We start from the raw sequence: 46032 nt of genomic DNA on the forward strand, positions 1-46032 counted from the left end.
TGGCAGGTGGTATCAACATGAACCCAGATGAACTGGGTTCGGTTAACTTTGGCATGTTCCTGATTGTGCCTCTGTATTTGTTTGTGATTTCTGCATTGCAAGGCATCTACCAGGCACTGATCCGCAATCACATCCTCAACAATGCACAGATTGAAGATGTGGCGGAGTTTAAATCAACTCTGGCACCACAGCGTTATGCCTTGATCCTGGCAACCAACGCCATGGCAATTGTATTGACCGCAGGCCTGGCATTTCCCTGGGCAAAAGTCCGTAAGGTAAAGGCATTGGCACAAGCAACTCAGGTTGTGGTGTTGCCTGGGGCTGATCAGGTGCTTGATACGGCGCAGCAGGCAGACTCTTCCTTCGCTGAAGAAGCCGCCAATGTATTTGACGTTGATATCTCGTTGACCTGATGATCCGGGGATACTTTTATCAGCCAAGCAGTAGCCGGGTGCAAGAGGCGGTTGCCCGGCTCAGCGGCAACCGGGTTGCGATTTATACGGGCGATGAATGCTTGCGTGAAACGATGCAGGATACACTCAGTGTGTCGGCGCATTTGCCGGGGCAGGCCAGTGAGCTGACTTTCACAGACGGGGCGCGTTTTGTGCCGCTGGATGTGACACATCGTTGGTCGTTTCAGTCGGGCAAGAGTTCGCTACTGGCGAGTCTTGAATCCAATTTGGTTCTCATTGTGTGTGCCTTGGTCGCGACACCTGTATTGCTCTATGCCTTGCTGTTTAAGCTTGTACCAGAGATTGCAGTAACCGCTGTAGAGGCAATGCCAGATGCGGTGGTGGAGCAAATGGGCCAGCAGTCCATGGTGCTGATTGAGCGTGCCGCGCTGTCACCCAGTGAACTGTCTGCTGAGCAGCAACAAGCCGTTCGGGATTTGTGGCAAGATACACTGGCGCAGCTTGATTTATCTGCCGACAAATATCGTATTGATGTGTATCGCTCAGATCATTTTGGCGCCAATGCCTTTGCGCTGCCCCACGGTCAGGTGGTGGTCACCGACGAGCTGGCACTGCTTCTGGCCGAACATCCTAATGCGCTCAGAGCCATTTTATTGCATGAAATCGGCCATGTAGAGCGTATGCACAGCGTGCGCCTGGCGTCCCAGGCCGCGGTAGCCAGTATTGCCATTGCCATGTTGATCGGTGATATGGATATTGTTGCTGAAGTGGTGTTGGGTTCCGGTAGCGCGCTGATGGACCTACAGTTCTCGCAGAATATGGAGTGGGAAGCCGATAACTATGCTTTGGTGCAACTGGCACGTCTTGGATATAGCGGCGAAGACTTTGCCCAGGCACTGGAGTCATTGGTGTCGCTTGATGAAGACGAGGAACACAGCTGGTTAAAGTACCTCTCTACCCATCCAAGCCTGCAAGAGCGTATTGAGCATGCCAGGACTCATACACCAGCTCTTTGATATTTAGTTAGATATCGGATCAGTATAAGGGTATCCACTGCGGCTGACTCGCTTCAATAAGCGACTTTGCGAACATCCCTCCCTGAAGGCCTGAATAAGGCCTTTTTCATTTCAAAGTCACTGCAAATCAGACCTCCACGCCTGCATGTACTATTTCTTATTCTGCTAAGTCTTTATTATTGTTTCGAAAACCGAGATTGGTACCTTATTTTTACCGCCTTAGGCTGATGTGTTGTTATTTTAAGGTTAACTTTTGTTCGTTCCTTCCTGTATACTAGCGGATGCTGTGACTGATCTGTGTGCTGGGGAGGCAAATGAAGTTTTTGGTGTTGTTATTGCTCGTTGTGTCGCAATGTGCCAAAGCCCACAACCCTTTGATTGTTGATATCATCAGTAGCGAGAACTTTTCTGAGCGTTATCAGGCCTTTTTGCAAGGTCGATCAGTCCTTGATGTGACCGACTTTCGGCCCACCACCCAGGGCTCCCATATCGAAATCATTGAAATGGTGTTGTTGCAGCAAGCGCTATTCCTCGGTGGGGAAACCCGGGAAGTGGTGTTCAATCCTAAGCCTTCCGTGAATATTCTTGAATTTACCGACATGATAGCCGGAGAAAGCCTGATTTTGGCGCGTACCGTTTGGCATGAAGATGTAATTAATTATCGTGGCTCAGTGTACGTCAGCGATCCTGTGGTTAAATTTGGTGAGTATGAAGCCGGTATTTATGTCGCTAAACGCAACCAGGCGCTGCATCAGACCACACAAGACGGGCTGGAGCAACTAACGCTGGTGGCTAACCCGCGCTGGCGGGTAGACTGGCATGCGCTGACAAACAGCAAAATGAACCTGGTCAGCTTTATTGGTCCGTGGGAAAGCATGCTGAATATGGTTGAAACCGACATTGTGGATGGCATGCTGGTGAATTTCAGCGTCAGTGAATCCTTGCAGTTGGCGTTTGAAGGGCGTGACTATGTGCCCATCGAGGGCGTGAAAATGGTATTGCCCGACTCTCGCCACTTTATTGTTAGTAAGCGCCATCCAGAAGGCGCGCAAATATTTGCTGCTCTGAATCGTGGCCTCAAAGAGCTCAGGCGTCGGGGCGTGATCCGTAAAGCGCTCACAGAATCCGGGTTTATTAATCGCAAGGTGCGGGACTGGACAGTCATTAATCGGGCGATGTTGCCGCAGGAGCCTAAACCATGATGCGAATTGCTATGCTGGCGAGCTGGCTGCTCTGTATGGCGTTGACTGCACCTGCTACTGCTACTGAGCTTGCCTCGCCCAGTGCGCTTGAAAAATCGCTGGCCGAACTAAACGAAGCACTGAAAAGCGACTTTGACTTGTCATTGTTACCTGAGCTAAGAGCGCTGCGCCGCGATGCTCAGGCAATTGATGCACTGGAAATCGTTGCTCAGACTTTGTTGCTCGAAGGACAAGTTCGTAAGCAGTATGGGGACTATCAGCAAAGCCTGGTATTGCATAACGATGCGCTGCAGCTGGCCATACAGCGAAAAGATCTGGCACTGATGGCACAAAGCCGGCTGGCGATTGCCAGACTGGAGATGGATCTTGAGCGTTACAACTATGCCCAGCGCTCACTCGATGATGTGCACCAGTTGATCGAGCAGCTCAACAATCATCCCCAGAAAACACCTTATGTGGCTCAACAATTGCTGCTACAGCACAGGCTATGGCAAGGGTACTTGTATGTTTTGCTGGGCAGTTATCATCAAGCGGTTGCAACGCTGCGAACCGATGGTCTGGTCGTCACCGGCACGCCTGAGTTGCACGATACACTCTTGCTGGCGCGGGCCTGGGCATTGCTCAAGCTTGGCCGTTATCAGCAGGCGCAACCTATTCTGAATCAGGTTGCGCAAAGTACCATGCTGGTTCGCAATCAAAGAATGCGGCTGCGCTTTAAGTTGTTGCAGTCTATGGTCTGGTTGCAATCGGGCGACTTTCAGCAAACCCTGGATACGGCCATGCCGGCATTAATGGAAACCTTTGCCACCCGGTTTTTAGATGAGCAGGCCGAGTTGCAATTTGTTATGTCTAACGCTTATGTACAGATGGGGGACTACCAGCAGGCGCATTTATACCTGAAACGCTATGCCCTGACAAAAGATGCCCTTAACTTTCAGAAGCGTAACAACAAGTTGCTGCAACTGGAGTCACAGTACGCGCTGGCAACCCAAAAACAGCAGCTGAGCTTGCTGGAAAAAGACAATGCCCTGCAGGCGCAAGAGATCTTTCGTCACCAACAAATTCTTGAAAACACCCGCCTGGCGCAGCAACGCGGCGCACTGCTACTGATTTTGGCTGTGGCATTATTGGGCTTTTTATACTGGCGATGGCAAAACAAGCGCTATCTCTCTTTGCTCGAAGAGGAGGTAAAGCAAAGAACAGCAGAGCTGGACGAGCGAAATCGCCAATTGCAGGCCCTCAGTTACTCCGACAGCCTGACCGGTTTGCATAACCGCCATTACTTTTTCAGCGAGGCCGATAAATTGCTGGCGCACACTCACAGCGCATCGCAGAGCACAATTTTTTGTCTGATAGACATAGATCACTTTAAACAGATCAATGACAGCTATGGTCATGCCGTTGGCGATCAGGTGCTGCAACAGTTTGCGCAACTGGTCAGACTGCAACTTCGTGAGCAGGATGTTCTGATCCGCTGGGGAGGGGAAGAGTTTTTGCTGGTCATGCCGGACACCGATGTATCGCAAGCCCAGCCACTGATTGAACGGATCCGCCATGTGGTTATGCAGGCATTGTTTGGTTCTGATGCTCAGCGTCTTATGTGTACTTGCTCACTTGGGTTTGCACCTTACCCGCTGCGCCTGAGCAATGGCCAGCCGCTGGACTGGGAGCAAGTGCTGGAGCTTGCGGATAACTGTCTGTATCAGGCCAAACACGGCGGGCGTGATGCCTGGGTCGGCCTGAATCCGCCGGCGCAGCCTCTGGCGATGAGTTTTGAACAACTCCAACAAAATATGGAAGCATTTACCGTCAGCAGCACTCAGCTTGCGGGTTAATACTTATAAATAAGGGATTTGGAATAAAAAATTGGCGGATTTCAGGAAGCAAGTTTTAAATCATGCGCCTTGGTCTATGCTTGTCAGATAAAGGAAAGACCGACGACTTGCTTGTGACACTGAATTTACCCGATAACCCCAAAATACTGATTGTGGACGACGACCCCAGCAGCATATTGATCATCAAAAAAGCAGTCAAAGATCTGGGAGAAGTGTTTTCGACCTCTGAAGCCAGCTATGCGGTGACCTTAGTCAAAGAGGTAAAACCCCATGTTATCCTGCTGGATATCGACATGGGGGAGTATAATGGCGTAGATATTTGCCGTTTGCTTAAAAGTGACCCGGAAACTGCCCACCATATCATCATTTTTATTACTGCCAGCCGCGACCCGGACATAGAATATAAGTCGCTGACCGAGGGCGGCGCCGATTATATTCCTAAACCTTTAGATCTGAGAACCTGCCGGATGCGGGTCTATAATCAGCTGGCCATGCTGGCATACCAGCAAAACCTGGAGCGTACTACACAAGCGCTTTATCAGGAAAAGCAGCGACTTAAAGTCACGTTAAATTCCATAGGTGATGCGGTGATAGCCACAGACACAGCAGGCCTCATCACTTATATGAACCCGATAGCAGAGCGCCTCAGTGGCTATGCCTCAAGCTATGCGCTTGGCAAGCACATTGAAGACATCCTCGATTTACGTGATGCATCGTCACAAAGTCGCTCTTTTAACCCGGCCATTATGGCACTGGAGGAAAAGCGCAATGTGGCAATGGCACTGAACTGCCAATTGCACAGCCGGGAAGGGCAAATTTACCGGGTTGAGGATTCCGCTGCGCCCATTCGCGATGAAGACAATGCCATCATTGGGGCGATCATGGTATTTCATGATGTCAGCGAGTCGGTTGCCATGGCGGTTAAAATGAACTTTCTGGCCAACAATGATCAGCTAACGGGGTTACCTAATCGTATTTTGCTGCATGACCGTTTGCAGCATGCCATTGCCTGCTCAAAGGCGTCAGATACCCATACTGCACTGTTGCTCATTGACCTTGACCATTTTAAATATATTAACGATGCACTGGGGCACTTTTTGGGTGATGAATTAATTAAGAAAGTGGCCAAGCGGCTGGAGTCGGTGATTGACCCAAACGCAACCCTTGCGCGGGTGGGCGGCGATGAATTTGTACTGGTGTTAGAAGAAGTGCGCTCTGTCAATTATGTGGCTGTGGTTGCCAATAACGTGATTGCCAGTTTTAAGGAGCCCTTTACGCTGGAGCAAAAGGAATATCAAATTTCGGTCAGTATTGGCGTGAGCATGACAGAACTGGATGCGAATGAAGAAGAAGTCATGATGCGCCATGCCGATGTGGCCATGTACCGGGCAAAAAATCAGGGGCGCAATGCGGTGTGCTTTTTTTCTCAGGAGCTTGAAGCTGAGCTGATGAAACGTCATGGGCTGGAACACTTGCTCCGCGAAGCTCTGGAAAAAGAAAGCTTAATCGTGCTGTTTCAGCCCCAGATAGAGATAATATCAGGACAGGTGTGTGGCTTTGAGGCGCTGGCCAGGCTGCAGGACAGTGAAGGAAATTGGATTTCGCCGCTGGATTTTATCCCGCTGGCGGAGGAGATTGGCCTGATAGACACCCTGGGCCAGCAGGTATTGCAACAAAGTTGTGTGTTTGCCAGCCAGTTGATGGGTTTGGGTAAAGACCTGAAAGTGAGTGTTAATGTTTCTGCGCAGCAGATCCGTAACCGGCATTTTATTGACTATGTTGTCCAGTGCCTGGAGTCGAGCCAGGTTCGCAGTCGAATGCTGGAGCTGGAAGTAACAGAAAGCGCGTTGATTGATGACTATGAGCAAACCCGCAAGACGCTTCAGGCGCTCGCTAACATGGGGGTGAGTATTGCCATTGATGATTTTGGCACGGGTTATTCCAGCTTGTCTTATCTGAAGTCATTTCCCCTTGATGTGCTTAAGATAGACCAATCTTTTATTAAAGATATGGGCAGTGATGAGCAGAGTCATGGCATTGTGCAAACCATAGTGTTACTGGCGCAGGCGTTAGGTCTCAGGCTGGTTGCTGAGGGAGTCGAGACACCGTCTCAGTTAGCGGAATTGAGCACCATGAAATGTGATGTGGCACAGGGGTATTTGTATGCCCGGCCGCTCGAAAGCCAGGCTGCCTATGAGTTTGCGGAGCGTAATGTAGCCGCAGGTGGTAAGCCAACTTGATAGTATACCAAACAGGGCAATTTACCTTGCTTTCAGCAAGTGCTGAAAAGTCTGTGTACACATAGTGAAAAGTGTGTGACTTAGACTATAGTTTGAGGGTAGCAGCGGTTTTTACAGATTATTTATCAGTCACATGCCTGTGCTTTAGGGTGTGTGACTAAACTGATATCAGTAACAAGTTATTAAAAACACCCTGAACACAGGGGCAAAGGTCATACTATGATAAGGATCCTGTCAGCAACACAAGGCAAGCCAACGCGCTGGTTTGCGGGCATGTTTAGCGTACTCTTATTACTGCTGATTGCACTGGCTGTGTTTTTCTTTGAGCGCAAGCTGCAAAATGAGGTGAAGTTTGAGGTCGCCAGCCAGCTGAAGCACAACACGGCGATTGTGGCCGAGCAATTCGAGCGGCGCTACCGGGCCGATTTAAGCTACCTGCATTTTTTGAAAGACACGCCGCCTTTTCCGGGCATTGCCCGCGCACTAAAAAATAACGGCGTTGACCCACAGGGTAACCAACCCATTGAGCTGTGGAAAACCCGCATTGCCACCATTTTTAAATCCCTTATCCACAATAACCCGGAACTACTGCAACTAAGGATCATCATGCCGGATGGCCGTGAGTTTGTCCGGGTGGACAGGCTAAGGGGCAAAGTGGCGCGAGTTTCAGAAGCCAAATTGCAGGATAAATCACACAAAGACTATGTGCAGGAAACCCTGGATTTGTCTGAGGAAATGCACTTTGCGTCGCGGATATCACTGAACTTTGAGAACAATAAAGTGCAGCGCCCGTTTACCCCTGTGCTGCGCATTGCCATGCCCCTATTTGATGCTGACAATGACCTGTTTGGCTTGCTGGTGCTGAATTCCAGTGCCCGGCAATTGATAGAGTTGCTGGAAAGTGACAGCGCAGAGTACTTTTTAACCGATCATCAGGGGCACTATATTTATGGCCCGGAGCCGGTGTTTCATTATACCCGTGACCTGGCAAAACCGAGGTTATTCGATGATGACTTTCTATTACACAGCACCGCAAAGGGCCGCGTTGACGGCGTTATTAAGCATGGTACCCAATCAATGCTGGTGGCCATTCAGCAGGAGCTGAACAGTGGCTATCAGGGGCCCGGGCATGAAATGTTTATTACCGCGATTGCACCACCTCAGCAGGCCGAAGCGTTGTTAAATGAGCGGCGTTTATCGAGTTATGTGCTGCTGACCGTGGTGGTATTGGTGCTGCTCTTGTTTATGGGCGGCATTGTGCTGTTTTATCGTAACCGGGAACGATATCAGGAAGATAAAGTGGTGTACGAGTCGATAATTGACGGTGCCGATGAGCCGATTGTCAGCTTTGACACTCAGCTGAACGTACAAACATATAACAGTGCGTCTTTGCTGATTTTTCCCAGTCTGGCGGCCAGTGAGCGGCAGCATAAAATCACCGATCTGGTGGCGTTGCCTATGGATCGTCTGCAAGAGGCGGTGACCTACTTTAAGCACGAAGATGGCCCAAAAGATACCGACTGGTATGAAAGTTACATGCTGCAGGACCAGATCCGGCATGTCAATTTTAAAGTGTCTCCGGTGCGCGGCCCGGGTAACCAGTTGGTCGGTATCACTTTATTTGGCCGTGATACTACCAAAGAAAAACTCAGCGAGCAGCAGGTTAAGAGCGCCAATGAAGGCCTGGAGCGCTTGGTACAGGAGCGCACCGGGGAGCTGGAAGCAGAAAAGGCCAAGGCCGTGAAGGCCTCCGCGGTTAAAAGTGCGTTTATTTCTACCATCAGCCATGAAATGCGCACCCCGCTGAACGGCATTCTGGGCACCCTTAACTTGATCCGCCGCGAGCCACTGACCAAAAAACAGCTGTCTTATTTGGAAATGACCGAGACCAGCTCGTCAACTTTGGCCTCTTTAATCAACGATATTCTCGACTTATCTAAAATCGAGGCGGGCAAACTGGAGCTGGAGCAGGAGCCGCTGAACCCCATTTCAGTGGTGGAACACGTGGTGACTTCCATTTCGTTAAAAGCCTATGAGAAGCAACTGAACCTGGTGGTGGATGTTGCGGACATCGACTTTATCGAGCTGGTGGGCGATGCTGGGCGGATCAAGCAGGTGGTGTTTAACCTGGTGAGCAATGCCATTAAGTTTACCAGCAAGGGGTGTGTTTGCGTGCGCGGCCAGACAACGCAGGAAGCCGGCAAAGTATTCCTCAGTGTCACTGTGGAGGATACCGGAGTCGGGATTGATAAAAACAACCATCATAAGATTTTCTCTGCCTTTACCCAGGAAGACAGCGGGGTGAGTGCTGAATTTGGTGGCACCGGACTGGGCCTGTCGATTTGTAAAAACCTGTGCGAGTTAATGGGCGGAGAAATTGGCTTTGAGTCGCAAAAAAACATTGGCAGCAAGTTTTACTTTACTTTGCCGTTTGCGCTCGATACCGCTAAGTCCAGGCCACATGAAAATACGTTGGGTGGGCGGCGTTTTGAGCTACATGTGGTGGATACCCGTGAGCGCAGCTTTTTATCACATGTGATCAATAAGTACGGCGGTACTGTGGTGGAGCACGATGGTGAGTTTGTGGTGGCAGATCACGATAACCCTCACATTAATACTCTGGCTGAGACGCCCATGTATGAGCGTACCATAGTGCTGTACAGTGAATTTACCCACCAAAATGTTGCAGAGGGCTTTTTAGCTAAGCTGGTTAAGCCCATTCGCCTGGGGGCGTTTTTATCGGTGTTTGATCAGAATGCGATTGCTAAAATGCTGAAAAACCAGCATCAGGTACAGGTGCCCAACGTACAGTGCAACGAGCGTAATGATTTGGGTGGCGCAACCGTAATGATTGTTGATGACAACCAAATCAACCGGGAAGTTGCCCGTGGCATATTGCAGGGTATTCATGCCAATGTGGTGGCCTGTCAGTCGGGGCATGAGGCGCTGAGTGCGTTGCTGAATTTTGAAAAAAACGACCAGCCAGTGTTTGCCGTTTTAATGGATTGCAATATGCCAACGATGGATGGTTATCAGGCTACGCGCCTGATCCGCGAAGGCAAAGGAGGAGAGTCGTTTCGTCACCTTCCGGTGATTGCGATGACGGCCAATGCCATGTCGGGAGAGCGGGAGCGGTGTCTGGCGGCAGGGATGGACGATTATGTCACTAAACCAATACAGCCCAAGCTGCTGTTTGATGCGCTGACTAAGTTTAAGTCTTTTCAGCAACCCAAAAAGCCGCCTGTCGCACACATGCCTGAGCATCCACCTTCGCAAACCACAACCCAGAACAACGCCGGGGAAGAGGTGGAGCAGCCGCCAGTTGCTTCTGGCGAAGTGCTTGATATTGATGGCACCATTGCGCGGCTACAGGGAGACTCGGAGCTGTATCTGCAAATCTGTATGCTGTTCTACAATAAAGCACCACAAAAGTTGTTATCTCTGAAAGAGCAGTGTAATAAGCAAGACCATGCTCAGGTGAAACAGATAAGCCATGCATTACGGGGGCAAAGCGGCGACATAGGCGCACAACGCCTTACTCAGTTGCTGGCGAAACTTGAAGAAGGTGCCAGCCACCAGGACGGCTCTGAATATAGCGCGCTAATCGAAAGCATTGAAGCGCAGTACCTGGTGCTTGAACAGGTGTTGCAGGAGGCGGTATTTAAAACGTCATCTGCTGTCAGGCAAGGCAGTGAAAGCTAATGGTGAAGCAACGTGAATACAGCGACAGTCGTCACCCGTTATCGAATATTTATCAGGGCGGACTAAGGTGAATGATGTGACAAACCACCAGGATACACCGGCAAGGATAAACAGGCCGCTGTGGCAACTGATTTGGCCGTTATTACTGGTTATGGGGCTGGGCGCCTTAGGTGGCTGGTATAGCCATCAGTCTCATCTGCAACATATTGATAAACGAGTAAAAAGTGCTGTAATGTCTGATCTGACCCGGCTCACTCAGGCCGTGGAAGAGCGCATGGCTTTGTACCGTTACGGGTTGGCGGGTCTGCGAGGTGCCATTCAGACCGTGGGCGTTGAGCACTTTAATTACGAGCGCATGCAGCGTTACACTGGCAGTCGTTACCATGAGCAGGAATTTCCCGGTGCCCGAGGGTTTGGTTTTATTCGCTTTGTGCTTTATGACGACAGAGCGGCGTTTGTTCAGGACGCTCGTCAGCAACGACCCGACAAGCAATTCAATATTAAGCAGCTGACTCCCCATGAGCAAAGTTTGTATGTGATCCAGTTTATTGAGCCGGAGTCGCGCAACAAGCAGGCGGTGGGTCTGGACATTGGCTCCGAAGCTATGCGCCGGGTTGCGGCAACCGATGCCGCCCGGCGCGCCGAAGTGATGCTGACAGCGCCGATCACCTTAGTTCAGGCCAACCAAAAAGTGCAGCATGGTTTTTTAATTTTAATGCCAGTCTATGCGCAAGGTACAGCGCCAGACACCCCTGCAGAGCGCATGGCAGAACTTGCCGGTTGGAGTTACAGCCCAATCCTTATTGATGAGGTGCTGGGTTCCCTTAAAGGCATTAAACGTAATCTGGTTTTGAATGTCAGAGACATTGACCGCCGCGCCAGCACTTTGTTTTTCAGCCGTGGCGAGACTCAGTCTCAGCTGAATGAATATCGTGTACACAGCGTGATCCAGTTGTATGGCCGAACCTGGCGCATAGAGCTCAGCCCGACTATGAGTTACATCGACTCACTGGGCTTACCCAGCCCTTACCGGGCATTGCGCGAAGCGGTGATGATCACGTTGGCACTGATGCTGGTGGTATTTTGCGTACAATTGCTCATTTTGCGTGCCCATCAGTCTAAAGCACATCAGCTCGATTTGTCCGAGACCCGGGAAAAAGCCTTGTCGGAGGCCAATGCGATACTGGAGCAAAAAGTGGTGTCCCGGACGGCTGAAATAGAGCGAGTAGGAGCACTGCAGCGCAGCATTTTAGAAAGTGCCACCTATTCGGTGGTGGCAACCGATGTACAGGGGGTGATCACTGTGTTTAACCCCGCCGCAGAAAAACTGTTGGGTTATAAAGCCGAGGAAATGATTGGCAAACTGACGCCTGCGGTATTTCATCTCGAACTGGAAGTAGCACAGCGCGCAGAAGAGTTAACCGAGGAGCTGGGCTATCCGGTAGAGCCTGGGTTTGAGGCCTTTGTGGCTAAGGCCCGCCACGGCAAAAATGATGTCAATAACTGGACCTATGTGAAAAAGAGCGGGCAATTAACACCGGTTCGCCTCAGTGTGTCGCGGTTACAGGACAATCAAGGCCAGCTGGTGGGATTTTTAGGAGTCGCATACGATTTGACCGAGCAGCTGGAGCACGAGCAGGCACTGGCAGAGGCCAAGCTGGTGGCGGAGCAGGCCACGCAGGCCAAATCAGAGTTTCTGGCCAATATGAGCCACGAAATACGCACGCCCATGAATGGTCTGTATGGCACCTTGCAGCTGCTAAGTGAAGAGTCACTGCCGGGCAGCGCCCGTGAGTATCTGGAGAAAGCCACTTATTCGGCAAAAGCCTTAATTACCATAATTAACGATATTCTGGATTTTTCGAAAATAGAGGCGGGCAAACTGTCGTTGGAGATCCGGCCGTTTAATCTGACCGAGCTTATCAGCCATATCCAGTCGGACCTGCAAGCGGTAGCCGCGCAAAAGGGGATCTACTTGTCGGTTACCGGCCACTTTGATCATGCCAGCTGGCAAGGAGATGCCGTCAGGATCCGGCAAATACTTTTAAACTTACTCTCTAATGCGATTAAATTTACCCAAAGAGGCGGGGTTGACCTGGAAATTGAGCAAGTACAGGGCGAGCCGGGAGTGGTCTTTACCGTGCGTGATACTGGGGTGGGGATTGGCAAAGAGGCCCAGGAGCGGTTGTTTCAGCGCTTTGAACAGGCCGACAAATCTACCACCCGCAGATTTGGCGGGACTGGTCTTGGGCTGTCTATCACCCAGTCTCTGGTCGAGCTGATGGCTGGCACCATTGAGGTGCAGAGTATGGAAAATGTCGGCAGCGTGTTTACTGTTTATCTGCCGCTTGAACAATGCGACCAGGCTCAGCCTGAAATTCACGAGGAGTGGTCAAAAAGCCCCGACTTGAGTGGCGCACGCGTGTTGGTTGCTGAAGATAATGAAATTAACCAGCTGGTGATCCGCGCTCTGCTGGATAAGTGCAATGTTGAAGTTGCCATGGTGATTAATGGCAAGGAGGCGGTTAGTCAGGCATCACGCCAGCGCCCGGATTTTGTGTTGATGGACATTCAGATGCCGGTTATGGATGGTGTAGAGGCCTGCAAGCTGATAAAACAGCAGCATCCGACATTGCCAGTCATAGCCCTGACTGCTAATGTGTTAACCGAAGACAGGCAAAAGTATCAGCATGCAGGCTTTGATGGCTATATCGCCAAGCCCATAGAGCAAAAAGTGCTCTGGCAGGTGATTGCAGAGCATGCACCTAAGCGGCCCAGCATGCGCGGTCGGTTAAAATCGGTATAATAAACTGTGTCAGAGGTACCCTCGTTAATAAAATCAGGCGGTTAACCCTGCATTTTTGCGGGTACATAGTGGTATAACCCAGGGTAAACGGGATGGAATTCGATGTTTGAAATTGTACACAGTATCGAGAGTTGTACGGTATTGGTGGTTGACGATGCAAAGGTGATCCGCAAGCTGGTAAGCGCGATATTAAAGCCTGTTTGCCGCACGGTGAGTTTCGAAAGTGCCGAAACAGCGTTAAAAGTGTGCCATAAAATTAAACCAGACTTGATCATCATGGATATTCATCTAGAGGGCATGTCCGGCCTTGAAGCGTGTCAGCAGCTTAAATCAGACCCTGAGCTGGCCGATATTCCCCTGATTTTTATCACCTCTAATCAAGACCCTAAAACGCAGGAAAAGTGTTGGGATGCCGGGGCGGTGGATTTTATCGAAAAACCTTTGGTTGCCAGTACTTTGGTTAAACGGATCACCACCCACCTCAAATACAAGGTACAGGCCGATATTCTGACTAACCAGTCTTTTGTTGATGGTCTGACGGAACTCTATAACCGGCGCTTTTTTGACATCGAAATTGAGCGACTATTGAAGGACAGTTTGCGCCGTCGTGTGCCGCTGGCATTACTGCTTATCGATATCGACTTCTTCAAAAAATTCAATGACAGCCTGGGCCACCTCGAAGGGGATCAGGCACTGAAAAGTGTGACCCGGCAAGTATCTTTGTGTGCACGTCGCCCGGTCGACTTAGTCTGCCGCTATGGCGGCGAGGAAATCGCGGTGTTGTTACCCGACACATCCGTGCACAGTGCCCAGCAGTTTGCCAGTGACATTGTAAAAAGTATTGCCGGTTTGGCGATTGTCCATCCTATGTCTCCTCATAAGCATGTGACTGTGAGTGTGGGGTTATCCTGTACCGGCAGTAGCAAAGCCACAACGCCGGCGCAACTGATAGCACAAGCCGATGATGCTTTATATCATGCCAAAGAGGCTGGTCGTAACCAGTATCAGGCTAGCGTCGCCCTCGTGTCGTAAGTTTTTTCTATACATGATCACCTGAAATATCTGGCGCTGAGACGGATACACAGTGAGCGCGCTGCCTCATCCAGTTTGTTGCCAAACAGCTCGAAAAACGAGATGTTTTTGCGTTTGATATAGCTGATACATGCCAGCAAAAGTGCCAACCAAATGAGTTGATTTTGCCAGGCGTTAAGTGCCCACTGCCCTTGCCAGGTCAAACCGGTGTTGCTAAACGGATACAAATACTCGATGGGCCACTGATAACCATCTGGCCCTTTGGATCCAATCAAGTCAGTGAACAAGTGCAAATGTATCGCAACAAAGGACATCAGCCAGACACGCGCTTGTCTGGTGCGAGCCAATAGCCCGGCGCAGGTCGCAATTGCCACGGCAAACACCAGATTATGGCCGAAGACATGATGCCATTGTTGATAGTATCGGGTGGTCCCTGTGAACCAGTCTATCAGCAGCCCTGCACCGTCCAGGTCAGGAGCCAGGCCCGCTAAGGTAATGATTATGCGCTCACGTTTCGTTACTACAGTGCTGGCGCCGCACAGCCAGCTCATCATCAGGTGTGCACTGGGGGTCATAGGGTCCTTTAATATGTTTGTCTGATTTACAACTTGCCAGTGTTGTTGCTCGCACAGAGGCTTGCAACAGCGAGTCTGGATCATCCCACTTTGGCTCACCGCTTGTCTATTTTTATCTGCCTATTTTAATGTACTGATTATCAAGGCGCACCACTCCAGGCCTTTGCCTCACAATGAGTCACTTAATCGCCCGATTTAGTATAAACTAACCCTATCTTGGATTTAACACAGCAGTAAAAATGACCACAGCGCTACCCATTCAGGCCGTCTACGATGAACTTGTCTCGCAATTAACCACGCAACCTCGCGTGTTGTTACAGGCACCGCCGGGGGCAGGTAAATCGACCTGGTTGCCGTTACAGCTGATGCTGGATGGGCACTTCAAGCGCATCATTATGCTGGAGCCGAGGCGCCTGGCAGCGCGCAATATTGCCAGTTTTTTGGCGGCGCAATTAGGCGAGCCTGTTGGTGAGCGGGTGGGGCTTAGGATCCGTCAGGAAGTGAAAGTATCCGCTCGCACTCAGCTGGAGATTGTGACCGAAGGCACATTAACGCGCCTGCTTCAGGCAGATCCTGAATTGCAGGGCGTTGATTTGCTTATTTTTGATGAATTTCACGAGCGCTCTTTGGCAGCCGATACTGCGCTGGCCTTTGCGCTGGAGTCGCAACAGGCATTGCGTGATGACTTACATGTGCTGGTAATGTCGGCAACGCTTGACAGTGAGCGGTATCAAACGTTTTTATCCTGTCCGCTGGTGCGCTCAGATGGACGCAGCTTTGCAATTGACGAAGTGTATGTGCCGCTCAAAGATGAAAGCCGTTGGCTGGAGCAAATCCCGCCAATGGTCCGTCAGGCATTACACGAGCAGAGCGGTAGTATTCTGGTCTTTTTACCCGGTCAAAAAGAAATTCGCTATGTCGCAGATGCCCTGCAAGATACGCTCTCATCTCACCGTGAACTGATATTGGCAACGCTGTCTGGCGATCAGGACAAGCAAGCCCAGCAGGCGGCAATTGAGCCGGCACCTGGGGGTATGCGCAAAGTGGTGTTGACCACGAACGTCGCCGAAACCTCATTAACGATAGAAGGGATCCGCATCGTTGTTGACAGCGGTAAACGGCGGGCCGCTCAGTATAACTTGCGCACCGGCGTGAGCGAGCTGGTGACTCAGTCTATTTCGCGCAGCTCTGCGGTGCAACGAGCCGGGCGGGCAGGCCGTATTGAGGCTGGGGTGGTATATCGCCTTGGCAGCCAGGCATTGTTTGAACGCCGTGATGCCCATGACCGCCCGGATATTTTGTGCAGTGATCTGAGTGGTTTGATGCTGGAGGCCAAAGTCTGGGGCAGCGAAGTACATGAACTGGCACTGCTGGATACGCCAAGCGAGGCGCAGTTGGCCAAGGCGCAAGCCTTGCTGCTTAGTTTAGAGCTGATTGATGATCGTGAACGGGTTACAGCGTTGGGCAAGCAGGTTCAGGCACTGGGCGCGGATCCCAGATATGGGCATATGTTGTTAAAGTCAAAGCAACTTGAAGCTGAATATCCGGGCATTACCCGCCTTGGTTGCTATATGATTGCGCTGCTAGAGAGCCGACTATCATCCAGCCCTGAGCTGAGCATTGCCCTGCAACAGCAAGTAGCAAAACCGCATGGTGCATTTCGTCAGCAGTTATCCTATTGGCTGCGTCGTGCCCAGCTTCAGCAAATTAAAGAAGACCTTGCGATTGAGCACTTGCCAATCGTTATTGCACTCGCGTTTCCGGATCGCCTTGCCAAACGGCGTGGACAGGGCTGGGTGCTGGCCAATGGAGCTGGTGTAAACGCGCACAAGGCATACTGGCTGGATGCCAGCTACCTGGCGATTGCCGAGCTCGGGGGGCACAAAGGTCAGCAGATCTTCAGCGCCACGGCGTTTGAGCCTAAGCAGTTACAAGCGGCTTTGCCCTACCTGTTTTCTGAGCGTGATGTATGTGAGTTTGAGCAAAAATCGGCGCAGTTTATTCATGAGCAACGCACTTACCTCGGTCACTGGGTTTACATGGCTAAGCCCGCGCAGGGACCGGTAGACACAACTCTGCGCACTCAGGCCTGGCTGGCTCTGGTACGCCAGCAAGGTCTGACGATATTCAATGCCTATTCGGATTGTGAGGATCTATTAACCCGGATGGCACTGGCGCAGCAGCTTTATCCTCAGGAGTTTCAGGGCCTGGATGAAACCAGCTTGCTGGCGCACCTGGAAACCTGGCTTGCGCCTTATCTGGATGACATCAGACAATTGCCGCAACTAAAAAAGCTCGATCTAAATACTGCCTTGCTAAGTAACTTGGTGTGGGCACAACAGCAACGCCTTAAAGCGATACTGCCAACGCGTATTACCGTACCCAGCGGCTCCAGCATACGTGTTCAGTATCAGCTGGACGGGCCAGCGCGTTTGTCGGTGCGCATGCAAGAAGTATATGGCATGAGCCACAGCCCGGTCTTGTGTGAAGGGCGAATACCGGTGCTTATGGAGTTACTTTCTCCTGCACAGCGCCCATTGCAGCTAACACAGGACCTGGCGCACTTCTGGCAGTCCAGCTATCGTGAGGTACAAAAAGAGATGAAAGGGCGCTATCCCAAACATTTCTGGCCTGACGACCCGGCCACGGCTCAGGCGACCAACCGGGTAAAGAGCAGAATGTGATAGCAATCCAGATGCAACATAACGCAGCGAGTGTATACCGTTGTACTGATTGTATCTGCTCGCATAAATTCACTATTTAGTTGGTTACATTATTGCCAAGTTCGCAATGTGCTGAGCCTGTGCTATTCTGATTAGATCACTCAAGCTGTATGACTGGCGCATGTGAAGTTAAAACACCTGCTTATAGCAACCTTTATCTTAGTGACGGCGCTGCCCCTCTTCATTGGCCTGTACTCTCTTAACAGCTACACGGGCGTGCAGTATCGGGAGCAGGTTAAGTCTAACCTGAGCGCCATTTCTCAAATCGCGAAACTGCGGATCCTTGCCGGGGTTGAGCGGGCAAACGACAATGTGGCGCAAATTGCCAGCAGAACCCAATTGCGTCGCTCGCTGGTGCTTTGGAATGACACGCGTGATGCACAATACCGCGCGCAAATTACTCGGATCATCAATGATGCAGCCTTAGACAGGTCTTATCTGAGAAGTATCGGGGTATTTGACCACCAGGGTCAATTTGTGACAGCAACGCAGGGGTTTGAAAAGCTTAGCACCCTGGCGTCTGCACAATTTGAAGATCGTCCGATCCGTCTTGAGCAGCATAACGGAGTTGTGCAGTTGAGTCGGGTTGCGCCCTTGTTGCTGGACGGGCGGTTAGCGGGTTATGTTAAGGTTGACTTCTCAACTCAGTTTTTGAATCAGCTGGTCCGGGACCGCACCGGTCTGGGCCAAACCGGAGAATGGCTGATAGCCATGCAGGACGACAATGGCGATGCGCTGTTTGCTACCCCTTTGAAATACGACCCTAAAGCGGCATTCACGCGCACAGTGGCCTTTACACAAGGCACTGTGCCCATCATACAAGCCCTGTCTGGTAATGAACTGGTGCTTGAGCAATCTCCGGATTATCGCGGTGTCCCCGTGCTGGCGTCAACTCGCTATATCGAACAGCTGGGTTGGGGACTGGTGGCCAAGATGGATGAAAGCGAAGTGAATGCTATGGTGTATGCCAATCGCACGGTCATTTATGCTGCGGAACTTGGCATTGTTCTGCTGGCCGTGATTGTCGGTGTTGGCTTGTCGATTTACATTTCTCAACCCATTGAAAACCTAAAGACTTATATTGAGAAAGTCACCCATGAAGGAGAGCTGATTGATCCCCCAAGGGTGACGCGTGGCTGGCAGGAGGTTCGCGAACTGACCGCACATTTTAGTTATATGATGCATACACTCAGGACGCTGAATGAAAACTTGCAGGACAAAATTGATGAGCGCACCGCAGAGCTGACACAGGCGAATGCCTTACTGGAGAAAACGGCAAACCAGGATCCGCTAACAAGCCTGTTTAATCGACGCTTTTTCACCCTGCGCTTTGAGCAGGAGCTGGACCGGTCAACTCGGTACGGGTGTTTGTTCGCTTTGGTTCTGCTCGATATTGATTACTTTAAAAAGATCAATGACCAGTGGGGCCATGATATGGGTGATGAGGTGCTCAAAGAGGTAGCGCGGTTTTTACTGGCATCCAGCCGCAGCTCGGATTTGGTGGCGCGTATCGGTGGTGAGGAATTCTGTATTTTGATCCCCGAATGTGAGCAGGATAAAGTGCTGGTTTATCTGGAGCGTTTGCGCTGCGACTTGACTGAGTTAAATTTTACTGCAAAAGATACATTATTCACAATTTCGGCAAGTTTTGGCGTGGCTTTTTATCAGCCAGGTATGAAAAGTGGACAAGTGCTTTTAAAACAGGCGGATGAGGCGCTTTATGAGGCAAAGCATGCGGGTCGAAACCGGGTGTGCATGTATCAGGGACAATTGCCTAACTAGCTGATAACTCGCGTTTGTTGATTGAGTAATTAATGGTTGTTTGTTTTTTGAACAGTTCTAACTGTTTGTTATTTGGGCATTTGATTGCAATTGGTCGCAATATATTTTATAACAACGCCTTTCATATTAATATTTTCATGGTAACTTAAGACTGGATGTATCTGTCAAACAATCTGGTCATAGCTAATTTAGTTGCGCTTTTGTTAAATTAAGGTTGAGTGTTTGGCTTTGCTTGTTTAACATGATCATAGCAAGTGGCTAAGACAGTTTTATCCAAAGAGAAACGTAAGGAATAGCCCATGAAAGCTACTACAAAACAATTCGGTCTCCGTTTAAGTGTGAAATCAAAGAAGTTAAAACAGTTAAATGGGGTTAGTCTGTCACACAAGCAACTTGCTGAGATATACGGGGGCACTACGTCGGATGGTGATCAGCCTAAACAAATGCAGTTACAAATCTTGTCTTTGCAGTACTGCTAGTGTGAAGAATTAAAAAGGACTAAGCATGAGTGAGTTTTATGTAGTAACGGGATGGACGTTACGTTTTTTACAGTTGATGGTTGTAATATATTTGCTTTACTATTTTAAGCAATACAGGTTTAGCTTGCTATTTGGTGGCAAGTCAAACCTTAAAACGTTGGCTGATCATAAACTTCATTCATGCTTTTTAACTGCTCTGGCGCTCCTAGTTTTCCAGACAACCAGTCGAGCGCTTGCCACCTATATTATGGGTCTCGATATTGCTCTGCAGGTCAAGATTCAAATATATTACTTTGCGTTGGTATGCTGTGGAGCGTCATATGCAGTGGCTCTATACATACTGCATTTACTGCGGGGCAGTATGTTTTCCCAAGCAGCAAGGTATAGTCTTTACCTCACGTTTGCCCTGGTGATTTTGAATGCCCTTCAACTGTTATTGAGAGGGTTTCTTGAAAGTAATCTGCTCTATTCCTTGTATGGGCCTGTTACTGTGTGTGTGAATATTGCGCTTTGGTTAGTTGTTGCTAAATATCCGTTTTACAGGTTTATGGAAACCCGTATCCGTCAGGAGGCGTAGTTTATGTTTTTACTGGTACTGACTGCATTAGTACTCTTGTTAATGATCGGCCTTATGATTGGAGCATGTATTCAAGGTATGCAGTTACATGGGCCAGAGCAAAAAGTGCAGGATTTTTTTATGCGCTTTCGTGCTGAAGAAGACACCAAACAAGAATTATATGATACCGCTTATAGAATAGTGATGGACTTGGGAGAAGCACTGGATGAAAAAGATATTATCGCCCAGTGTGATGCGGTGCGCAGTGCCCACGACAGAGCGCGCGCTTTCAGAGCCCGGGCGACCGACCAACCTATACCTGAGTCTGTCAGCACCCCCGGGCATGGCCTCAAGGTAGTCAAATAGCTTTCTTTAAAAGCTGGCCTGCATGCGCAGGTCAGCTTGTTTTTACCGGTGCTACTAGAAAGTAATAATGGTTGATACAGCTTCTTCCTCAGCTGTTTCAATCGACATCTTTATCGTCCGCTTTTGCCAGTCTATATCCAGCATGCCATAGTTACTGCCAGACTTGTTGATCAGGTGGCGGTTGCTTGTGGTGAGGTTTGCGATGTCTTTACTGACGACACCAACCTGACCGGTCGGGATGTTTGCACCGCTGGCTGCACAGTTGCCCCATTCACCTTTAACACCATTGCCATTCTCATCGACTTCGGTATAACACCAGGGCTTGTCATGATCCTTAGTAATACACCCCTGGTAAGTCACTGCTGCATATTTAGCGGGGAATTGGCATTGTTTGGTGTAGTTGCCATCGCCTTTGGTATCGGCATAAACGGGCAGGCGTAACGGGTTTTCGATGTGATAAGGCCAGTTTTGTCCAAATCCGGAAGCCGTGACCTCGTAGACTCTGGCCATTTTGCCATGCTCGTTACTGGCGGGAATATCTTTTTGTAGCAATTCACCCCAATGCTGATCGCCAGACAAGAAAATCACGGCTTTGGTATTACCCGCATTAATTGACTTTTGCACAAGTCTTAGCAGCCGTTCACGCTCCAGCGGCACTTCAGCCCAGGATTCGTAACTGGTGCCCGACATCTCGGATTCTTGCAGGTTGCTCAGCGCTTGCTCGAACTTTTTGCCGTCGCCATAGGCACAGTAACTGCTGCGGCTACGACCTTGATATAAGGGCGGTAAAACCTGGATCCCACTGGCGATCAGTTTAATCTCTGATGGCTTGCTAAGTTCTTTTTCCAGCCATTGCCACTGCTCCTCACCCAAAATCGTGGTGCTATCGCCTTCACACTCCCCATAATTTGAAAAGGTCGGAGAGCGAAAATAGCGGGCATCCAGCGTGATCACATGCGTCTGTTCGCCTTTTTGCCCTAGCATTTTGGCTTCATAAATTCCTGCCCGGCCATTTAGCCTGGGGTCATCGGCCGGAGCATCAAAGTGGCGTAAGTATTCCTGCTGGCTTTCTGCGCGTTTAGGATAGTGCTTACCATCGTTGTTGCGGCCAAAGTCGTGGTCATCCCAGGTGGCCATGACCGGGATTTTGGCTGCCAGAAATTTTTGATAGTCAAGGTTACGCTTTTTGTCATCATATTTCTGGCGCATGGTACTCATATCTGTGGTATCGGCGTAAATATTGTCACCCAGCCAGAAAAACAAGTCCGGTTTATGACCTATCAGACGTGCCAGTGCAGCAGGCATATCGCCTTTTGTCTTAAAGCAGGAGCCCAGCGCGACTCGGCTGAGGCGCTTACTCTGTTGCGGGTGCGTGTGACTCAGCAGGGGCTCAGGCTCTTCAGTTGCACATTCCTCCCAGCTCCCTTGTTCGTCAACATAGCACCAGGGCGTGCTGTGATTGCGCGTAGAGCAACCGTAAAACTGTTCGCCCTGATAGTTGGATGGAGTATTACAGCTTTTACCGGTGATGGTGGTAAATTCAGGGATTGTTTCGACCCGGACATTACCCCAGCTTGAACCATCAATTGCTTGCTTGAGATAGCACCATTGGCTACCCGAATTATTTTTATCCGTTGTGCCCTGGTAACTGGCGCTTAGATAGCTAAAGGTACTCTGACATTGATCATAATGTACTTCCGGCGCGCCGAAGGAGTGAAAGCTGCACAGTGCAGTACTGATGCTAAGCAATAAAAGTGTTTTTTTCATTATTTTACCTGGTATTAACGCAAGCTGAGCGAGATATCGCATGCATGCGGGCCTGATTTGTGTTTCCTTTGTTCGTTCGACCCAGATTATCTTTGCAAATTGCAGAGTATTGGTGCACGGGAAGCCTCTTCCTGCTGAGGAAGGCGTCATTTTAGAGACGAGATGTGAAAGATTGCTTGCAGCTATGTTTCAAAATAAAGTTATGTGGAGTAGGTGTAGATGATTGTTGTGTTTTATTTTGGGGCTTGTGTATTAAGTGAATTAATGCGTTATCTTAAAGTGTGAAATAACCCGCAGGGCCTGATTTTTTGTTTTTATTATGTAGATAAGGCTCTTTTATTTGTTGAATTTTATTTTCTATGAATATTTTCATTGCTAAAAAGGTAATTATAAACCGTGTGGCGGATTGAGCTGGGCGTTGACCTGTATTCAGGCTAGAAGCAGTTATGAATTGGCTTTTTTGTTTTACAAATTTTGTGTTGCAAAGGCGTTTTTTTTATGATTAAACTGGTTTTGATTTCAAAAGAAGGAAACTAAAAATGAAACTTGCAGTTAAAAAACAAAAGCTTAAGAACCTAAATGACAGCATGAATATCAATGCTAAGGAAACTATGAAAATCGCCGGTGGTGGTACAGCCACTTCTGCATTGAGTGGTTGTAAAGAAGTGCCTTGTCAACCTCACTAAATTGTATTATCGGTCTGTTTTATTCACTTCCTTATTAGCTAAGGGAAAATAAAACGCCCAGAGATACCTTTTATTTTTATCGGGTCATAAATGTGGCCCGATATATTTTAAGCCCCCACTCTTGCACTTCCTGTACACTGTAATTGGTCATACCTGATTGACATCAAAAACCAACCTTATATTACTAGTATCAAAGTATTAAAAGGTGTAGGTTGTTTAATGTATCAAAATAATTTGAATACCTTTAATAATAACTAATGCATGTCTCAGGCGTGGCTGTTGTGAAAACCTTCTCACCTTAGTTTTGCCCGTTTGTAATACGACATGGTGTATTAGCCACTGCTGGCGTAACGGATCTTTGAGTGCATTGACATCAATGTATTCAGGGTCACAGTGGCTGTGGTATGCATTTGCCGCTCCCCATGCCCGGAGCGGGTTTGCTTTGTGCTGTAGGAGTTCACGTGCAATTAAAAAACCGTCTGAGTATCGTTGCTGTTCTGCTTGCTGTCATTCCCTTACTTATCACCTGCTTTGTTATTGGTTTACTGGCGTATCAGGAAGGCAAAGCCGCTGTCACAAAGGAAATTGAAAATAACCTGGTGTCGCGTCGTAACGCGATGCAAACTCAGGTTGAACGTTATTTTAAAACTATCTCAGATCAGGTGGTTACACTGGCCGGCTCTACCATGGTGATTGACGCCAGCCGGGCATTTTCAGACGCATTCGCCCGTTACCCGCATGCTGGCGCTTCGCAGCACGCGTTGAAACGGTTTTATGAAACTCAGTTCCTTGCGCAGTACAGGCAAAAGAATCGTGGCGACAGCCTCAGCGTAAATGTGCTTATGAGCCAGCTGAGCCCAACGGCACGCGCGCTGCAAGCCCAGTATATTGCCGCCAACCCGAACCCGCTGGGCAGTAAAGATCAGTTACTGGATGCCGGGGACAACAGCCCTTACAGTGTCGTGCACCGTCGTTATCACAAAGCAATGCGCGAGTTTCAGGCGCGTTTTGGCTTTTACGATGTCTTTATTACTAACCCGCAGGGCGACGTGGTGTACTCGGTATTCAAAGAGCTGGATTTTGCTACGTCTCTGAGCAGCGGTCCATTTCGGGACTCAGGGTTGGCACGTGCCTATCAGGCTGCGCGCACTCAGCAGGTGCGTGAAGGGCATTTTATCGATTTTAGTCCTTATACACCGTCTTATAATGCGGCGGCAGGGTTCATTAGTTCCGCCATTCTGGCCGACGACGGTAGCTTACTTGGTACTTTAATTTTTCAACTGCCCGTGGACGAGATTAACCGTATGTTGACGCTGGATGGCCAGTGGCATGAACAAGGGCTTGGCGACAGTGGCGAGCTGTATCTGGTGAATCAGAACAAGTTGCTGCTGAACAACAGCCGTTTTTTTGTGGAAGACTCGGATGGTTTTATTGCTCAGCTTAGAACATTTGATGTTGATAAAACCATGGTGGATAAGATTGAACAGCAGCAATCCACCATAGGTACTTTGCGGATTGACTCGCCGGGCACGCGCGCGGCGCTGGCCGGGCAAAGTGGCTTTGCCATCTTTCCCGACTACCGGTCGGTGTCGGTGGCGTCGGCCTTTGCGCCGCTCGATATTGACGGCTTGCACTGGGCCATTATCAGTGAAATTGACGAAAGTGAAGCCTTTGCGATGATTTCACAGCTGAAGTATTCCGTACTTCGCTCCTCGCTATTATTTGTGTCTGTGGCAGCCATTATTGCCAGTCTGGTGGGCTTTTTTGTGGCTAACCGGGTAACACGCCCCGTGATAGCTGCCAGCAAAGCGATCCGTGGTATTGCCGATAACAACGACTTCAGGCTGCGTGCGCCCGACGAAGGTGATGATGAGATCCGCGACTTAAGCCGCTCGGTCAACAGCCTGGTTGAGCGCTTACAGCAAAACTTTGCTGACTTATTACACAGTGCCCATACGCTTAAAGAAATGTCGACGGCCTTGTCAGAGCGGGTGGCGGGCCTGATTGATGGCGTGAATAAGCAGTCGCTCGACTGTGAGCAATCGGCCACCGCTGGACAGCAAATGCAACATACAGTGCAAGAAGTGGCAAGCAGTGCACTAAATACCTCAGAGCAAACCCAGCAGGTTAGCTCGCTGACCAGTCAGACTAATCAGCTGGTGGAGCACTGTGCTGATATCTCCGAGCAACTGGCAGAAGAGATGGATAAAGTCGGCGGCGTTATGAATGGGCTATCGTCGCAGAGTGAGCAGATAGGCAGCGTGCTGGATGTGATCCAGTCCATTGCAGAGCAAACTAATTTGCTGGCGCTGAATGCGGCCATTGAAGCGGCGCGGGCAGGGGAGTCGGGACGTGGCTTTGCGGTCGTGGCAGATGAAGTACGGGGCCTGGCACAGCGAACCCAGCAAGCAACAGAAGAAATTGAACAGATGATTAACGCCCTGCAAAGTGGTGTTGGCGAGGCGCGCCAGTCGGTGCAGCAAAGCCGTGAGCGCTCTGTCGATAATGCGCAAACGTCCGAGCGGGCTAAGGACTCGTTGATGGAAGTGTCCGGTGCGATTGAGCAGATTGTGGCAATGAACACTCAGGTTGCGACCGCCGCGGAAGAGCAGTCGGCGGTAGTTGCACAGATCAGCCAGGCAATTAGTGCCATCAGTGAAGAGGCCAATGGTAACCTGGGGCGCAGCCAGGATATTGATGACCGCTCACGGTATTTGGCTAAACTGGCGGTGCAACTGGACGATATCCTGGCCCGTTATCAGGTTTAGTGTTTTCCTGTCGCCACGCATCACATCAAACCGCAATGTGTGCGACAGGGTTGCCCAACTTATATTCTGTTACGGGGGGGATCTTTGGCGATATAAGTGACCTCACTCACAGGATGATACTGGCTGGGTTTGTCTATCTGAACAGCAGCCAGACGCTGATAGAGGTGCGGGATCAGCAAATGCGTAAAGCGCCCGCCATCGTGTTGTGTGCTGTCCAGCCAGGCGTCGAGTTCAGCTGAGTTGGGTGGCAGGATCAGCGGGCTCGCTTTATCGTGATAACGGCGTAGTTTAGGGTGTGCCGGCAGCGTGATCACTGAGCAGGAGTAGTGCTTTTGCCCGCTGTCCGGATGGTGCCATACCTTATATAACCCGCCTAAACACAAAGCCCCGTCTGCGGCGATAAAGTCGTAATAATGGTGTGGTTTGCCCTGCACAAACTGGGTTTCACCAAATCCTTTTACCACAATAATGCAGCGACTGTAGTGGAAAGGCCGGTAGGCAGCGCTACCCTTGACATGCAGCTTATCGTAGCGGCTGTTAAAAGAGGTGTATTTGGATGGCTTAAACCCCTGTCCTGGTTGCGGGTCCAGTAGCAGCCACCAGGTTGCGTCGCTGAGTTGCCGCTGGCCGTTTTCTTCATGAACAATGCTGATGCTGTCAGTGGCCTTTTTAAAACGGCCAAAGCGCATTTCTGCTCTGGGGTTTGCGATGCCCAGCCCTGCTAAGATCTCGATCACAAAAGGATCATCGCTGATATTTAATCGTCCACACATACTATGCCCCCGTTGTCTTTAATCACTTTAGCTAACTTCGCATGTAACTGCTTGATCTGGATTAACTGCTTGCTACTTTCTTGACCCCTGAAAGAGGCTGCCTGGTGCGTACCATGCACAGCATGCTTGCACTTTGCTCAACAGTAATTATACTGTATAAATATACAGTTTGGGGGTGTTATGAGCAATTTAATTGAACGACTACAGCGCCAGGATCTGGTATGGCAGGGCACCGGGCTTGCAGATCGCCAGCAGCAAGGCGTATTGACAGCAACGGGGTTTGCTGAATTAGACAAACACCTGCAAGGCGGTTTTCCTGCCGCGGGGGTAGTCGACTTGCATACCGATCTGGGGATCGGTGAGCTAAGACTGTTATTGCCGAGCCTGATGCGGCAAAACGGCCTGACGGCAGTGATTTCGCCGCCGGCACGGCTAAACGCCGATGCTTTACAGCGTACTGGCATGGATACCAGTAAACTGCTGGAGATCACACCCGGATGCCCACAGGAAGCGCTGTGGGCTGCTGAGCAGTGTCTGAAAAGCGGTGCCTGTAACAGTGTGTTGCTCTGGCATGGTGAGTTACAGGTTCATCAGGTTAAGCGTTTGCAACTGGCTGCTCAGACAGGCGAAGCGTGTTTGTATTTGTTGCGCTATGCACACCAGGCTCAGGGCACCTTGCCGGTTTCTTTAAGCCTGGGGCTTAGCCCACACGCGCGTGGCCTGAATATCACCATTAAAAAGCGTAAAGGCGGCTGGGCGCAGGCTCAATTTGCATTGGACCTGTCATCGCGCTGGCCGGAACTGACCGAACACTTCCATACTCAGAGCAAGGAGATGCCTGAGGCTGCGCGGCAATATCGAACAGGCAGGTAATTGTTGTGACTTTATGGTTGTATTTGCACTTTCCAGCGATTCAGCTCGATAAACTGAAAATGGCAGCACAGGCACAAACCCCCGATGGAGTGCAATCTGGCGATGACCTCAGCGCGTTGTCTCGGCCCTGTATTATTGTCGGAGGCCATGACAACAAAGTGATGCAGCTGGATCAGGCTGCCGCGCAGTTAGGTATTAAGGTCGGCATGGGGCTGGCAGGGGCCGCTGCGCGCAGCCGCGAGTTGCTCGTGCACCCCTATGATGAAGCCGATGAAAAGCGCACGATACGTGAAATTGCACAGTGGCTGTATTTGATCACCGCAGACATAGCTTTGTTCGCCCCTCAGGGGCTGTTACTGAAGGTGAGTGGTATGCTGGCCATGTATCGGGATTTGTCTCATTACCTGAGCACACTGCACGCGCACCTGGATACGCAATCATTCAGCTATCGCTTTGCCTGTGGTTATTCTCCGGAGGCTGCCCGGTTGCTGGCAGAGCACCATGGTGCCTTAGTAAGCCAGGACCCAAAAGTACTGGAAAGCGCCTTACTGGGATTGCCCTTAACGGCGTTGTCGCTGCCAGCCAAAGCGTTGGAACAATTACGCCGGGTTGGCTTTAAGACGGTGGCCGATCTGTTTGCCTTACCTTTGGTGGAGCTGGGTAAACGCTTTGACTGCGAGCTGGTGCAGTATGTGTCCCGGCTGCGCGGCAAGGTGCCTCACCCGGTGACCTTTTATCAGAGCGAGCCGGAATTTGAGCGCCACCTGCCTTTGTTATACGAGATAGAAAACCTCGACTGGTTGAACAAGCCTTTGCTCAAATTATTGGTGCAGCAGGAGCAATTTCTGCGCTTGCGCAATCGCCATGCGACACAACTCACGCTGACTTTGCATCAGCGGGATGCCGAGCCGCTGGTGTTAAGCATTGGCCGGGGAGAAGGCACAGACAGGGCCGACCTCTGGCTGACCTTGTGCGACCTTAAACTGAGTACAGTGACACTGAGTGGCCCGGTACAGGCGATAGGGCTGAAGGTGGCTCAGATGTGTCAACCCGACGAGCTGATGACAGACTTATTCGCCGAGCGACGAGGCACTATGACGCCTGCCGGGCTGGTTGCGGTGCTGCAGGCCAGATTAGGAGAGCAGGCTGTACAGGGCGTGAAAGCCTGTGACGATCTGCGCCCTGAGCGGGCCAGCGCATATTGCACACCCCTGAGTGTGTCGGGGACACCTTTGTCGGGGACACCTTTGTCGGGGACACCTTTGTCGGGGACACCCTTGTCGGATGATATGATGGCATCGTCTGCAATGCGCTATCTTCGGCCTGCCTTTTTGCTGCCAACTATTCAGCCCTTGCAGCATAAGGTGACGGTGCATCTGGGGCCTGAGCGGATCTGCACAGGCTGGTGGGATGCTCATGGGATTGAGCGCGATTATTTTGTTGCGCAGGATCAGCAGGGGCGCTGGTTATGGGTATTCAGAGACCGCCAGCAGCGCTGGTTTTGTCATGGGATTTTTAGCTGATGGCAGTGCATAAGTCGTCTATGTTTACGCTGCCAGCTGCGCACTTGGCGGCAGAGCAATCGGCGAGTCAAAGTAAAGGTGAGCCGCCGGGTGACACGCACAGAGCGGGTTATGCTGAGCTGTTTTGTCAGACTAACTTCTCGTTTTTACAGGGGGCATCCCGGCCAGAAGAGCTGGTGCGACAGGCCGACTTTCTCTCTTACACTGCGCTGGCGATCACCGATGAGTGTTCGCTGGCAGGCGTGGTGCGGGCACATACGCTGATCAAAAATCAACAGCTGGACTTACAACTGATAGTGGGTAGCCTGATGCGCTTTGAGACCCTCGAAGTAGTGTTACTTTGCCCGGATAAAGCCGCCTACAGTGAATTATGCCGGGTGATCACCAATGCCCGGCGGCGCTCTGAAAAAGGCCACTATCAATTAGCTGAGTGGGACTTACTCTCATTGCGCCACTGCTTGCTCATTTGGTTACCGCAAGGCTGCGAGCAGGATGCACACTGGGGCGCCTGGCTGATGCGCCATCATCAGGGCCGCAGCTGGGTTGGCATTCAGCGTCATCTGGTAAATCAGGAGCAGCGTTTTATCGCCCACTGCGAAGCACTGGCTGCCCGTTATCAGTTGCCTGTTACCGCTTGTGGCGGGGTGCTAATGCATCACAGTGAACGGCTCAGGTTACAACATACACTGACGGCGATTCGGCTTAATCAGCCGATTGAGCAGGTTAAAGGGGAGCTGCTGGTAAACGCTGAGCGAGCCCTGCGCAGCCGCGATAAGCTCAGCAAGTTGTTTAAGGCGCCCTGGCTGGCAGAGTCGTTACGCATTGCCAGGCGCTGCACGTTTGATCTCGACTCACTGCGTTATCAGTATCCGGCAGAGCTGGTTCCTGAAGGGAAAACCGCGATGCAGCATTTACGCGCTCTGGTGCAGGCTGGTCAGCAGCGGCGCTTTCCTCAGGGAGTACCTGCTGACATTGCCCAGATCATAGACAAAGAGCTGGCATTGATTGAGGAGTTAGACTATCCCTACTTTTTCCTCACCATTCATGATCTGGTGTGCTTTGCCCGCAGTAAAGGCATTTTGTATCAGGGGCGTGGCTCGGCGGCTAATTCAGTGGTGTGTTACTGTCTGGAAATTACGGCGGTAGACCCTTGCCAGGTATCGGTATTGTTCGAGCGCTTTATCAGCAAGGAGCGTAATGAGCCACCGGACATAGATGTCGATTTTGAACACGAAAGACGCGAAGAAGTGATCCAGTACATCTATCACAAATATGGTCGTAAGCGTGCCGCACTGGCTGCAACGGTGATCAGCTATCGTTTTAAAAGTGCGCTCAGGGATGTGGGCAAGGCGCTGGGCATTGAAACCACCCAGCTGGATTACTTTATTCGTAATGTGAATCGCCGCGACCGGGGACAAAACTGGCAAACTCAGCTGGCAGAGCTGGGCTTGCAGAGCGAGTCGCACAAAGGGCAGCAGCTTATTACCCTGGTGGAAGAAATCATGGGCTTTCCCCGTCACCTTTCTCAGCATGTGGGTGGCTTTGTGATCTCGGCAGGCCCGTTGCATGATCTGGTCCCCGTCGAAAATGCCGCGATGGCTGAGCGTACGGTGATCCAGTGGGATAAGGACGACCTGGAAAGCCTCAGGCTACTCAAAGTGGATGTTCTGGCACTGGGGATGCTCAGCGCGATCCGCAAAACATTTGCACTGATTGCCCGGCACACATCCAGACAGCTGGACCTGGCCGAGTTAACCCGCATGGGTGATGACCCTCAGGTATACAAAATGCTTCAGCGCGCAGATACCGTCGGCGTGTTTCAAATTGAATCGCGGGCACAAATGAGCATGCTACCGCGGCTAAAGCCTTCCTGTTATTACGATTTAGTGATCCAGATAGCCATTGTCAGACCCGGGCCCATTCAGGGGGATATGGTGCACCCCTTTCTAAAACGCCGTAATGGTGAGGAAGCCATTACTTATCCTTCCGAGGAGGTCAAGTCGGTCTTGTCGCGCACCATGGGTGTGCCTATTTTTCAGGAGCAGGTGATTAAACTGGCAATGGTCGCGGCTGGCTTTTCCGGTGGGGAAGCGGATCAGCTACGCCGGGCAATGGCGTCGTGGAAAAAAAGCGGCGAGCTGATGCAGTTTAAAGAAAAGCTGATCAACGGTATGCAACAGCGCGGTTATGAGGTGAGTTTTGCTGAGCGTATTTTTGAGCAGATCTGTGGCTTTGGCGAATATGGATTCCCGGAAAGTCATTCTGCGTCTTTTGCTGTGCTGGCTTATGCATCAGCCTGGCTAAAATACTACTATCCGGCCATGTTTTATACCGCCTTGCTTAATAGTCTGCCAATGGGGTTTTACAGTGCTTCTCAACTGATCCAGGACGCCAGGCGCCATCAGATAGAGGTGCTGCCGGTGTGTGTTAATGCCTCTGAGTACGACCATCATATTTGTCAACAGCACGACAAGTTTGCAATTCGCCTGGGCCTGCGCCTGGTCAAAGGGTTACAGCGTCACAGTGCAGAGCAGCTACTGGCTGCCCGGCCAGACACTGGTTTTTCCGATATGTCAGCGTTACAGCGTCTCGGACTGCCTGCTAATACATTGGAAAGCCTGGCATCGGCCAATGCGCTTAAAACGTTGCAGGGCGATCGCTACGCCGCGCGCTGGGCGCTGATGGATAAGGAACACACTTTGCCTTTGTTTGCCGGGCACTCAGTTGCAGAGCCGGCATCTTGTGTGTTCCAGCCGGATGACATGGACGACCTGGTGGAAGACTATGCTGCGCTGGGCCTCACGTTGGGTCAGCACCCAGTCACCTTGCTCGATAAGGCCGGTAAACTGGGGCGTTTTACGCGCATGGCGCAGCTCAGTGCCTGTCGGCATAAATCTCTGGTGACGGTTGTGGGCATTGTAACTGGTAAGCAGGCACCCGGGACCGCTGGTGGCGTGACCTTTTTTACGCTTGAAGATGACACAGGCAATATTAATGTGGTGGTATGGGCGGGTACGGCCCGGGCGCAAAAACAGGCTTACCTCAGTGCTAAACTGCTAGAAGTAAAAGGCATTGTTGAAAAAGAAGGGGAGGTGATCCATGTCATTGCTGGTCGGCTGATTGACCGCAGCGAGATACTGGGCACATTACACAGCAAGTCACGAGATTTTCATTGAGGCAAAAAGTGAGTCAAAGCAGCGTGGAAATCAGGCACAGCAAAGGGCGCTGTGCTTGACTATAGAGCAGGCTAAGATCTGAGTCTGAACTTGCGCACTAGCTGGGCCAGCTGCTCAGCCTGTTTATTCAGCTGCTGTGCAGACAAGGCCGCAACCTGAGTATCCTGTAGTGAGCTTTGGCTTGATTGCTCTATCTTCGAGATATCCTGAGCCATTTCTCCAGCAACGACTGATTGTTCCTCTGTTGCTGTCGCTATCGACTGGATCATGGCGGCAATTTCAGACGCACCGCGAACGATATCATCCAGCTGAGCCCCCGCAGCTTCCGCCATAGACACACTTTGATCAACCTGAGACACGCTGTTTTGCATTGAGTTGACGGCATGTTCGGTCTGCGACTGAATTGACTGAACTGTTGAAACCACTTCCTCTGTAGCTTTTGAGGTGCGCTCAGCAAGCGTTCTGACTTCATCGGCAACCACCGCAAAACCACGGCCCTGTTCGCCGGCTCGCGCAGCCTCAATTGCCGCGTTTAAGGCGAGCAGGTTAGTTTGCTCAGCAATGCTGCCAATCACGCCAATCACGTTTCCTATTTGGCTACTCAGCTCGCCCAAATGGGTCACGTTTTCAGCGGTTTTTTGCACGTTCTGCGAAGCGGTTTTGATCTTGCTGACGGTTTGCCCTACGGTATCTCCACCTCCGGACGCCAGTGTACGCGCTTGATCGGCGTGGCTGGCTGCAACCTGGCTTTGCGACGCCACTTCAGAGACCGTGGCGCTCATTTCCTCTATTGCCGTGGCAACCTGAGTTGACTGGTCGGCCGACGAGCGGCTGCGCGAGGCTATTTGGTCATTTGCTTCAGCAATATCGTGGCTTGAAGTGCGAACATCATCCACCACTTTGGCAATGGCATGCAGCAGCTCGTTCAAAGAGCGGGCCATTTTATTGGTGGCTTCAGCCAGCCCGTCAATTTCGTCCTGCCCCTTATGGGCAATGTCTCTGTCTGAGATATCACCGGCACTGATCCGCTCAGCCACGCCTAGCACCTGGTTTAATCGAGACACGATTGAGTTGCTGATCAGGTAGGCAATCATCATACCTAGCATGGCTGCAATCAGTGTGATCACTATGATGACGATAGATGTAGAGCTTAAGCCATCAACCAATAGTTCCAAAGCGCTGGTGGCATCATCAATTTCTTCCTGAGCAGAGGTCTCGAGTACTTTAGCCACTTCCTCTAGGTATTGTTTATTCATTTCCTTGAGCAACTCAGTGGTTTGCCTAAAAGCACTCGGATCATAACTTTGAAATACAGTAGCGGCTTCATTGCGAATGTTTTGATACAAACGTTTAATCGTTGCAATGTCCTGAAGTTCATTTGGCTTTTGCTCAAGTGGGATAAGACGGTTCAAATAGTCTTCGAAGCTGGCGGCATCTTCATCAAATTCAGCTTTGGCATTCGCATCGCCATTGGTGTGCGAGATGATGGCGGCGATCATATCCCCCGCTTCATCAACCAGTTCGAGGTAGTAGCGCACCCCGGGTAGATCGTCATTCAGGGACTCCTGCAAATCGATTGACTGCATAGCATCATTAAATTCCTGCTCTTTTAGCTTATCCAGCAAGTCTTCCAACTGGTCACCTGTGGTGTCATTGAGTCGGTTTACACGTTCCCGGATCCTTTGATAGGCCGTTGGATCAAACCGATCGAAGACTTCCTGATTGACGCGTTGATGATAGGTTGTGACACTTTTTAAGATAAAGGCCATTTTTTCGCGGTCTGACTGTTTGGCAGATTCATATCGGTATAACTCAGTATGGATTTCCTTGAATCGCTTGAATATCTCATTGAAGGAGGCTTTTTTGCTGGTATCGCCGTTCATATATTCGAGCGCGGCACTTTTGAGTAAGTGTTCTTTGTCAAGCAGCCGACTGTATAAGATCATGCCTGGCAGGTCATCTCCAATGACCTCTGTTGCTCGAGCGGTCTCTGTTGAGACCTTAAACCAAACCAAAGTGCTGGACATCAACATCAGCACAATAAGAACACCAAAGGCTGAGTAGAGTTTGTTACTGAGTTTCATAGGATCACCAAGTTAGAAAGAGGCGTCATCCATGGCATACTTTTCATTGCGCTATTGTTTATAATTAAAGTCGTTAATTATCAGAACAGGCAAGTTTTATCTTGGCTTTATGTACATTGAACACGTTCTGGCAAACGCGACATAAATTATTACCGGACTGAACGTATCTGTCATTTCAGACCGGTAATTGATGAGCTGCGTGAGGTGGTGCTGGCTGTTTATGTCCTCAGTTTGAACCTGCTGACCAACTGGGCCAGCTCCTCAGCTTGCTGATTCAGTCCCTGGGCGGATAGAGCTGCAACCTGAGTATCCTGCAGAGAGTGCTGACTGGACTGCTCGATATTAGAAATATCTCTGGCCATTTCACCGGCAACCACTGACTGCTCTTCCGTTGCGGTGGCAATCGACTGGATCATAGTGGCAATGTCTGAGGCGCCACGCACAATGTCATCTAACTGTATGCCTGCGGCTTCGGCCATAGAAACGCTTTGGTCAACCAGAGATACACTGTGTTGCATGGAGCTTACCGCGTGATCCGTTTGTGATTGAATGGATTGCACGGTGGAGACGACTTCCTCGGTCGCTTTGGATGTTCGCTCAGCCAGGGTTCTGACCTCATCTGCAACGACGGCAAAGCCACGACCTTGTTCCCCGGCGCGGGCTGCTTCAATGGCGGCATTGAGTGCTAACAGGTTGGTTTGCTCCGCAATGCTGCCAATTACCCCGATCACGTTGCCAATCTGGCTACTGAGTTCGCCCAAGTGAGTGACATTTCCTGCGGTTTTTTGCACATTTTGTGACGCCGTTTTTATTTTACTGACGGTTTGTCCGACGGTATCTCCTCCGCCAGAGGCCAATGTACGTGCCTGCTCGGCTTGGCTTGCTGCCACTTGACTCTGAGAGGCCACTTCAGTGACCGTCGCGCTCATTTCTTCAATGGCCGTAGCGACCTGAGTCGACTGATCGGCAGATGAACGACTACGGGCGGCGATCTGCTGGTTCGCTTCGGCAATATCCTGACTGGATGAAGTCACATCGCCAACCACCTGAGTGATAGAGTGCAGCAATTCGTTCAGTGAGCGGGCCATTCTATTGGTCGCTTCTGCCAGCCCATCAATTTCATCCTGGCCCTGATGCACAATATCCTGCTCAGAGATATCACCCGCACTGATCCGTTCCGCAACACTCAGCACTTGATTGAGACGTAACACGATTGAGCGACTGATCAAATATGCGATAACGAGGCTAAGCATCGCGGCAACGAGAGTGATCACTATGATGGCAATAGACGTAGAACCCAGGCCTTTAACCAGTTGCGCCACAGCATTGGTCGCATCATCAATTTCTTCTTGCGCAGAGACTTCAAGAATATTGGCAATATCTTGTATGTATTTTTTATCTAAAGCCCGAAGTGTCTCACTTGCTTGCTTAAACTCGCTTGAGTTGTCAAAAGCCACTGAAGTTTGGTTCTGGATCGTCTGAGCCACAGCTGGCTGATAACGCGCAAACACGTCCTGATTAACCTTCTGGTGGTAAGAAGAAATACTGCGCAGAATATGTGCCATCTTATCTCGATCAGATTGCTTGGCTGATTCGTAACCGTAAAGTTCGGAGTGGACTGTTTTAAACTTCTCAAATGTATCGTTAAAGGTCGCTTTTTTACTTGCATCACCATTCATATATTCGAGCGCAGCGCCTTTGAGCTGGTGCTGAGTATCCAGTAAGCGGCTGTAGAGGATCATGCCGGGTAGATCGTCACCGGTTACTTCTTTTGCACGGGCAGTTTCAGTGGATATTTTAAACCATACTAATGTACTGGAAATGATCATTAGTATGATTAACACACCAAATGCTAAATAGAGTTTATTACTGAGTTTCATAGTATCACCTGAGTATACGTGACGGTATCCGCCGAATATGGAGCAAGTTGAAAAACTGATTATAAAGTTGAAAGCTGTATTTTGAATCGTTCCAAAATAAACTGATAACTCTCTAGTGATGAACTATCAGCTGGGATAAGCATGAGAAACAGAGGGTTACTTGACAGGCTCTTCAAACTTACAAAAAGTACTTTCTTGATTATTCATAAATAATTCTAGTGTTTTTCATTTGAAGAGTGAAGTGTTTAACTTGATTAATTGAGTTCGTTTCTAATTATGATTTTATTTATATTAAATATATCATAATTCGTGTTTTTCAGTCACAGTTGAGGCGCAAGTGATATTTATTATCAACTATACAATTAATGTAAAACATGGTGCTATTTTAAACTTTGCTTTTTTATATGGCCAGGTGAGCTTATAAAGGCTCATCATGAGTGTCATAAAGTAGTGATTTGTCCTCAGGCATTCATGTTAATTGCACAGAGAAAAGACGTGCGTAGTCAATAGGGAGTATGTCAGAGCAAGGAAGCAGTTGATATAGCTGAATTTGAGCTAAGCAGATCGCACTCAGCAGCGTTATAATGAATGTCATTGGCTCAACTGGTCAGATGTGTTAGGGTGGGGTGTTATTTAATTCAACAGGTTAAGCGTTATGGCAACACCCTTATTAAAAACCTACAAGAAGTTTAAATGGTTGCCCTTTGGCAACTGGCTATTCAGCAAGGCGGTCTGTAAGCGAGCGCCTTATTTTGGCACCATCAAGCCTAAGATCACTCACCTCAGTGAGGGGCGGATCACGGCGCAAATGCCCAATAGAAAAGCGGTGCACAATCACATTGGCACTGTGCATGCGATTGCGCAGTGTAACCTTGCGGAGCTATGTGCTGGTGTGGTCACCGATGCCAGTATTCCCTCTAAAACGCATCGCTGGATCCCTAAAGGGATGACGGTGCAATACCTGAAAAAAGCCGATACCGATTTACGGGCAGAGGCGACGATTTCACTCCCACGCCAGTGGCAGGATAAAGAAGAGCTGATAGTGCCGGTTGAGGTGTTCAACAGTGACGGGGTAAAGGTATTTCATGCCGATGTCACTATGTATATTTCGGCGAAAAAATAGTGAGAGGCCCGCAAGCAGCGGGCCTTTTTCTATCAGAAAGTATAGCGATACTTTACTTCTGACTGGGTGTATTCCACACCATTAGTGTACTCCAGCACCACAGCGGAGCGCTGCGTAAAGCTAAAACGCAGGCCGATATTAACAAAGACACCATCGTCATCATCTGTAGAGTTATCCAGTAACTCATAGCCAGCCTGAGCATAGGCGCTAATGTGTTTGGAGAAGGCATGCTCGTACTCACCGTAAAGGCGACGTGTATCTGCTGTTGAGTTAGAGCGATTAGTTGACACTTCAAACTCACCAACCTGAGCGCCAACTGCCAGGCGTCCACTGTCCGTTGAATACAGAATGTAGCCCAAATTAAACGTCGTTTCGTCAACGTAGTATTCTCCATCACGAAGATTGTTGAAGAATGCCAGGCTGTCTGAATGCTGATCGATTTTGAGTCCCATAAAGATGCCGTTGGCAAATTCATAACTGCCCGCAATCATAAATCCTCGAGGAGTAACTGAACTCGGTGAACCATCCAGCTTGGTCTTACCATAACCCACTTCAAGGAAGCTTTTACTCAGTTCAGCGGCCTGAGAGCCTAAAGAGGCAGTAGCCAGTAGCAGGCCTAAAATATGCTTATTCACGATATGTCCTTTGAATTACTTCGATGTGCTGTATCAAGCGAGTGTGTGACACCCGCTAGGTACTTAAAATACGCAGAAATGTACCACTCAGTGATACAAAAGTGAAATGCTAAGTCTATGTTTTGTGTTATGAAATGTTATCGGTGGCCTATTTCTGGCGAGTCATTCAGCCTTCGCTGGCTTTATCCAGTGGGGTGACATTAGATGGCTTTGCGCGATGATTTAGCTGGCCCTGGATATGCGCGCCGGCCTGAATACTCAGTGTATCGTGTTCGATATCACCAGTCACTCTGGCGCTGGGCTCCAGCGTAACACTGTCGGCGTTGATCCCACCCTGAACTTGGCCACGAACCTGCACCTGTTTGGCGATAATATTGCCTTCTACAAGCCCTGATTCGCCGATGATCAGCTGAGCGACATTGAGGTCACCCGTTACTTTGCCATCGATCTGAAGTTCACCATCGCACTGGATGTTGCCTGTGATTTCGGTGTCGGGAGAAATTAGCGAGAAAGGAAATGAGTTTTTCTTTTTATTGAACACGTTTGAGCACTCTTGCCAGTTTTACAGGATTTATATGCTTTTTATCCTGTAACACCTCATAATGCAAGTGTGTACTGGTACTACGACCTGTGCTGCCCATCAGTGCAATCACGTCTGACTGTTTGACCGTCTGGCCTTTTCTCACTTTGATGGTGTGTAAATGACCATAACGTGTGATGATACCGTTCGCATGTTTAATTTCAATAAACTTACCGTATCCGCCATTTTTACCCGCTCTACTGATCACCCCATCTGCCGGCGCAATGATCTGGGTTTTATGCCAGCCCGCCATATCGACCCCTTTGTGGTAGGCACGGCGGCCCGTGATAGGGTCTTTACGAAAGCCAAACGTGCTGGAAATATAATATTTGTCGTGCGCGACGGGCATCATTTTGGGCGTGGAGTGTAATAAGTTCTCTAGCTGATTGAGTTGTACAGAGTCATCGATTAGCTGGGTATAATGTGCATTCAACAGTGTGGCATCAACCTGATGATAAGGACCACCCTGTGCTGAATTATTGTCGCTGCTCAAAGAGAGACCTGCTTCGTTAAATCCGGCCATCAACTGGCTATGGCGCGCCGAAATAATCGCTTGCAAGGTTTCAAGTAAGGCGGCCTGCGCATCGTCCAGCTCAGTGCTGTGCGCCTCAAACTCATGGCTGTCATTGATATCACCAGCGGCCGGTTGCGTGTCACTCGGCTGTTGGCTTTCTGGCAAAGCCACTGCTGCGTCTGCCTGCTCAGTGATGGATGTCGGCAGAGCACTGACAATTTCACTGAGTACTGTGTGTTGTTCATTCAAAGTAGCAAGCTGAGTTTGCTGCTGTGACAGACGCTCAGCCAGTTGTTGTTTTTCTTGTGCCCAGGCCTGTTGTTGTGTCTGGAGCTGAGCTTGTAGCGCGCTGACTGTGTCTTGCTGCTTAAAAAACGCTGATGTACTGATAACTAACCAGGTGAGAGCACTACAAACCAGCACTAGTGCAATAAATTGCAACCAGCCAGGCACAACCATCAGACTAACCTGGCCATTCTGGCGCAGCATTAGCTGTTTAGGTTGAAATAATGATGTGATCAGGCGTTTGATATAGCGAAACATAACACGTAAAAATTAAAAATAACGACCCACTTTAACAATTTTTATGCAAAAAGCCAGTATTTACTTACAAAAAAAAGGTGTACTTAAGCACACCTTTGTTTTCTATAGAAAAGCTTTTGCGTTTGCGATTACTTCGCTGGCAGGATAGTGCCTTCGACAGAACCGAAGCCAATACGTGCAAAGCCGTTCGCTTCACACCAGCCACGCATAATGACCTTGTCGCCGTCTTCCAGGAACTTACGCTCTTCGCCGTTGTCCAGGGTGATGGTTTCTTTGCCGCCACGAGACAGCTCAAGCAGTGAACCCGCTTCTTCGTGCTCAGGACCAGACTGAGTACCAGAGCCCAGCATGTCGCCCGGCAGGAAGTTACAGCCGTTTACTGTGTGGTGAGTCACCATTTGTGCCACAGTCCAGTAGCTGTGCTTGAAGCTAGACTCAGACAGCTTGCTTGGCGCTGCATTGGCTTCACGCATTTTTGCGGTTTCGAGCAGTACGTCCATCTGAATATCGAAAGCACCCGATTCACGGTTTTGTGCAGACTCAAGATAGTCAAGTGGCTGAGGATCTTGCTCGTCACGGTGCCAGTTAGTACGGTACGGCGCCAGTGCTTCAGTGGTGACAATCCACGGCGATACCGTTGAGGCAAAGTTTTTCGCCAGGAACGGACCTAACGGCTGGTATTCCCAGGCTTGCAGATCACGGGCCGACCAGTCGTTGAACAGACAGAAACCAAACACATGGCTTTCGGCATCCGCAATTGAGATTGAATCGCCCAGCTCATTCCCTTTACCCAGGTAGATACCCAGCTCCAGCTCATAGTCCAGACGCTTACAAGGGCCGAAAGACGGTGTATCAGCATCTGGCGCTTTGGTTTGACCTTTCGGGCGTGGGAAGTTTTGACCAGATACATCAATCGATGAAGCACGGCCATGGTAACCGATTGGTACCCACTTGTAGTTAGGCAGCAAAGGGTTGTCCGGACGGAACAAGCTACCTACCGCAGTGGCGTGGTAGATTGAAGTATAGAAATCGGTGTAATCACCAATGTGACAAGGCAATGCATATTCAACGTCAGATTGTGCAACCAACGCCGCTTCTAGTGTACCCTGGTGCTCTGAGCCTTCACGAAGAGCACGAGACAGTGCCAGGCGCAGTGCAGACCAGTAGTTCTGACCCATTCCCATAAACTCATTCAGTTTAGGTGCATTGGCCGCTTCTACTGCATCCTGTGCTTCGCCACTGAAAATACCTGCTGCGGCAACCACAGCCAGATCCAGTACTTGATCGCCAATGGCAACGCCGCCACGGAACTCTTCAGCGCTGTCTTTGTGGCGGAATGAAGCAAATGGCAGGTTTTGAATAGGGAAATCAGTCCCGGCCTGGTTAGCGCTGGCAACCCAGCTCTTCAAATTAATGTCGTGCGTTTCGTTGATAAAAGACATGGTCTTTCCTTTTTGCAAGTTTGAGGCTGTTCTCAGATGTGGTGATAGCGTTCTGATTTTTCAATGCAACATCTGAGTCTCAGACAAATTAAACGGCAAAAGCAGCCACAAGGCATCGCCCCAAGCTGCTTTTAAATTTCTACTCTCAAAGGAGAATTAGATCACGCCGCGGCGTTCCTGATCACGCTCGATAGACTCGAACAGTGCCTGGAAGTTACCTTCACCGAAACCACCGTCGTCAACACGCTGGATCATCTCGATAAAGATAGGGCCAAACAGGTTCTTAGTGAAGATCTGTAGCAGGTAGCAATCTTCGCTCTGGCTGTCTACCAGGATCTGGTGCTCTTTGATCTTGTCACGGTCTTCTTTAACCCAAGGTACACGGTCAAAGATGGTGTCGTAGTAGTGATCAACAATGTCTAATGTTGCAATGTTAGTCTGGTCAAGTTTGTCCAGTGAGGCAACCAGGTCGTTGGTCAAAAACGCCAGGTGTTGTACGCCCGGGCCATTGTACTCATCCAGGTACTCATCGATCTGGTTGTTGTTGTCGTCTTTACCTTCGTTAATTGGAATAGAGAAGGTGCCACACGGAGATTTCAGTGCGTATGACAACAGGGCTGTCTTCTGACCTTTGATGTCGAAGTAACGAACTTCAGTAAAGCCGAATACGTCTTTGTAGAAGTTTGCCCATGTTTCCATGGTGCCTTTGTATACGTTGTTAGTCAGGTGGTCGATACGCAGGAAGCCTTTGTCCTCAACAACCACTTGCTCTTCCAAGTCAACAAAGTCTTGCTCGAAAATAGAGCCTTTGTCACCGAATACATCGATGAAGTAGATCAGGCTGTCGCCGATGCCGTAGATGGCCGGGTAAGGCAAGTCTTTATGAGTTGAATCAGTGGCAGGCTTAGCACCGCGCTCAACCGCGATTTCAAACGCTTTTTGCGCGTCTTCTACACGCCAGCCCATAGAGCAGATAGCCGGACCGTGGCTCTTAGCGAACTCAGCAGAGAAACCGCCGCGCTCTTTGTTCAGCAGGAAGTGAATGTCGTGCTGGTTGTAGTATAGGATGTCTTTGTCTTTGAACTTTTTCAGTTTAGAAAAACCAAAATCGGCAAAAATCTTTTCCATGTAGTCCGCATCTGGTGTTGCGTACTCGGTAAACTCAATGCCAACTAGGCCTAGAGGATTTGTTACTTCACTCATTGTCTTACTCCCGCTTAAAAGCACTGGATCGCTATTTGTTTTGTGCTGTGGATGATTAATCAAAATGGCAAAAAGGGGAAGCTATGGGCATGATTTAGCAAGCGGGTAAAATGTAAATTCTGTCGTACAAATTGTCTGGATTATACGGATTGCGTGAACAGGATAAATTTATCGATTAAAAGACCTTATTTGTTCTTAAAAATTGATTGTATGACGGGTGGTTTTTCAGCAAGGCTTTCTTTATCTATATGAAAATAATGAACTTTAAAGTTTTGCATTGACAGCGATATCACCTTGTTAGTAATACAGAGACAGGTACAAGAGAAGCAAAATCTCGCGTTGCTGTATTGATAAGTTTACAAGTGAGGGCTGAAAACAGAAAAGCCGCACAAATTTAGTGCGGCTTTTACACGAGTCAGGAGTTAGAAATTACTGTCTTTCGCCAGAGATCTCTAGCTCTTTCTCAAGATAGTGCTCCTGAGTATGCGGCTCATCAGTGGTTCCTTCAGCGCCGTGCATCCAGTCAACCAGCTTGTTGCTAAGCAGGTACATTGCCAGTGCAGACAACAGCGCTGTTGCTCCCAGACCAATGAAGATGCTCATGGCATTGTTCATTGCTTCCTGGCCTTCGCCGATGAAAGAACCAACAAAGCCCGCGATTTTGTTCGCAACCGCTGTACACAGAAACCACAGACCCATTAATAATGAAGCCAGGCGCAGTGGTGCCAGTTTACTCACCATAGACAGGCCAATTGGCGACAGACACAGTTCACCCAGCGTGTGGAACAGGTAGAAAAGTACCAGCCACATCATGCTGATCTGCAGGTTACCCGCATCACTGCCTTCGGTGATAAGCGCCATCATCATGGTCAAAAAGCCCAGCGCCAGGAATACTAACGCGATGGCAAACTTAACCGGTGAGTTAGGCTCACGCTTGTCCAGTTTCAGCCAGATCATGGCCACCAGTGGCGCGAAGATAATAATAAAGATAGAGTTCAGAGACTGGAACCATGACGCCGGGATTTCAAAACCCATCAGCATACGGTCGGTATAATCAGCAGCAAACAGGTTCATCAGACCACCGGCCTGCTCAAAGCCCATCCAGAAGATAATACTGAACACACTCATAGTGAAGATAACGCGGATACGGTCTTTTTCTTGACTGGTAAGCGGCTCTTTAGTGTTGCTGTTAGATTGCTGCTGAGACAGCTTAGCAGCAGGCACCACGCCGATGTCGCCAAGATATTTCTGGCTCAATAGTAATTGCATCACAACGGAGATCACCATGCCGATACCTGCAGCGATGAAACCCGCTTGCCAGTTAATTTGTGCTGCCACATAACCTGCGATAAGTGGACCCAACGCACCACCTAAGTTGATACCCATGTAGAAAATCGTGAAGGCACCGTCGCGGCGCTTATCACCTTCCTGGTACAAGTCACCAACCATAGTCGAGATGTTTGGCTTAAACAGACCGTTACCGGCACATAATAATGCCAGACCGATATAGAAAACCTGTTCTTCCATACCGGCAACCAGGCCATGCGGAATACCCATGGTAAAGTGGCCTGCGGCCATCAGGATACCACCAATGATGATGGCTTTACGCTGACCCAATACGTTATCGGCTAACCAACCACCGATCAACGGGGTCAGGTAGACCGCCATGGTAAAGGTGCCGTACAGGCTTAGTGCATCGGCGTTAGTCCAGCCGAAGCCGCCGTTTTGTACCTGAGCAACCAGATAAAGAACCAAGATTGCACGCATTCCGTAGTAGCCAAAGCGCTCCCACATTTCCGTGCCGAAGAGTAAGAACAGGCCTTTTGGATGGCCCAGAAACTCACCGCGATTAGGTATTGAATTCATATTATTCCCATTTCAATCAAATGTGTTGTTTTGGCCTTAATATTATCGATGCCGAAGGTACTGTTGATGACAGTAATCAGCGGCATACTTTGAACGGGTGGCCAGTCCCCAAATGATTTCCAAGTTAAGTCAGTGTTGACTAACTATTCATTAAAAGCGCGTCAGTATACCTAGTGGGGTGGCGATGGGGAAGCCTTACCAGCTGGGTTAGGCGCTTTTTGTATACAAAAAAACCAGCCTGTCTGGCTGGTTTTTGCGCATATAGAGCGAATGTTCCGGTTATCGGCAGAAATTGTCGACAAAGGTCAGGTCGTTAATATGCTCAGGACCTTCCATGACTAAAGTGGCAACCGCTGTGTCTGGATTCATTTGCCAGATCTGCGCATTGCTGTTGGCTTCACGACCAGAAACATACAGTTTGCCATCAGCCGTAATCGCCAGGCCAGATGCCCAGTTTACGCCGTGCTCGCCAATCTTAGTCAGCTCCATATTGCCTTCATCCAGGGTATACAGTGCCTTGCCGGTTAAAACGTAAAGGACGTTACCGTCTGCTGAGTAAGCAATATCGCCATGACTGAAGTCATCACCCGGGTATGATAATTTACCCAGCACAGTTTTTTCGCCGCTGGTCATGTCGAAATCATACATGTAGGTTTTACTGGTGCTGCGTAAAGACACGCCATCCGGTGTAACCGCAGAGCGGTACAAAGGCCATGACTTCGTATTGGCTATGCTGTATTGCTGGTTGCCATTCAAGTCCAGTGCCCACAAAGTGGATGCTTTGGTTTTACTGTCGGTTTGCTCCATAAAGTAAAGCACACCGTCTTTGCTGGCGATGTTCGACGCAGTGTGAGTCACGCCTGATACTTTGCTGTACTGACCGGCGTCAATGTCAAAGTAATAGACATAGCCACCTTCAGCCGAGCCATAATTATTGATCCCGAACAAACCTGTGACGCAGTCAGCGGTAACGGAGACGTTATCCAGTAGTGCGCCGTATGAGTCTGAGTTGCCCGCACCGACAAATTTCAGCGTACTTTCGTCGCTGTTTGCAGTGACGTTAATCGTGTAGAGCTGCCAGCCACGTTGTGTGCCGTTTAGCTCTGCGATTACCTGGTCGTCCCAGTAAACAGTTGCTTTGTTGGTGGTGTTATTATTGGTAACACGTGGTGAATAGTAGAAGCTCACGACATACTGCTTGCCCGCTTCAGTCGCAACGCTCTGGTAAGCACTGTAGTTGCGGGTTGAATCCAGCTCCAGATATTGCTCGCCATCCTGAGCCTGAATAAGGCCAAGACGGTTAGTCTGAATCTCAAACTTAGCAGAGCTGCGGTTCCAGCCGGGCAAGGTTTTAAACAGGCTCCATGAACCGTTGACCGTGTTTGACTGCTCAAAAGAACCGTTAGTGATCAGGTTTTCACTGGCATTTGCAGCAAAGCTGCTGATTAGGGCGGCGCTGAGGCCAAGCGCAAGAACTGATAATTTCATAGATATACTCCAGGGCTTCACTCTATTTGTGTAAATAAAATGTTATCCCTAATCAATTTTAACTAATCCCATTTTCTTACTTTTACACAACTTGGTCAATTAGAAATCAAAAAATGACTGTTAGTTCCGATTTATGCCTCAAGACAGGATGATAAAAACAGCCCTAAAGTATTGGTTTTTAAGTGTTATGTACCTAATACTTTTACATGTCATCGGAGCTGTGTGGTTTCGCAATGTGCACATTTTTGCTTTTTGCGAGGCCGGAAATGGTCATCTGACTGAGCAAAATGGCAAAATGGCAAAATGCAAAACGACATTGCATCTGAGGCATTTGTAGGTGATCAGAGCAAGGAGTATGCCCACATTAAGTGATCCACATTA

The 46032-nt window shown here is 49.7% G+C and carries 30 protein-coding genes (1 of these 30 only partly in view); 18 read left to right on the forward strand and 12 right to left on the reverse strand.

Features of this window, described 5'->3' with window-relative positions; genetic code table 11:
- The 8 genes from TW77_RS14170 to TW77_RS14205 form a co-directional block, all read left to right on the forward strand.
- Positions 1–413, forward strand: the 3' end of a protein-coding gene (locus TW77_RS14170) for a YjgN family protein (protein ID WP_046005626.1). It extends 661 nt beyond the left edge of the window; 413 of the gene's 1074 nt are visible here — the last part of the coding sequence; the start codon falls outside the window, past its left edge; it ends in the stop codon at positions 411–413.
- Complete coding sequence (locus tag TW77_RS14175) at positions 413–1429, forward strand: M48 family metallopeptidase (RefSeq protein ID WP_046005627.1); 1017 nt, start codon at positions 413–415, stop codon at positions 1427–1429. The genes TW77_RS14170 and TW77_RS14175 overlap by 1 nt, the downstream gene beginning before the upstream one ends.
- A 314-nt stretch (positions 1430–1743) precedes the next feature.
- Complete coding sequence (locus TW77_RS14180) at positions 1744–2631, forward strand: hypothetical protein (RefSeq protein ID WP_046005628.1); 888 nt, start codon at positions 1744–1746, stop codon at positions 2629–2631.
- The gene (locus TW77_RS14185; RefSeq protein ID WP_052713197.1) at positions 2628–4466 is read left to right on the forward strand and encodes a GGDEF domain-containing protein; all 1839 of its coding nucleotides are present in this window, start codon (positions 2628–2630) and stop codon (positions 4464–4466) included. Before TW77_RS14180 ends, TW77_RS14185 begins: the two co-directional genes overlap by 4 nt.
- A gap of 62 nt (positions 4467–4528) precedes the next feature.
- The gene (locus TW77_RS14190) at positions 4529–6706 is read left to right on the forward strand and encodes an EAL domain-containing response regulator (RefSeq protein ID WP_052713198.1); all 2178 of its coding nucleotides are present in this window, start codon (positions 4529–4531) and stop codon (positions 6704–6706) included.
- A gap of 219 nt (positions 6707–6925) precedes the next feature.
- On the forward strand, positions 6926–10408 hold the full coding sequence (locus TW77_RS14195) for an ATP-binding protein (protein WP_046005629.1): 3483 nt from the start codon (positions 6926–6928) through the stop codon (positions 10406–10408).
- Between the two features lie 76 nt (positions 10409–10484).
- Complete coding sequence (locus TW77_RS14200; protein ID WP_046005630.1) at positions 10485–13214, forward strand: CHASE domain-containing protein; 2730 nt, start codon at positions 10485–10487, stop codon at positions 13212–13214.
- Positions 13215–13316: 102 nt separating this feature from the next.
- Positions 13317–14246, forward strand: a complete 930-nt coding sequence (locus TW77_RS14205; RefSeq protein ID WP_046005631.1) for a diguanylate cyclase — start codon at positions 13317–13319, stop codon at positions 14244–14246.
- Between the two features lie 17 nt (positions 14247–14263).
- Here TW77_RS14205 and TW77_RS14210 read toward each other — a convergent pair whose 3' ends face one another.
- On the reverse strand, positions 14264–14821 hold the full coding sequence (locus TW77_RS14210; RefSeq protein ID WP_046005632.1) for a metal-dependent hydrolase: 558 nt from the start codon (positions 14819–14821) through the stop codon (positions 14264–14266).
- Between the two features lie 239 nt (positions 14822–15060).
- Here TW77_RS14210 and hrpB point away from each other — a divergent pair, with 239 nt between their 5' ends.
- From hrpB to TW77_RS14235, 4 genes are all read left to right on the forward strand, one after another.
- Positions 15061–17505: an ATP-dependent helicase HrpB gene (gene hrpB / locus TW77_RS14215; protein WP_046005633.1), complete on the forward strand. Its 2445-nt coding sequence runs from the start codon at positions 15061–15063 to the stop codon at positions 17503–17505.
- Between the two features lie 162 nt (positions 17506–17667).
- Positions 17668–19326 carry a sensor domain-containing diguanylate cyclase gene (locus TW77_RS24335; RefSeq protein WP_052713200.1) on the forward strand — a complete coding sequence of 553 codons (1659 nt, stop codon included), beginning with the start codon at positions 17668–17670 and terminating at the stop codon, positions 19324–19326.
- Between the two features lie 504 nt (positions 19327–19830).
- Positions 19831–20382, forward strand: coding sequence for a hypothetical protein (locus TW77_RS14230; RefSeq protein WP_046005635.1), 552 nt, complete (start codon positions 19831–19833; stop codon positions 20380–20382).
- 3 nt (positions 20383–20385) lie between these two features.
- Positions 20386–20727, forward strand: a complete 342-nt coding sequence (locus TW77_RS14235; RefSeq protein ID WP_046005636.1) for a hypothetical protein — start codon at positions 20386–20388, stop codon at positions 20725–20727.
- Positions 20728–20781: 54 nt separating this feature from the next.
- Here the strand turns inward: TW77_RS14235 and TW77_RS14240 are convergent, their stop codons facing one another.
- On the reverse strand, positions 20782–22494 hold the full coding sequence (locus tag TW77_RS14240) for an alkaline phosphatase D family protein (protein ID WP_156158676.1): 1713 nt from the start codon (positions 22492–22494) through the stop codon (positions 20782–20784).
- Positions 22495–23033: 539 nt separating this feature from the next.
- Here TW77_RS14240 and TW77_RS25200 point away from each other — a divergent pair.
- On the forward strand, positions 23034–23180 hold the full coding sequence (locus TW77_RS25200; protein WP_156158677.1) for a hypothetical protein: 147 nt from the start codon (positions 23034–23036) through the stop codon (positions 23178–23180).
- A gap of 461 nt (positions 23181–23641) precedes the next feature.
- Positions 23642–25948 (forward strand): methyl-accepting chemotaxis protein, encoded by a 2307-nt coding sequence (locus tag TW77_RS14245; RefSeq protein ID WP_046005637.1) that lies wholly within the window; start codon positions 23642–23644, stop codon positions 25946–25948.
- Positions 25949–26007: 59 nt separating this feature from the next.
- Here the strand turns inward: TW77_RS14245 and TW77_RS14250 are convergent, their stop codons facing one another.
- Positions 26008–26721 carry an SOS response-associated peptidase family protein gene (locus TW77_RS14250; RefSeq protein ID WP_046005638.1) on the reverse strand — a complete coding sequence of 238 codons (714 nt, stop codon included), beginning with the start codon at positions 26719–26721 and terminating at the stop codon, positions 26008–26010.
- 180 nt (positions 26722–26901) lie between these two features.
- Here TW77_RS14250 and imuA point away from each other — a divergent pair, with 180 nt between their 5' ends.
- From imuA to TW77_RS14265, 3 genes are read left to right on the forward strand one after another with little or no spacing between them, the layout of a single operon-like run.
- Complete coding sequence (imuA, locus tag TW77_RS14255) at positions 26902–27594, forward strand: translesion DNA synthesis-associated protein ImuA (RefSeq protein ID WP_046005639.1); 693 nt, start codon at positions 26902–26904, stop codon at positions 27592–27594.
- Between the two features lie 5 nt (positions 27595–27599).
- The gene (locus TW77_RS14260; RefSeq protein ID WP_046005640.1) at positions 27600–29117 is read left to right on the forward strand and encodes a Y-family DNA polymerase; all 1518 of its coding nucleotides are present in this window, start codon (positions 27600–27602) and stop codon (positions 29115–29117) included.
- Positions 29117–32293, forward strand: coding sequence for an error-prone DNA polymerase (locus TW77_RS14265; protein ID WP_240479498.1), 3177 nt, complete (start codon positions 29117–29119; stop codon positions 32291–32293). Before TW77_RS14260 ends, TW77_RS14265 begins: the two co-directional genes overlap by 1 nt.
- Before the next feature lie 71 nt (positions 32294–32364).
- On the opposite strand, the gene TW77_RS14270 is transcribed toward TW77_RS14265, so the two are convergent.
- Together TW77_RS14270 and TW77_RS14275 are read right to left on the reverse strand one after the other, a co-directional pair.
- The gene (locus TW77_RS14270; protein WP_046005641.1) at positions 32365–34377 is read right to left on the reverse strand and encodes a methyl-accepting chemotaxis protein; all 2013 of its coding nucleotides are present in this window, start codon (positions 34375–34377) and stop codon (positions 32365–32367) included.
- Between the two features lie 218 nt (positions 34378–34595).
- Complete coding sequence (locus tag TW77_RS14275) at positions 34596–36257, reverse strand: methyl-accepting chemotaxis protein (protein ID WP_046005642.1); 1662 nt, start codon at positions 36255–36257, stop codon at positions 34596–34598.
- Positions 36258–36912: 655 nt separating this feature from the next.
- Between TW77_RS14275 and TW77_RS14280 the strand changes: the two genes are divergently transcribed.
- The gene (locus tag TW77_RS14280) at positions 36913–37380 is read left to right on the forward strand and encodes a hotdog fold domain-containing protein (RefSeq protein ID WP_046005643.1); all 468 of its coding nucleotides are present in this window, start codon (positions 36913–36915) and stop codon (positions 37378–37380) included.
- A gap of 32 nt (positions 37381–37412) precedes the next feature.
- Here TW77_RS14280 and TW77_RS14285 read toward each other — a convergent pair whose 3' ends face one another.
- The 7 genes from TW77_RS14285 to TW77_RS14315 form a co-directional block, all read right to left on the reverse strand.
- Positions 37413–38015: an outer membrane beta-barrel protein gene (locus TW77_RS14285; RefSeq protein ID WP_046005644.1), complete on the reverse strand. Its 603-nt coding sequence runs from the start codon at positions 38013–38015 to the stop codon at positions 37413–37415.
- Positions 38016–38181: 166 nt separating this feature from the next.
- A complete protein-coding gene (locus TW77_RS14290; protein ID WP_046005645.1) occupies positions 38182–38556 on the reverse strand; it encodes a bactofilin family protein in 375 nt (124 codons plus the stop codon).
- Complete coding sequence (locus tag TW77_RS14295; RefSeq protein WP_046005646.1) at positions 38546–39652, reverse strand: M23 family metallopeptidase; 1107 nt, start codon at positions 39650–39652, stop codon at positions 38546–38548. Before TW77_RS14295 ends, TW77_RS14290 begins: the two co-directional genes overlap by 11 nt.
- Positions 39653–39780: 128 nt before the next feature.
- Positions 39781–41094 carry a fumarylacetoacetase gene (gene fahA, locus TW77_RS14300; protein ID WP_046005647.1) on the reverse strand — a complete coding sequence of 438 codons (1314 nt, stop codon included), beginning with the start codon at positions 41092–41094 and terminating at the stop codon, positions 39781–39783.
- A gap of 156 nt (positions 41095–41250) precedes the next feature.
- Positions 41251–42297 (reverse strand): 4-hydroxyphenylpyruvate dioxygenase, encoded by a 1047-nt coding sequence (gene hppD / locus TW77_RS14305; RefSeq protein ID WP_046005648.1) that lies wholly within the window; start codon positions 42295–42297, stop codon positions 41251–41253.
- Positions 42298–42726: 429 nt separating this feature from the next.
- Complete coding sequence (locus tag TW77_RS14310) at positions 42727–44163, reverse strand: peptide MFS transporter (RefSeq protein ID WP_046005649.1); 1437 nt, start codon at positions 44161–44163, stop codon at positions 42727–42729.
- Between the two features lie 279 nt (positions 44164–44442).
- On the reverse strand, positions 44443–45651 hold the full coding sequence (locus TW77_RS14315) for a DUF642 domain-containing protein (protein WP_046005650.1): 1209 nt from the start codon (positions 45649–45651) through the stop codon (positions 44443–44445).
- Positions 45652–46032: the final 381 nt, after the last annotated feature.

This window comes from Pseudoalteromonas rubra, from assembly GCF_000967655.1.
GTDB classification, from domain to species: domain Bacteria; phylum Pseudomonadota; class Gammaproteobacteria; order Enterobacterales; family Alteromonadaceae; genus Pseudoalteromonas; species Pseudoalteromonas rubra_A.

What these genes read in the sequence shown, in the direction of transcription:
- TW77_RS14175 (WP_046005627.1), top strand. Translation starts at nt 413, where the DNA reads ATGATCCGGGGATACTTTTATCAGCCAAGCAGTAGCCGGGTGCAAGAG.
- TW77_RS14180 (WP_046005628.1), top strand. Translation starts at nt 1,744, where the DNA reads ATGAAGTTTTTGGTGTTGTTATTGCTCGTTGTGTCGCAATGTGCCAAA.
- TW77_RS14185 (WP_052713197.1), top strand. Translation starts at nt 2,628, where the DNA reads ATGATGCGAATTGCTATGCTGGCGAGCTGGCTGCTCTGTATGGCGTTG.
- TW77_RS14190 (WP_052713198.1), top strand. Translation starts at nt 4,529, where the DNA reads ATGCGCCTTGGTCTATGCTTGTCAGATAAAGGAAAGACCGACGACTTG.
- TW77_RS14195 (WP_046005629.1), top strand. Translation starts at nt 6,926, where the DNA reads ATGATAAGGATCCTGTCAGCAACACAAGGCAAGCCAACGCGCTGGTTT.
- TW77_RS14205 (WP_046005631.1), top strand. Translation starts at nt 13,317, where the DNA reads ATGTTTGAAATTGTACACAGTATCGAGAGTTGTACGGTATTGGTGGTT.
- TW77_RS14210 (WP_046005632.1), bottom strand. Translation starts at nt 14,821, where the DNA reads ATGACCCCCAGTGCACACCTGATGATGAGCTGGCTGTGCGGCGCCAGC.
- hrpB (WP_046005633.1), top strand. Translation starts at nt 15,061, where the DNA reads ATGACCACAGCGCTACCCATTCAGGCCGTCTACGATGAACTTGTCTCG.
- TW77_RS14230 (WP_046005635.1), top strand. Translation starts at nt 19,831, where the DNA reads ATGAGTGAGTTTTATGTAGTAACGGGATGGACGTTACGTTTTTTACAG.
- TW77_RS14235 (WP_046005636.1), top strand. Translation starts at nt 20,386, where the DNA reads ATGTTTTTACTGGTACTGACTGCATTAGTACTCTTGTTAATGATCGGC.
- TW77_RS14240 (WP_156158676.1), bottom strand. Translation starts at nt 22,494, where the DNA reads ATGAAAAAAACACTTTTATTGCTTAGCATCAGTACTGCACTGTGCAGC.
- TW77_RS25200 (WP_156158677.1), top strand. Translation starts at nt 23,034, where the DNA reads ATGAAACTTGCAGTTAAAAAACAAAAGCTTAAGAACCTAAATGACAGC.
- TW77_RS14250 (WP_046005638.1), bottom strand. Translation starts at nt 26,721, where the DNA reads ATGTGTGGACGATTAAATATCAGCGATGATCCTTTTGTGATCGAGATC.
- imuA (WP_046005639.1), top strand. Translation starts at nt 26,902, where the DNA reads ATGAGCAATTTAATTGAACGACTACAGCGCCAGGATCTGGTATGGCAG.
- TW77_RS14265 (WP_240479498.1), top strand. Translation starts at nt 29,117, where the DNA reads ATGGCAGTGCATAAGTCGTCTATGTTTACGCTGCCAGCTGCGCACTTG.
- TW77_RS14270 (WP_046005641.1), bottom strand. Translation starts at nt 34,377, where the DNA reads ATGAAACTCAGTAACAAACTCTACTCAGCCTTTGGTGTTCTTATTGTG.
- TW77_RS14275 (WP_046005642.1), bottom strand. Translation starts at nt 36,257, where the DNA reads ATGAAACTCAGTAATAAACTCTATTTAGCATTTGGTGTGTTAATCATA.
- TW77_RS14280 (WP_046005643.1), top strand. Translation starts at nt 36,913, where the DNA reads ATGGCAACACCCTTATTAAAAACCTACAAGAAGTTTAAATGGTTGCCC.
- TW77_RS14295 (WP_046005646.1), bottom strand. Translation starts at nt 39,652, where the DNA reads ATGTTTCGCTATATCAAACGCCTGATCACATCATTATTTCAACCTAAA.
- fahA (WP_046005647.1), bottom strand. Translation starts at nt 41,094, where the DNA reads ATGTCTTTTATCAACGAAACGCACGACATTAATTTGAAGAGCTGGGTT.
- hppD (WP_046005648.1), bottom strand. Translation starts at nt 42,297, where the DNA reads ATGAGTGAAGTAACAAATCCTCTAGGCCTAGTTGGCATTGAGTTTACC.
- TW77_RS14310 (WP_046005649.1), bottom strand. Translation starts at nt 44,163, where the DNA reads ATGAATTCAATACCTAATCGCGGTGAGTTTCTGGGCCATCCAAAAGGC.
- TW77_RS14315 (WP_046005650.1), bottom strand. Translation starts at nt 45,651, where the DNA reads ATGAAATTATCAGTTCTTGCGCTTGGCCTCAGCGCCGCCCTAATCAGC.